The 57,671-nt window shown below is 41.2% G+C and carries 58 protein-coding genes and 9 pseudogenes; 6 read left to right on the top strand and 61 right to left on the bottom strand.

What is annotated here, in order from left to right; all coding sequences use genetic code 11:
• Positions 1-795: 795 nt before the first annotated feature.
• The 19 genes and pseudogenes from MSG33_RS08605 to MSG33_RS08475 all read right to left on the bottom strand — a co-directional run bounded on the left by MSG33_RS08605 (position 796) and on the right by MSG33_RS08475 (position 21,450).
• A complete protein-coding gene (locus tag MSG33_RS08605; RefSeq protein ID WP_104971831.1) occupies positions 796-1,098 on the bottom strand; it encodes a type II toxin-antitoxin system RelE/ParE family toxin in 303 nt (100 codons plus the stop codon).
• Entirely contained in the window at positions 1,086-1,343 is a 258-nt protein-coding gene (locus MSG33_RS08600) for a type II toxin-antitoxin system Phd/YefM family antitoxin (protein WP_042524229.1), read from the bottom strand. Before MSG33_RS08600 ends, MSG33_RS08605 begins: the two co-directional genes overlap by 13 nt.
• A gap of 736 nt (positions 1,344-2,079) precedes the next feature.
• Positions 2,080-2,556 (bottom strand): GNAT family N-acetyltransferase, encoded by a 477-nt coding sequence (locus MSG33_RS08585; RefSeq protein ID WP_042773224.1) that lies wholly within the window; start codon positions 2,554-2,556, stop codon positions 2,080-2,082.
• 140 nt (positions 2,557-2,696) lie between these two features.
• On the bottom strand, positions 2,697-3,320 hold the full coding sequence (locus MSG33_RS08575) for a hypothetical protein (RefSeq protein WP_005386958.1): 624 nt from the start codon (positions 3,318-3,320) through the stop codon (positions 2,697-2,699).
• A 141-nt stretch (positions 3,321-3,461) separates the two neighbouring features.
• Positions 3,462-3,722: a hypothetical protein gene (locus tag MSG33_RS08570; protein WP_248380648.1), complete on the bottom strand. Its 261-nt coding sequence runs from the start codon at positions 3,720-3,722 to the stop codon at positions 3,462-3,464.
• A 626-nt stretch (positions 3,723-4,348) separates the two neighbouring features.
• Entirely contained in the window at positions 4,349-4,690 is a 342-nt protein-coding gene (locus MSG33_RS08560) for a hypothetical protein (RefSeq protein ID WP_248380646.1), read from the bottom strand.
• A 143-nt stretch (positions 4,691-4,833) separates the two neighbouring features.
• Positions 4,834-5,238 (bottom strand): hypothetical protein, encoded by a 405-nt coding sequence (locus tag MSG33_RS08550; RefSeq protein ID WP_025624180.1) that lies wholly within the window; start codon positions 5,236-5,238, stop codon positions 4,834-4,836.
• A 140-nt stretch (positions 5,239-5,378) separates the two neighbouring features.
• On the bottom strand, positions 5,379-5,795 hold the full coding sequence (locus MSG33_RS08540; protein ID WP_145473876.1) for a hypothetical protein: 417 nt from the start codon (positions 5,793-5,795) through the stop codon (positions 5,379-5,381).
• Positions 5,796-5,941: 146 nt separating this feature from the next.
• Positions 5,942-6,154, bottom strand: coding sequence for a zinc ribbon domain-containing protein (locus tag MSG33_RS08530; RefSeq protein WP_025506750.1), 213 nt, complete (start codon positions 6,152-6,154; stop codon positions 5,942-5,944).
• Between the two features lie 332 nt (positions 6,155-6,486).
• Positions 6,487-6,912 carry a hypothetical protein gene (locus MSG33_RS08525; RefSeq protein ID WP_248380644.1) on the bottom strand — a complete coding sequence of 142 codons (426 nt, stop codon included), beginning with the start codon at positions 6,910-6,912 and terminating at the stop codon, positions 6,487-6,489.
• A gap of 405 nt (positions 6,913-7,317) precedes the next feature.
• Positions 7,318-7,446 (bottom strand): DUF3265 domain-containing protein, encoded by a 129-nt coding sequence (locus tag MSG33_RS23535; RefSeq protein ID WP_085344809.1) that lies wholly within the window; start codon positions 7,444-7,446, stop codon positions 7,318-7,320.
• The gene (locus MSG33_RS08515; RefSeq protein WP_206634927.1) at positions 7,443-7,898 is read right to left on the bottom strand and encodes a GNAT family N-acetyltransferase; all 456 of its coding nucleotides are present in this window, start codon (positions 7,896-7,898) and stop codon (positions 7,443-7,445) included. Before MSG33_RS08515 ends, MSG33_RS23535 begins: the two co-directional genes overlap by 4 nt.
• 134 nt (positions 7,899-8,032) lie before the next feature.
• Complete coding sequence (locus MSG33_RS08505) at positions 8,033-8,992, bottom strand: hypothetical protein (protein ID WP_248380642.1); 960 nt, start codon at positions 8,990-8,992, stop codon at positions 8,033-8,035.
• A gap of 168 nt (positions 8,993-9,160) precedes the next feature.
• Positions 9,161-9,544, bottom strand: a complete 384-nt coding sequence (locus MSG33_RS08495) for a hypothetical protein (RefSeq protein WP_248380638.1) — start codon at positions 9,542-9,544, stop codon at positions 9,161-9,163.
• Between the two features lie 349 nt (positions 9,545-9,893).
• Positions 9,894-10,059 (bottom strand): annotated as a pseudogene (locus MSG33_RS23590) (IS5/IS1182 family transposase); the annotation flags it as partial.
• A gap of 175 nt (positions 10,060-10,234) precedes the next feature.
• Positions 10,235-16,033 carry a DEAD/DEAH box helicase gene (locus tag MSG33_RS08490; RefSeq protein ID WP_248380637.1) on the bottom strand — a complete coding sequence of 1,933 codons (5,799 nt, stop codon included), beginning with the start codon at positions 16,031-16,033 and terminating at the stop codon, positions 10,235-10,237.
• Positions 16,034-16,051: 18 nt separating this feature from the next.
• Entirely contained in the window at positions 16,052-18,043 is a 1,992-nt protein-coding gene (locus tag MSG33_RS08485; RefSeq protein WP_085344669.1) for a hypothetical protein, read from the bottom strand.
• Positions 18,044-18,046: 3 nt separating this feature from the next.
• On the bottom strand, positions 18,047-20,644 hold the full coding sequence (locus MSG33_RS08480; RefSeq protein ID WP_085344670.1) for a hypothetical protein: 2,598 nt from the start codon (positions 20,642-20,644) through the stop codon (positions 18,047-18,049).
• A 518-nt stretch (positions 20,645-21,162) separates the two neighbouring features.
• The gene (locus MSG33_RS08475; RefSeq protein ID WP_193300312.1) at positions 21,163-21,450 is read right to left on the bottom strand and encodes a hypothetical protein; all 288 of its coding nucleotides are present in this window, start codon (positions 21,448-21,450) and stop codon (positions 21,163-21,165) included.
• A gap of 279 nt (positions 21,451-21,729) precedes the next feature.
• On the opposite strand from MSG33_RS08475, the pseudogene MSG33_RS08470 reads away from it, so the two are divergent.
• Positions 21,730-22,138, top strand: a pseudogene (locus MSG33_RS08470) (DDE-type integrase/transposase/recombinase); the annotation flags it as partial.
• Between the two features lie 120 nt (positions 22,139-22,258).
• Positions 22,259-22,720 carry a hypothetical protein gene (locus MSG33_RS08465; protein ID WP_248380635.1) on the top strand — a complete coding sequence of 154 codons (462 nt, stop codon included), beginning with the start codon at positions 22,259-22,261 and terminating at the stop codon, positions 22,718-22,720.
• Between the two features lie 231 nt (positions 22,721-22,951).
• Here the strand turns inward: MSG33_RS08465 and MSG33_RS08460 are convergent.
• Positions 22,952-23,218, bottom strand: a pseudogene (locus tag MSG33_RS08460) (hypothetical protein).
• 127 nt (positions 23,219-23,345) lie between these two features.
• Positions 23,346-23,786, bottom strand: a pseudogene (locus MSG33_RS08455) (tyrosine-type recombinase/integrase); the annotation flags it as partial.
• A gap of 804 nt (positions 23,787-24,590) precedes the next feature.
• Between MSG33_RS08455 and MSG33_RS08450 the strand changes: the two are divergent.
• The gene (locus MSG33_RS08450; protein ID WP_021448657.1) at positions 24,591-24,773 is read left to right on the top strand and encodes a YegP family protein; all 183 of its coding nucleotides are present in this window, start codon (positions 24,591-24,593) and stop codon (positions 24,771-24,773) included.
• A 420-nt stretch (positions 24,774-25,193) separates the two neighbouring features.
• On the opposite strand, the gene MSG33_RS08445 is transcribed toward MSG33_RS08450, so the two are convergent.
• The 10 genes and pseudogenes from MSG33_RS08445 to MSG33_RS08395 all read right to left on the bottom strand — a co-directional run bounded on the left by MSG33_RS08445 (position 25,194) and on the right by MSG33_RS08395 (position 31,601).
• Positions 25,194-25,604: a hypothetical protein gene (locus MSG33_RS08445; protein ID WP_021448658.1), complete on the bottom strand. Its 411-nt coding sequence runs from the start codon at positions 25,602-25,604 to the stop codon at positions 25,194-25,196.
• A 64-nt stretch (positions 25,605-25,668) separates the two neighbouring features.
• Positions 25,669-26,013 (bottom strand): hypothetical protein, encoded by a 345-nt coding sequence (locus MSG33_RS08440; protein WP_025523159.1) that lies wholly within the window; start codon positions 26,011-26,013, stop codon positions 25,669-25,671.
• A 434-nt stretch (positions 26,014-26,447) separates the two neighbouring features.
• Positions 26,448-27,698, bottom strand: coding sequence for a virulence-associated E family protein (locus MSG33_RS08435; protein ID WP_248380631.1), 1,251 nt, complete (start codon positions 27,696-27,698; stop codon positions 26,448-26,450).
• A complete protein-coding gene (locus MSG33_RS08430) occupies positions 27,691-27,933 on the bottom strand; it encodes a helix-turn-helix domain-containing protein (RefSeq protein ID WP_021448661.1) in 243 nt (80 codons plus the stop codon). Before MSG33_RS08430 ends, MSG33_RS08435 begins: the two co-directional genes overlap by 8 nt.
• Positions 27,934-28,019: 86 nt before the next feature.
• Positions 28,020-29,027 (bottom strand): hypothetical protein, encoded by a 1,008-nt coding sequence (locus MSG33_RS08425; RefSeq protein WP_248380629.1) that lies wholly within the window; start codon positions 29,025-29,027, stop codon positions 28,020-28,022.
• A gap of 111 nt (positions 29,028-29,138) precedes the next feature.
• The gene (locus tag MSG33_RS08420) at positions 29,139-29,813 is read right to left on the bottom strand and encodes a site-specific integrase (RefSeq protein ID WP_248380627.1); all 675 of its coding nucleotides are present in this window, start codon (positions 29,811-29,813) and stop codon (positions 29,139-29,141) included.
• Positions 29,814-29,867: 54 nt separating this feature from the next.
• Positions 29,868-30,323 (bottom strand): Arm DNA-binding domain-containing protein, encoded by a 456-nt coding sequence (locus MSG33_RS08415; protein ID WP_248380626.1) that lies wholly within the window; start codon positions 30,321-30,323, stop codon positions 29,868-29,870.
• Between the two features lie 166 nt (positions 30,324-30,489).
• Positions 30,490-30,592, bottom strand: a pseudogene (locus tag MSG33_RS08410) (DUF3265 domain-containing protein).
• Positions 30,593-30,761: 169 nt separating this feature from the next.
• On the bottom strand, positions 30,762-31,064 hold the full coding sequence (locus MSG33_RS08405; protein ID WP_248380624.1) for a hypothetical protein: 303 nt from the start codon (positions 31,062-31,064) through the stop codon (positions 30,762-30,764).
• A 138-nt stretch (positions 31,065-31,202) separates the two neighbouring features.
• Positions 31,203-31,601, bottom strand: coding sequence for a DUF6232 family protein (locus MSG33_RS08395; RefSeq protein WP_017058505.1), 399 nt, complete (start codon positions 31,599-31,601; stop codon positions 31,203-31,205).
• Positions 31,602-32,342: 741 nt separating this feature from the next.
• Here MSG33_RS08395 and MSG33_RS08385 point away from each other — a divergent pair.
• Positions 32,343-32,570 (top strand): annotated as a pseudogene (locus MSG33_RS08385) (hypothetical protein); the annotation flags it as partial.
• 238 nt (positions 32,571-32,808) lie between these two features.
• On the opposite strand, the gene MSG33_RS08375 reads toward MSG33_RS08385, so the two are convergent.
• Together MSG33_RS08375 and MSG33_RS08370 are read right to left on the bottom strand one after the other, a co-directional pair.
• Entirely contained in the window at positions 32,809-33,189 is a 381-nt protein-coding gene (locus tag MSG33_RS08375; RefSeq protein ID WP_025580543.1) for a hypothetical protein, read from the bottom strand.
• Positions 33,190-33,324: 135 nt separating this feature from the next.
• Entirely contained in the window at positions 33,325-34,122 is a 798-nt protein-coding gene (locus MSG33_RS08370; protein WP_248380622.1) for a DUF2971 domain-containing protein, read from the bottom strand.
• Between the two features lie 786 nt (positions 34,123-34,908).
• Here MSG33_RS08370 and MSG33_RS08355 point away from each other — a divergent pair.
• Positions 34,909-35,403, top strand: coding sequence for a hypothetical protein (locus MSG33_RS08355; RefSeq protein ID WP_025607779.1), 495 nt, complete (start codon positions 34,909-34,911; stop codon positions 35,401-35,403).
• A 40-nt stretch (positions 35,404-35,443) separates the two neighbouring features.
• On the opposite strand, the pseudogene MSG33_RS08350 reads toward MSG33_RS08355, so the two are convergent.
• From MSG33_RS08350 to MSG33_RS08250, 14 genes and pseudogenes are all read right to left on the bottom strand, one after another.
• A pseudogene (locus MSG33_RS08350) lies at positions 35,444-35,597 on the bottom strand (DUF3265 domain-containing protein).
• Between the two features lie 509 nt (positions 35,598-36,106).
• Positions 36,107-36,502, bottom strand: a complete 396-nt coding sequence (locus MSG33_RS08345) for an ACT domain-containing protein (protein WP_248380620.1) — start codon at positions 36,500-36,502, stop codon at positions 36,107-36,109.
• Between the two features lie 138 nt (positions 36,503-36,640).
• Complete coding sequence (locus tag MSG33_RS08335; protein WP_114324216.1) at positions 36,641-36,949, bottom strand: hypothetical protein; 309 nt, start codon at positions 36,947-36,949, stop codon at positions 36,641-36,643.
• A gap of 151 nt (positions 36,950-37,100) precedes the next feature.
• A complete protein-coding gene (locus MSG33_RS08325; RefSeq protein ID WP_033007115.1) occupies positions 37,101-37,379 on the bottom strand; it encodes a hypothetical protein in 279 nt (92 codons plus the stop codon).
• Positions 37,380-37,577: 198 nt separating this feature from the next.
• Positions 37,578-38,336, bottom strand: coding sequence for a hypothetical protein (locus MSG33_RS08320; protein WP_248380618.1), 759 nt, complete (start codon positions 38,334-38,336; stop codon positions 37,578-37,580).
• Between the two features lie 152 nt (positions 38,337-38,488).
• Positions 38,489-38,827, bottom strand: coding sequence for a hypothetical protein (locus MSG33_RS08315; RefSeq protein WP_248380617.1), 339 nt, complete (start codon positions 38,825-38,827; stop codon positions 38,489-38,491).
• Between the two features lie 23 nt (positions 38,828-38,850).
• Positions 38,851-39,084 (bottom strand): hypothetical protein, encoded by a 234-nt coding sequence (locus MSG33_RS08310; RefSeq protein WP_248380616.1) that lies wholly within the window; start codon positions 39,082-39,084, stop codon positions 38,851-38,853.
• Positions 39,085-39,231: 147 nt separating this feature from the next.
• The gene (locus MSG33_RS08305) at positions 39,232-39,423 is read right to left on the bottom strand and encodes a hypothetical protein (protein WP_248380614.1); all 192 of its coding nucleotides are present in this window, start codon (positions 39,421-39,423) and stop codon (positions 39,232-39,234) included.
• Position 39,424: 1 nt separating this feature from the next.
• Entirely contained in the window at positions 39,425-39,775 is a 351-nt protein-coding gene (locus tag MSG33_RS08300; RefSeq protein WP_248380613.1) for a GPR1/FUN34/YaaH family transporter, read from the bottom strand.
• A 151-nt stretch (positions 39,776-39,926) separates the two neighbouring features.
• A pseudogene (locus MSG33_RS08290) lies at positions 39,927-40,658 on the bottom strand (hypothetical protein); the annotation flags it as partial.
• A 419-nt stretch (positions 40,659-41,077) separates the two neighbouring features.
• On the bottom strand, positions 41,078-41,794 hold the full coding sequence (locus tag MSG33_RS08280; RefSeq protein WP_248380610.1) for a riboflavin synthase subunit alpha: 717 nt from the start codon (positions 41,792-41,794) through the stop codon (positions 41,078-41,080).
• 152 nt (positions 41,795-41,946) lie between these two features.
• On the bottom strand, positions 41,947-42,711 hold the full coding sequence (locus tag MSG33_RS08270; protein WP_248380606.1) for an ATP-binding protein: 765 nt from the start codon (positions 42,709-42,711) through the stop codon (positions 41,947-41,949).
• Between the two features lie 125 nt (positions 42,712-42,836).
• Positions 42,837-43,331, bottom strand: coding sequence for a GNAT family N-acetyltransferase (locus MSG33_RS08265; RefSeq protein ID WP_248380604.1), 495 nt, complete (start codon positions 43,329-43,331; stop codon positions 42,837-42,839).
• Positions 43,332-44,080: 749 nt separating this feature from the next.
• Positions 44,081-44,575, bottom strand: coding sequence for a V3/V1b-type arginine vasotocin receptor (locus tag MSG33_RS08250; protein ID WP_248380601.1), 495 nt, complete (start codon positions 44,573-44,575; stop codon positions 44,081-44,083).
• A 216-nt stretch (positions 44,576-44,791) separates the two neighbouring features.
• On the opposite strand from MSG33_RS08250, the gene MSG33_RS08245 reads away from it, so the two are divergent.
• Positions 44,792-45,370 carry a DUF6037 family protein gene (locus MSG33_RS08245; protein ID WP_248380599.1) on the top strand — a complete coding sequence of 193 codons (579 nt, stop codon included), beginning with the start codon at positions 44,792-44,794 and terminating at the stop codon, positions 45,368-45,370.
• A 135-nt stretch (positions 45,371-45,505) separates the two neighbouring features.
• Here the strand turns inward: MSG33_RS08245 and MSG33_RS08235 are convergent, their stop codons facing one another.
• From MSG33_RS08235 to MSG33_RS08120, 14 genes and pseudogenes are all read right to left on the bottom strand, one after another.
• On the bottom strand, positions 45,506-46,129 hold the full coding sequence (locus MSG33_RS08235; protein ID WP_248380597.1) for a hypothetical protein: 624 nt from the start codon (positions 46,127-46,129) through the stop codon (positions 45,506-45,508).
• A gap of 153 nt (positions 46,130-46,282) precedes the next feature.
• Positions 46,283-46,753 (bottom strand): GNAT family N-acetyltransferase, encoded by a 471-nt coding sequence (locus tag MSG33_RS08225; protein ID WP_248380595.1) that lies wholly within the window; start codon positions 46,751-46,753, stop codon positions 46,283-46,285.
• 476 nt (positions 46,754-47,229) lie between these two features.
• Positions 47,230-47,865: a hypothetical protein gene (locus tag MSG33_RS08220; protein WP_151514891.1), complete on the bottom strand. Its 636-nt coding sequence runs from the start codon at positions 47,863-47,865 to the stop codon at positions 47,230-47,232.
• 865 nt (positions 47,866-48,730) lie between these two features.
• Positions 48,731-49,138 (bottom strand): hypothetical protein, encoded by a 408-nt coding sequence (locus MSG33_RS08205; protein ID WP_122067390.1) that lies wholly within the window; start codon positions 49,136-49,138, stop codon positions 48,731-48,733.
• Positions 49,139-49,901: 763 nt separating this feature from the next.
• A complete protein-coding gene (locus MSG33_RS08190) occupies positions 49,902-50,282 on the bottom strand; it encodes a nuclear transport factor 2 family protein (RefSeq protein ID WP_248380589.1) in 381 nt (126 codons plus the stop codon).
• Positions 50,283-50,428: 146 nt separating this feature from the next.
• Positions 50,429-50,809: a hypothetical protein gene (locus tag MSG33_RS08180; RefSeq protein ID WP_248380587.1), complete on the bottom strand. Its 381-nt coding sequence runs from the start codon at positions 50,807-50,809 to the stop codon at positions 50,429-50,431.
• Between the two features lie 156 nt (positions 50,810-50,965).
• Positions 50,966-51,604, bottom strand: coding sequence for a class I SAM-dependent methyltransferase (locus tag MSG33_RS08170; protein ID WP_053809092.1), 639 nt, complete (start codon positions 51,602-51,604; stop codon positions 50,966-50,968).
• A gap of 98 nt (positions 51,605-51,702) precedes the next feature.
• Positions 51,703-52,701 carry a hypothetical protein gene (locus MSG33_RS08165; protein WP_248380582.1) on the bottom strand — a complete coding sequence of 333 codons (999 nt, stop codon included), beginning with the start codon at positions 52,699-52,701 and terminating at the stop codon, positions 51,703-51,705.
• A gap of 151 nt (positions 52,702-52,852) precedes the next feature.
• Positions 52,853-53,626, bottom strand: a complete 774-nt coding sequence (locus tag MSG33_RS08160) for a hypothetical protein (protein WP_053397243.1) — start codon at positions 53,624-53,626, stop codon at positions 52,853-52,855.
• Positions 53,627-53,742: 116 nt separating this feature from the next.
• The gene (locus MSG33_RS08155; RefSeq protein WP_248380580.1) at positions 53,743-54,642 is read right to left on the bottom strand and encodes a hypothetical protein; all 900 of its coding nucleotides are present in this window, start codon (positions 54,640-54,642) and stop codon (positions 53,743-53,745) included.
• 144 nt (positions 54,643-54,786) lie between these two features.
• Positions 54,787-55,347: a suppressor of fused domain protein gene (locus tag MSG33_RS08145; protein WP_010645278.1), complete on the bottom strand. Its 561-nt coding sequence runs from the start codon at positions 55,345-55,347 to the stop codon at positions 54,787-54,789.
• Between the two features lie 132 nt (positions 55,348-55,479).
• The gene (locus MSG33_RS08135; protein ID WP_031780756.1) at positions 55,480-55,827 is read right to left on the bottom strand and encodes a hypothetical protein; all 348 of its coding nucleotides are present in this window, start codon (positions 55,825-55,827) and stop codon (positions 55,480-55,482) included.
• 649 nt (positions 55,828-56,476) lie between these two features.
• Positions 56,477-56,579: pseudogene (locus tag MSG33_RS08125) on the bottom strand (DUF3265 domain-containing protein).
• Positions 56,580-56,583: 4 nt separating this feature from the next.
• A complete protein-coding gene (locus MSG33_RS08120; protein WP_045616264.1) occupies positions 56,584-56,943 on the bottom strand; it encodes a hypothetical protein in 360 nt (119 codons plus the stop codon).
• Positions 56,944-57,671 lie beyond the last annotated feature (728 nt).

The following is a 57,671-nucleotide window of genomic DNA, read 5'->3' as shown; positions in this document are numbered from 1 at the left end:
CCACTATTATCAAGCATCTAACGCCCTGTTAAAGGGTGAACAACGCAATACCAAAGCCACCGCATAGCACCTTAATCACTTAAACCAACGCATAGTGAAAATGCCACGTGTTGCGAATCACTCTTGAACAGTTTGTTAGGCATTTATACTACGTTCCATTTTTTGAACTACAAGATCTCGTACTTTTGCTGACAAAAAGTGTGTTCGGATATAGCGCAAACTATAGGAGTGCCTTGACGGTCTCATGCGTGTTTTTACATAGTTTAGAATTAATTGAGCGTGCTCTTTATCCCATGCCCACAGTAGTTCACCTCTAATTGGGCCATTGCCAATAAGCATCAGAAGGCCAACGCAACACATGCTTGTTATTCACATGGCAACTCTTACATTGTACAAGTCCATTAGTTAATTGTCGTATTGATTTCTTGGAGAACGTGGTTGAGACCGAGAGTCAATGATTTCTCCAGTACCAATAGATACATTTGAACTCAAATGCCCCTCGAGAAACTCTTTGATAAATGCTTCCCTAGGAGTTCCACGATGAAGCGTATGTCCGGTGTTTGCAGGTATCTGTGAAATACTAACCAAATGCGCCTCTGTGGCATTCATGTGTGTGTTAAGCATCTAAATTTTCCGTATCAAGTTAAAAAATGAGGTATAACGCCCTGTTAAGGGGTGAGCAACGCAATACCAAAGCTGCCGCAAACCACCTTAATCACTAAAACCAACGCATAGTAAAAATGCCACGCGTTGCGAATCCCTCTTGAACAGTTTGTTACCGCTCATTCCCAACGGTTATTGCTTACTCAACAAGAACTTCCGTAAATCTCTCTCAGCACGCATTACAAAAAGAATAAACACCTTGTCGCCATCTTGCTTATAGAAAACACGACATGGATTAACGACAACTTCACGATAATTTAAATGTTCTAGTTCGGGTGGAATACGACCTGACTCTGGGAAAGTTTGTAGTCGTTCGACTTTTGAGAAGATCGTTTGTACTAACTGCTTTGCAGCAACAATATTTTCAAGTGCTATGTATTCTGCGATATCGTTGAGGTCAGATAACGCTGGCTCAGTCCAGATTATTTCAGCCATTTTGACATTTTTTCCTTGGCTTCATCATGACTTACCGCTTTACCGTCAGCTAGTGCGCGTTCACCTCGTGCGATCCCCTCAAGAATAGCCAAACGATTTTGCATGAACTCGTAATCATCAACATCAACTAGATACGCAGATGGCTTACCATGCTCGGTAATTAACACTGGTTCTTTAGTGTCGTGGAGATCGGCGAGGATCTTGGTTGCTTGGCGTTTAAGTGATGTAACTAGTTCTACTTTCATGAGGGCTGCTCCAAAGGAATACTAAAGTGATACTATTCTATCACTTTGAGTATAGCAAGCCCCATGACGGCTAACGCCCAATTAAGGGGTGAGTAACGCAACACCGATGCCACCGCAAACCACCTTAATCACTAAAATTAACGCATAGTAAAAATGCCACGCGTTACGAATCCCTCTTGAATTGTTTGTTAGTACGCTGCCCGTTAACCTTTGGTACATGCCAAGATATTGAAATATAGCACGAAAATTAAGACTTAAAACGCTGAAGCTAAAGGGACAACTGCCAAACTAGAACTCAATCTCAAAACGCAAGTTGGCGAGAAGAAAAACTTGCTTAACTGACCTATTTTCACCGTTTTCAAATTAGCAAAGGATACGGTCTTCAGGATTAAACAACCGCGCCAAAGAAACTCAGTGTTTGACGAAAATTTCCCAGCATCAAAGAAACCACACCAAAGAAATAACCCGAAAGTTAGAAACCGTAAACGGTGAAATCAACGCGAACACAACTCATATAGTGCCACCGGAAAGAACGTGAAAGGCACATTTAACCAGGTGTAAAGCTAGGAAAAGAAACCGATAAACTCCGAAAATTTTACCGTTGATGCCAATCCAGTACTAACGCCCTGTTAAGGGGTGAGCAACGCTATACCGAAGCCACCGCACACCACCTTAATCACTAAAATCAACACATAGTAAAAATGCCACGCGTTGCGAATCCCTCTTGAACAGTTTGTTAGGTGCGTAGCCAAAGTTGGTAAAAGTCTGTTTCATCGTGCTTGGGATTCTTGCGCACGAACTCCCAACCATGGCGCTTATAGAATGTGAGAGCTCGATGGTTAGTTCGGCTTACTGAAAGTACAGCACGCACACACCCCGCTTTACTCAAAGTGCTTACAATATAATCCTGCACTTTTGGAGCGAGTCCTGAACCACGAAAATTCGGCTGTAAGTAAATGAGGTGCACATAACCAGTCTCCGGCTCGGGTGAAAAGCTACGAAACTCTAACTGCCCTGCAAACTGACCATCCACAAATATATGGATATAGAACCATCCTGATGTTGCTAAACGGTCTAAGACGCGTTCACGATAACCACTGATGAAGTCGTCGAAACCATCGTAATGCCCAAAACTACAAAAGTATGCATCTTTTCTCGCAGCAACGCATAATTCGAAATCATCAATGTTTATCTGCCGAAAAGCAATTTCCATACTTACCTTTTCCTTCAAGCACCTAACGCCCAATTAAGGTGTGAGCCACGCTACCACGACACTCAATTTGAACACCGTAAACACTAAACCAAATCCAAACCAAAAATGCCAAGCGTGGGGAATCACTCTTAAATTGTTTGTTATATTTTTGATGCCGCCATCAATAAACAGTAGTTTTTTACGCTTTCACAATGCTCACCCATCCAATATGCATATGGGGTACTTCGGTGCCAATTTAGATCAACCAAGCTATTGTGAATTGTACTATCTGGGGTACTAAGTGAACCATGTGCCACAACTTGCTCTGGTACATTGTTTAGTCCACACCACCATTCAGGCATCGAGCGTTTCCACTTTGTCTCAAGCCAAACATCAGATAAAGCAACTACGTATTCACTTTCGAAACCGGTAATCCCATTGTCATGAAGGAACTTTTTGTCTCGATGATGTAGACGCTCAATATCGTTTATAATTTCTTGTTTTTTCTTTGTGTGAGATAAACGTTTTGCCTCAATGAAAAAAACAGCTTTGTGCTTAGGGGAAAAAACAAAACCATCAATGTGCTGCTTTTTCTCAACCCACGGAAACTCAAGCCATGATACAGCTCGATCATCATCGAGACACTTCATTAGGGCATTTACGTAGATATGAACTTGGTTGGCTTCTGTGAAACCAGTACTCCCTCGCGCTGGATAAAAGTTTGTTAGCGTTCGGGTGTAAGTCACGACCATTTCATCAAATGATCTAGAAATTATTTGTTCCATCGATACCTCAGAAAAATATAACGCCCAATTAAGGTGTGAAGCACGCGACCACGGCACTTCATTTGAACACCTTAAACACTGACCTAAACCCAAACCAAAAATGCCAAGCGTGCTGAATCACTCTTAAATTGTTTGTTATGTCTAAAAGCTATTTTTATATTCCGGAAGTGACTTTAGCACCTGATAAACATGATAAAAACGAATTTTCATCTGATACTTACTTTCCAAATACACACGTAGCTCTTCACTGTTTTTTGAATACTCATTTGCTAAAAATACTATATTCTTTGGTGTGCTATATGTATAAAGTGACATAGCTTTAACCATTGTTTCAATCGCTTTATCACTTATTGCCCCCGCTTTAACTTGAATAAACGTAGTTTCGCCATTTTTCTCAGCCACCAAATCAACTTTCTGATGATCGAGGCCCTTATCTATCTTGCGACTTAAGCAACATTGGTAACCGAGAGTTTCAAAAAACTCTATTCCTGCATGCTCAGCGAGTTTTCCTCTTATATTATGCTGTTTTCCAAGAACTGTCGCTAACTGCTTAGAGATGCCTTCGATATCCTTGATTCGAGCAGATTCATACTTCCTGGAGTCTTCCGATATGTTATCCGAATAAAAAACAATCTCCTTGCCTTGGTAAACGGAAAAAATAAAGTCCTCTCTAGGATAGATACTATCTACTATGTCATCTTCAATTTTCTTAAGTAACTCTTCGACTTCTATTCGGTAAGCTCTTGCTCCAAAATTAAAGTTCCATGTATAGACTGTAAATAGTGCAGATCAAGAGTACCTAATCGCCCTTCCGTGTTAAAAAACAGATACGACTCACTGCTCGAAGTTCTAATAGATCTTTTAATCTCAATGTTCATTTTTGCTTCCATTTGAGGGGATTAGACATAACGCCCTGCTAAGGGGTGAGCAACGCAATACCGATGCTTCCGCACACCTCTTTAATCACTAAAATCAACGCATAGTAAAAATGCCACGCGTTGCGAATCCCTCTTGAGCAGTTTGTTAGCTTAAATTATGTCGCACCAAACCATACCACCCCAAAACAGAATGTTCAGTGTCCAAATCATTATGCTTTGAACTGGGAGCATATGAAAAACTAACTGGGGACATGCTTTTAGCTCACTTGGAGAAAACAGCATTTGAGGTTGGAAATCCCAACTAGTAGCTAAACGACAGCCACGTTTGAATCGAGGATGATTAACCAAATATTCTGCGTAGGATGAATAAATTGTCCATAAGCCCAAAAAGCCAAATAACTCAATTAGAGAGATCACTTCTAAGCTAAATGGCAATAGTGAAGGTCCACCAATGAGTATAATTGCCGCAAATATCCATTTTTTTTTTCTCATTACACATCCTTGTTAATGATTTAAGCTAACGCCGCGTTAAGGTGTGAGGCACGCAATACCGAAGCTTCCGCATATCACCTTAACCACTAAAACCAACGCATAGTAAAAATGCCACGCGTGCCGAATCACTCTTGAACAATTTGTTAGCCCTTTTTCAAAAGGTTAAGACTTGTATACGACAACCAAACCACCAAGATTGCCATTAAGTTTAGAGAAACTGTTACTTCATTAACATTCACACTTATCGGTACTTCAACTCCAAAAGAAAAGGCTAAGGAAAAGTTAGGTGTCTCTATATCTATAATCTGAATTAAATAAAGAACGATCATTAACTTAAATACCCAAAGCTTCTTTTTTAACAACCCGTAAAAACTAGACAAATTCAAACTTAGCATCACTAAAACAATTGCAAATGTGAGAAAAAGACTCGAAGAGCTCAATTGATTTACTTGGGCAAGCAAGGTAAATAATAGAAACAGAGTAACTGCAACAGATATACCCTGCAAAAACAGTAAGAATTTTGTTCTTTTTAAATGATTTTCAAACAATTTTTTATATTCTCCTTGAGGGCTAACGCCTTGTTAAGGTGTGAGGCACGCAATACCGATGCTTCCGCATACCACCTTAACCACTAAAACTAACGCATAGTAAAAATGCCACGCGTGCCGAATCACTCTTGAACAATTTGTTATGCTCGTTCTTTTAGGGTTTGTAAAAGACTTACAAGATCCAAAACTGCGGTAGTTTCAAAGCGATCTAGTTTTGGTAAGACATAACTATCGTTCACCGTTTTTAAAGTAATTTCTTTGATCACTGCACCGTCCCTTGAGTAAGTCGTATCATAGGACTCAACATCACATACACTCAAATGCCAAAGTGCGCTATTTCCCAGTTTAAGACTAATACGCCCACCTAGAACCTCGATGCTGTAAAGACCATTTTTATCCGGAAGCTTTTGCTGTAACAATAAGCTAATTGCGGCTATCGAGCTCAAACCTAGCGCTACAAATAAGCTTCCTGATGCAATAGAAATAACGATAATACCTATAGTGCCGATTAAAATTGCACCTTTATTCAAAGCTTTATCTTTTTCCCTGAGATACACAACTCCCTCCTGAGAGCATAACGCCCTGTTAAGGGGTGAGCAACGCAATACCGAAGCCGCCGCAGACCACCTTAAACACCAAAACCAACGCATAGTGAAAATGTCACGCGTTGCGAATCCCTCTTGAACAGTTTGTTATGCCTATGCTAACCACCCAGAAAATCTAGTATTTTTTGTCCAGTACCTAGACCTCGTTTGTAAAACTCGGTGTGACCGCAGTTACTGCATGATAAGAAATAAAAACGGTGTTTGTTGTAATTGAAAAATGTACTCCAAAATCCACCACTGGCTCTTAACTCACCAACCTCATATGACTCTGAACCACATTTATCACAGCAGTATTCAAACTCCGATTTCATTTTGTCATTCCCTAGTAGGTGGTTTGCCATCTGCTTATTTGAAAGCTCTTTGCCTAAAGCCCCGCACTTTTCACACTTCAATGATGAGTGTGCATTACTATGCCCGCACCCAAAACACTCCCATTTACTATCCATATTTCCTCTTAGAGGCATAACGCCGCATTAAGGTGTGAGCAACGCTGCCACCTACACTAAACCGTTGCGCCGTAAACACGAAACCCAACCTTGAACTGAAAATGCCAAGCGTTGAGAATCACGCTTAAATGCTTTGTTATGTTTGTTGAATTAGCAGCCGCATTATCTATTAGAAACGACATCTTATTTTTAGTTTCTTACCACTCACAGTAGTTTTTAGAATTAGGCTTGTCCGGATCAAGAATTTGAACACAGAAGTTGTTTGACAGTTTATATTCACCGATAGCTGCTCTTACAGCATCCGATGTAACAGCAGATGAAAAATTAAACAAAAATGGTAAAATATCTCTACTTTTATCCCATTCTTTAGACAAATCTTCCGCTACATCTAAACCCAAATTCCAATGCCCTTCACTCATGCTGGAAAAATCATATAACTTCCATGCTGCAATATCATCCAATGATGCGGAATCTCCAGATTCATAGAAAGAAACTTCTATCTTAGAGTGCCACGGAAACACCCCAATATCGATCAGATCAATTTCTTTATCTGACAACCTTTCAAGGTTTGAACGAAAATATTCGAGAAGGGCTTTCTCTATTTTTTTTATACAATATTTCATTTTTTCCTCGGAGAACATAACGCCTTGTTAAGGTGTGAGGCACGCAATACCAGAGCCTCCGCAAACCACCTTAAACACTAAACGCAACGCATAGTAAAAATGCCACGCGTGCTGAATCCCTCTTGAACTGTTTGTTATGTTTAAGATTCAATACCTTACGTTTAACTATACGGAAGTCTAACCCGACTTACATTTGTAAACAAAACCAAAAGTTAAAAAACTTAATCAAATCATAAATTTGACTAAATTAAACTTTGAAAACAGAAAACACAAAAACTGAAGTTCTAACTTAAAGATTGAGGAAAATGTTCGGAAAACAACGTCAAACGATGCCAATTTGCTAAAAGACCAAAACAGAATGACTTTGGGAGCAAAGAAAAGACACAAGCTACTGATTTTACGTGATTAAACATAACGCCGCGTTAAGGGGTGAATGCCGCATAAACCAACTTTCCGCAGACCACTTTCACCACCAAAACTCACTGCATACCAAAAATGCCACGCGGCATGAATCCCTCTTGAACGCTTTGTTATGCCGTTACTTTTTGTTTTAACTGAACTTCTACCGCTTTTGAACCGTCGGAAAGTATGAAGAAGGCTGAATCAAAACGTTGAATCACATTAAAGCCTAGTGCCTTAAAAACAGCGACATTACCTGTTTGCTCAACACACCAAACCGAAACTGAGTTAATAGGCTTAAACTGTGTAACAACGAAATCGACGAGTTTTCTCGCTACACCTTTTTGGCGAAAACTTGGTGCAACTGCTAACGAGCTAATCTGCAATTCTGAGCCAACCTGTTTAGCTTCAACTACTCCAACTAAAACCTGATCAACATGGAAACCAAAACAACTCCACTCACTTTTAGCACTGTTTTTATTGCTAACTGCGAGCTCAGTTGGCCTGTAAACTTGACGAAGTTCATCGAAGCAACACTCTGACAGTTCAACCACTGATTTTTCGTTTGAATCAAGCTGCTTGATCATCAATTTCACCTTAGGCATAACGCCCAATTAAGGTGTGAAGCACGCGACCACTACACTTAATTTGACCGCCGTAAACACAGAACTTAACCCATACCAAAAATGCCAAGCGTGCTGAATCACTCTTAAATTGTTTGTTATAGCGCGTTTTCAAAGAAGCATGAGAAGCAAATTCCACTTTTGCTATCCTGTAGTTTGCCCTCACAGCCTAATTCTTCACAGCTACGCTCTAAAACTTTGCCCTGATGGCTACATAGCTTACACAAATACTCATCAGAATCAGGTAACCTTTGGTAAGTTTTAGCACACTCATGAATGAACTCGTCATCCCAGAAGTCCATGCGAGATACGGTGTTAGCGCAACGAGGGCAATGCAGGGATCTGGATTTCTTGTCGTAGCCCAAATATTTCTTACATGCAGCAGGAGGCAAGACATCAATGGCTAAGCGATAATCAATTAAAAGTGAATTGACTATATACGACTGGTGATCTTCGTCAGACTGGATACTCTTCATTGAGTTTGCTGGCGTATTTTCAAGATATTTTCTCCTTGATTCAAACCAACACAATGAACCTTGAAAGTAACTATGGGTATATAGAATAAAGCTGACCACTTCTTCAGGAGTGACATTCAGAGATTTATCAACTGTATGCATCACCTTATTTCTAATTGTTCGTAAGTCATCATTCCATTGAAGGAACTGATCCGTAAAACGATCGGGACAAACAGTGTCGTGAACTTTTATTAAATCTTGTGCATCCAAAGTACGAAATGCTGAAAATTCTATATCCCTTTTGTTACACCCTTTTGGCCATGATTGTGGGTTTCCAGAAATCAGTAAATAGGGAGAAACATTAACGATTCGTCCTTTGATGTAAAATTCTACAGATTGCTGTACTAATGCCGTTGCACTGACTAGCGTTTGCTTCGCAGAAGCCCAATAGCGTTTTCTCTCATTTTCGTGGTCGCTATCAGCAATTACACTATATAGAGTTTCAAATTCATGTAAGTGCTCAGTCACAGAATCCCATGAAGCATTGAGAAAACCATTGGCAGCGCTATAAAAATCATCTTTTGTTGGAAATTCTAAAATCACAAATACTCCGAAGCTTGTTCTGCGCTATAACGCCCAATTAAGGTGTGAAGCACGCATCCACAGCACTCAATTTGACCACCGTAAACACTGAACTTAACTCAAACCAAAAATGCCAAGCGTGCTGAATCACTCTTAAACAGTTTGTTATAACTGCGGTTCCACCAATTCTCAACGGTTTCTTTTTACGAAACGTTCCATAACTGGTGTTTGTTCAAAACCAAGCCTAGAGTAATTTTCTAGAGCTGACATGATAAGGATTAAGGACTCATGCTTCATGTCCAACGTGATAGTGTCAGAGTCGCCTTTACTATGATGCTTGAAAGAATTTCTAACCCGATTTTTCCCACGAAGAATATCTCGCTTCGACGGTGAGTTCTTGCCTCGAATTTCTGCTAGTTTACGAATAACTGACTCAAAGAACGAGTTGTATGACTCTTCATCTTTTGATGCTAGCAATTCTTCACTCAAACTCTCCGCACACCCCGCAAGAGTAATTGAAGCGAAATACTCTCGACTGTTGTGTAAAGAACATGCTTTGTTAAGTTGAGCCATCAAGATGGTTGTTTTTTCTATTTATTCTTTCATACTCGATCTTAATAAGTAGTTATAACGCCCTGTTAAGGGATAATAAAAAAAATAAAACCCATAAAATACAGCAACTTAAAAAACAAAATAGATATGACTCAAAAGGATATGTAGCACATGTGTAGCTATCGAAGTAAACAGCCATAAAGCTCTGCTAACTCACATTTGGACAGAAATTTGTTATTAAATTTTCTAAATTAGCTTTTAATGGATTAGTAGAGGTATGGTAAACAACTTCTATCTGAGTGGCCAATTATTCTCATCCTCTCATCCAGTCCCCCATGTTGTACCTGTTTAGCATAAAAGGGATACGCTACATAGCAGATAAAAAGTATGGATGACGACCGTTACCAGCCTTTGGGTAAAATGGCTAAATTTGTGACTCAAGCTGCTGCCAAGGAATCAACTCCTCCATTAGACCAAGGAAGAGTTCTTTGCGATTTAGTGGCAAATTCAGTATCGGCGAGGGAAAGCTGGTTCATGGTTGGCTGAAGTCGTCGTTAGATTAACTTGACAAAATTGTCCCATGTTGCGGTCTTAATCGCATGTTCCTTAAGCAACTCACGCGTATTCTCTGAGTTATCAACCATTACCTTGGTTGTGACGCCATGCTCACAACCAAGGTCGATAGAAATCCACCGAATATCGAGAATGCGACTAGGATTTTCGAAGTCGATCGAGAGTGTTCATCAATCTTCTGTTTGCCTCAAAAGTATCGATACAATATACCTTATCAAACTGTCTTCTTAGCTCGGCAAGAGACTCATTTATCACTTCAGAGGGCGAATTTAATACATCCCAAAATGGGTGGACGACCATATAAGCTTCTTTTTCATCTGTAACCACTGGCAAGTTAAGCACTCCCATCTGAATCACTTTCCTTGTGCTGGGATTCAACTTTTGAATCGATAGGGCTGCTTCCATTGCTAATTTTGGCCAATCACTTAATTCTCGATAAGTTTCAAAATCACCGTCTAACCCTACGCGATGTTCAGGCTCTAACAGGCAACGTATAAAGCTTAGTCCGAGACGCCAATCAAGAAGACCATGATAGTTTTTGTTGCCAAAACGTTGAATACAGCGATAACACGAAAGCGCACATTGATCACGATGTTGCTGCTCAAAAAAAACTCTCGACATTTGGTCTTTTGGATCATTCAACATTGATCGCATTAACTCTACAGCTAACGGCTCTTTGAGACAGTTTGCAGCGAGTCGCTTACTAAAACCTGCGCCGTTAACCAAAGTATCAGCAATTTGCAGGTATGGGTGACCTTCCCGTAATCTAGGCTCAAGCACTTCAAACTCTTCTGGCGCAATATCCATCGCCAATGCAGCTCGCTGAACAAGCATGTGTGTTGCACTGAGAGCTGCGGAACGTATTTTTGTATGCTCTCGTTCTCGCGTACCTACTTTATGAAGATCTAATCCAGGAGCTATGCTTATCATTCCCAAACTGATTGCATCTGTTTTCTTTTTTGAATAGAAGCGCACTTGCTCTGGTTCAGAGCCTTCTGGAGGGGATTGCCAATTATTACCATAGACTAGTTCTGTATCTATAGTTTGATTAGATAATTGACTTAGTTTGACATCAGCAGAATAAACATTAGTTTGTGTTTTTCGAACTAATGTAAAAGGCTGATGCTCGAATGTAGTATCAATCGGTCCTCTATTTCTTCTGATAACGAGGGCATCACTACCACTTGCAATCATAACATTAGTTCGTTCAACCTGATGATTGACCATCGGAGATATGATTGAGCTGGTTTCTCTTCTTAATGCAGGCTTTTGTGGCTCTGTTCCATCGGAAACTTGTGGATAAAAATCTGTTCTAAATGCCGCTGGTGAGTGGTACTGCTCGAACATAGATACAGGTATAGATTCGCCACAGTCAGAACAAACTTGGTCAGCAGCCACGTTGTCTATAAATTTACTTTGTAAAGCCCCACAATGAGGGCAGTCAGCCAACATCTCTGTATCAGTCCACCACTGGGATACTGGCTCAGGTATAAGCTTGTTACCCTCTCTTGAAGGCTGGATAAAACCTAAAGAACTGGTTACTCCAATACTCTTATGCAAACGCTTATCTCGAACTAATATCTGCCCTGGTGAAAACTCATAGATTGCTATGTCTAAATCACGATCAACTGCATCCCATTCAGGGTCTTTGCCATTTTTAGATTTCATCCCTAGATATAGTGGGCGAATACGTGTCGGCATACCAAACATGGGTAGCAAGGCGCATTCCGCTAAGAATTGCCCAAGACCCAAATCCCTGTTTTTCCCCTCTGATTTGAAATGTTTTATTTCCTCAAGAAGTTTTGTGGTCGATTCAGTATACCCAATCAAACTATCCAATATTTCAGGCTTCCCTTGACCCAAACTTTTCGCAACGTCTTTAGCAAAGTTAATAGTTTGGTTTGCCGCTCGCAAAAGTCGAGCAGACCAGTTAGTCGAATCATCGTAAAAAAGTGCAGCAGGTATAAATTCACCGTGAATATCCGGCGCAACCACATCCCCAGGATACCTAGCTCCATCTTCATCACGTAAAATCTGAAAGGCCCGCGTTAGCCAAGCTTTTCGCAGCAATCGAAGACTAATGTCGATATGATCTTGTGTTAGAAAAGGCGGTGGCGGAGCATCACCAGTTATCTCTTCAGGGTGATGAAAATAGTGCTGATCATGGCTTCTTCCACGACACAAAGTCATAGCTAATGAGAAGGCTTGCCCTCGTCGACCGGCACGGCCGACACGCTGCTGGTAGTTAAATCGCTGTGGGGGCATGTTCGCCTGATAAACGGCTTGCAGAGAGCCGATATCAATCCCTACTTCCATAGTGGTTGTCACCGACAACAAATCAATTTCTTCCGACAGTTTCTCAAGTTCATTGGTGTTATCAATAAAGATACCATTAAAACGGCGTAAACGATCTGCCGGATCATCTGTTTGGCCAGTCAACTCCTCACACCTCAATCGGAAGCTATTATCCTCATTGGATGCTCGTGTTAAGCGTCGTGAAATATAGTTTCGGTCACGAAGATTTTTTGTTACGCCATTACTTTTAACCGGAAGCGGAGCATGACAACGCGTGCAAATACCTGCGCCTAAATGTAAATGCACACGGCCACAAGTCGTGCATTCGTATACAGGATCGCTTTCTTTGACAAGGCAAATATGCAACTTCTCTATTCGAATCACACCATTAGTGTGACCATATTCTGAAAACAGTTTTAGTAGTTCATTTACCTTGTCTTCAGTAAGTCCAGCTTTATTAATAAATGCTTTTACTCTTTTGCTACTAATATCTGAGTAAACAGCCCATTCCTTGCTATCTTTTGTAAACCACTTATTCGCTTCAACTCGATAGTTATCTGACAGCACGCGTAGGAATGCATCTGCAAGATCCGAGCTTTTATCTCGTTTATTAGTTAAGCATGGGTAGCCCAAACCAGTTTCTTCCAATGAGAAGTAGTTTCTTGCAAAAAGTACGTCATCTAGTAACGAGAACTGCTCGGTTGAGATATGTCCGCGAGCTGCAAGAATATCATTCGCCGGTATATCTTCATTCCAATAGACGTTATCTTGTTCGATCTTGAATAAGTCGGTCCAATCATACTTAACTTTTCGATCAGCCCCATCAGCACCAAAAATCTTAGATACTCCAGAATCATCTGTAGGATGCATACCTAAACTGGCCATACTTCCCAGCAAAGATTTTGTTTTACGTGCTTGATTGTCAACCTCGAGCACATGAGTAAGTGCAACTCTGTTAACATCCCCAGAATTTTTAATCTCCTTGATTTTCTTCGACAACTCATCAAAAAGATCATCATCCCCCGCATCTTCAGCCTCTTCTCGCATTTTTCTTAATTCGGCTACCGACTCCTTCGGCATTTCTATTTGCTGAAGCGCTTCAATTAGGAGTTTTCTACGTGTATCAATGTGGTGATTACGCTCAATATTCAGAGCGGTTTTTGCTGCATCCTGCCGACTATCGGAAAAGGAAATGAGTTTTGTCGCTGTTCCTGAGCGTTTTAGTATTTCCATAACCTCAGTTGCTAATAATTGAGAAGTCTTGTCAAAACCGGTTTTAAAGCTACGAATAGGAGATCTTCGATACTCTTCACTTCGTCGTGAGTAATCAGTGCCGCATGCAGGACAAACATGCGGTGCTGCTGTTTTAGGGCTTTTAAGTGCAAGCTGAGACCCTTGCTTTAGAAAAAGGCGGCCAGACAATATAAAAGGGCTATCTGATACGTTTGAAGCTTCTTGCTTTACCTGACCATTGCGAGTGTCTAGGAACGCCAGTTTCCAAATTTCCTTCTCATCATCCCCCTTTTGAGCATCATTCTGTGCTGGCCAAAATAGTAAAAAGTCATCATGACTCAATTGCTCAATTGCTACTTCAGCACCGGCTTCCGGTAAGCGCTCTAGTTCAGGAGTATTAGGCAAAATCTCATAGTCTTCTTTAGGACCTCCTTGGCTTAATTTACCTCTACGGCCACCAATAAATTCTTCATGACAGCTTTCACAGTGGAAAAGTTCGAAAAGTCGTAGGGACTCTTCGCCAACCTTAATATGACTACTACCCTTCTCCACATTGAGGCCATGATATGTCAATTGACCATCAATTAACTGGGCACTTGCGTAAAGCCCTTCTAGACTGCGTAAGAAAAGATGTTGCCTAAAACTAGTCGCATCAATATTTTTTAGTTTATCACCCAACGCTCTCAGTAGCGTCAACCCTCGCAAGGCTTCTTGCTGATGGCTCGACCCGAAAATAGCTTGAGCAATTACAGATAGTGGTCGCGCTTTGATTCCATCCTCACCTTTACAAGCGAGCATTAACCGTGTTGCGGCCTCTTTTATCACTTCTTCAGATGATAATATTTCCGCCCCTAATGACTGCCCACATTCAGCAATTAGCTGTAAAAGTTTTGGATCGTCATCCAACTCTACATGAAGTTGCCCGATAAACTCATTATTTGACGATGAAAGGTAACTGAGCAGCTTTACAAAAGGCTCTGGACTCAAGATATCTTGATGCTTTGGCTGAGGTAATAAAGGATGTCCCGTTAGCACCGCCTCTTCCCAGTCATCAGGACTCTTAGCACCTGATTCAAGAGAGCCAGAATGCGTACCCGCATCACCAAAGAAATCGTAGAGATACTCGAGGCTTTGCTCCCGCATATCTCCCTCAAGCGGTAAAGAAGCACTCGAAGCCAAAATACGTAATTTGTGTCTAAATGCTGATCGATCCAACCCCAAGCGATTAATAAGCAGGCGCAGCAAGCCAGCCATTTCCGTTCCAGCAGAACCTCGAATTAAATGCAGCTCATCCAGCACCAAGAAGAAATACGCATCAGGATCTGTTTCCAGCCATGTCCTTGTCTGATCAAAGATGGGCGCCTCTACTTCCCTCGACAACATTGCATTCAGCATAGAAACGTTAGTGACTAACAGATCCGGTGGTGTTTCCTGCATATCCCAGCGAGAAATAAGCTCTGCACCATCTGGCGAAGGAAATAGAAATCTCGTCGAATCATTTTTTTTCTGATCTGGTTCTTTAACTGTTCTATTAAATTCTTCGGCACTTTGGTCAGCATTAAATGCCGCTTTGAAGTGTTTGGCTGCATCTTGCAAAGCCTTTTTCACTCGCGACTGTCGCTGCTTTTCTTTCTTGGAATCCTTTGATCTTGGATGCTCACGATAACCTGCAACAGGACTAGCGCCTGTATAACGGCCAAAAAATATCCTGTTGCCATTAGCTCTTGTATCCAACACTTCGCAAGCTTCACTAGAGTCCAGCATTTTCCTGAGACGAACCATCTGGTCTTCAACCAGAGCATTCATAGGATAGAGCAAAAGTGCCCTGACAGCTTTTGGTCTATCAGGACTTTCTCCCTCTCGATGCAAAGAGAACTGACTCCCCTCACTCCACCACTGATTTCTAAGATAATCAGATTTCGGCACTGGCCAACGAGTCGCTTCAGCAACCAGTTCTGAAAGCACGGGTAATAGAAAAGACTCTGTTTTACCCGAACCAGTACCAGAGGTAACGATACCAGGTCGTCCAGGCTTCAATCCACGCCAAAGCATGTCTACTTGATGCTTATACGGTTTAAAAGCATTGACTCGTTTTAACTCACCAGTCCCATCCTTACCTGGAAAAAGCCCTGAATAGATCATTTCTAAAATAGCTATTCGTTGTTCCCTGTTAAACCTTTTGAATGGGTTTGCTTCGGTTTCGTCATCCAAAAATGACTCTAGCGTACTTTGTGATGGCTGATAGCGTAAAATTGGCTCTAAAAATGGCTCAGGCATTAAAGTACCAGGTTCGCTCAACAATCTTCTGCGGTCATTCGATAGCTCTTCTCGCCGAATACGATAAGCAGTATCCAAGTAAGACAGATACAATTTGTGAATTTCTTGATATGCACCAATAGGATCTAGCATGACAGCTTCCTTGAAAGTTTATTCGATAATGCCCTTTAACCACTTCAGCCCTTGTTCTCGAAGGTTTACAGTTTTATCTAACTGTTCGCTGACTGGAGTATTAGAACTATTGACCATAGCTAGCGCGCGATATAAAGCGGTCTTAGTTCTGAGTGCGAAATAGTCATTTTGATCACAAAGTTCAATCACCTCGTCTAAATCATCTTTATCCACCATGATATCAGCTCCCGAACTCCAGCAAATTGAGGTGATTTGCTTCTGATCAGGATTTAAGAATTGCTTCAAACCACATGACTGGGTTTTAGGCACAATAGGGAAAGATGATTTTGGTAACTCCCTCCATACGCGATCGGCATCCCATTGGTTATGTTCGATACTGGCTACCACTAGAAGATTTGAAGGCCTTTTCTCGCTATGCAACACTCCAATCAAACTTGGCAACCATAAGTCCATTGGACTTCGGTGTAGGCCATCCAACCAGACCAACTGAACTTGATCAGGATTACTTTCTGCTTCTAGCCAAGCATATGCAAACCCAGTTGGTTGATCTTTAGCAGGGTGCGCCCAAAGATCATCTAGATGCAACACACTAGGGCCAAGGGCAACACGAACAAAATCTCCGCGACTAACCGCACGAGCATACGCAGGAACCATTACTTCTGCTTGTGTTTGAGGCACAATTACAAGGCCTCCCGAACGAGCACCCACATCAAACAGACTCATTGACTCAGATAAAATTCCAGCCTCACGGGCGACTTTATTGAGGCGATCAGGCAATTGAGAGAAGGTTATCTGCTCACTGGAACTGGCGAATTGCGCCAGTGACCAGGGAGGAATCTGTGCATAACGAGGCGACAGATGTTTGGCATGATCTCCCAATATTGAACGAAGGCTGTTCAATAGTTGCTCAAAGTCTTTATCAACCAAGCCATTTTCTAAACCAAGTACCGGATTTAGGCGCTGAATTTGACTTATTAGCTCGTCTCTCAAGCCAGCAAAAGTAGCTTCAATACCATTTTTTTCATTTTGTTTTACTGCCAGCTCTTCAGATAATGCTTGTAATTCATTACGAGCCGCTTCTATCTCTTGCTTAAGTTCTTGATAACAGTCTTCAAGCTGTGAGCGAACGTGTAGCTCAAGCTCTTCGCGTAAGCTGTTTTCGACTTTGCAACGAGCCTCTTCAAGCTTTTGTTTTACCGGCTCAATTTGTATTAGAGTGTCAGCAATTCGAGTGGGAGCATCGACATAGGTATCTAAGCGATTAGAAAATGAAGGAAGCCAAGCAGCTAGATGCGCCATATCTGTATGCTCATCGGCTAAGTTCTTAGCTCGGGTAAAAACACTTACTAACTCATCTCGTTTATTCTTACTAAGCCCGTTGCTATCGCTCTTACGAAGAGCATCTAGCAAGTCGCTTAATAAATCTTGATCAAATTTCCAGGGCAAATCATAGAGTGGTTCGCCGACTGTCTTACCAGGCACCTCGAAGAGTCGATCTTTGATTCGGTCACTCTCGAAAATGGCGGGGTTAAGTGAACAAACCGTAACCATTCCACTTGGTGAAACATAACGATTAGTTGTTAGATCTAAAGTGAAATAAACGACAATGCATTGCTCATCTGATATTGCAATAATGACTTCTTCCGACTCAATGGCATCAATTGAAAAACCAACCTCAAGACACTGATAGCGTGCATACTCCACTCCACCTTTACGAAAATCTAGGATACTCCGCACTGGCTTAGCACCTGGGTCTACGATGAACTGATCATAACCATCGCGTACATCCTGTGAAATTGGCTGTACTTTGAAAGCAACCAGTTGGTCTTTTTTAAGCCAACTTAGTCCAGAAGCAATTGCAAATGCTTTCCCCTTTGGAGGCAGGTTATCTTCGAAGTTATTTGCAAATACCCAATAGCCATTATTCTCTTTTGCTGCAGCTTTAATGCGTGTTCCATGCCCAGATGAATAGTCATAATCGCTAAAACCCAAATACACTTCGTCTAACACTTATTATAACTCCTTGTTGATTGGCCAATGACTGCGCTGACCTCTTTGTCGATCTTGTGCCATTATCTGAATAATATTTTGTTTTCTTGCCGAGCCGTTATCACCAATAGCTTGACCAAAAATTCTTTTTAACTCGGTCAACTGAGCACTTGTTACACCATAGCCATAGCAAAACTCTGAATCATCCTGTCGAGGGCCAGATTGCTGAGCCGTTACTCGTCGAAGCCATTTCGAGATACACAGTGGTAAATAACCAGATTTAGCCTGACGAATAAGTGAGTCTTCTCGACTCGCAAACAATGAAGTACACGTTTGACGTGAATACTCTAAGAGAGCAGCTAAGCGCTCAGAATAGCCGAACACCAACTTCTCGTCATTCGTGATGCAGAAAAAATCCTGGCTATCATCTCGAACATACCGATACAGCTGTAGTTGCTCTGTTTCAGAACGAAACTCTGACTTTTTAAAACTTTTGGTATCGGGGCACCAAACACTTTCTAACTTTCGACCTTGATGTGTTCGACTATCGGTAAACCAGCAACTAGGAGCAGGCTCTAATAAGGGTTCTCGTGCATGAATCAGAGGCCAATTTAAATCATCGGCTAAGCTTTGAAGGTTTTCTCCTTCAATACCTATTACAGGCACAGACCAAGGGTGTTCTGCATTAAAGAAATAATTGACACCGTGTCTTTTGGCTTCGACTTCAAGAAGCTCTCGTTCAAGAAAGCTAGTTGCCCCCTCAATGATTGCTCTACCATGACCCGTTTTAACTATGCGAGGTGGTAAAACTCGCCAACGTCTTCCGCACCATTTTTTGCTGACATCTTTCTTCAACCATCCCGCTTCTTCTAATGAGCGCAATAGATCCCAAGGATTAAGTTTCCCAGGCAAAACGGGCTTTAAAAAGCTTAAAATGTCACGTTCAGAACGGGTGGCGCCTGCTCTGGCATAGATGGCCTCTAATACATCAAGCAACCGTGAAGAGCAAAACTCTGTATGTACAGGTACTACGCCATCAAAGATTAACTCACCTTCCTCGAACTGCACTTCTTGTGCGTCAACAAAACCATTTTCTGGACGGCTGGGCCATTTCTCATTTCGAGCTGCCTTACTCGTGAACGACAAATCCAGCGACTTATAGAATTGATCTCCATTTATCTGAATATTCCACTGACCATCCAGTACGTTGTTAGCACCAATCAATGCGACATGATTCTGTATTTGAAGATTCAACTCTGGTGATGATTCAATATCCGTAGATTCAGGCAAATTGATATACGGGAAATAACCTGGAATGCCCAACCACCGTCCCAGACGATCTTTGATTCCCCCCTCAATTGAAAGCTCCCGAGTTACTACCTTTGAATCACCGGCAATCCCTGCCCCAAACGTAAGTTGCTTAGCTTGATCAATATCCATTTTCTCAGATATAAACCAGCCACGTTCTAACTCCAGTGGTTTTCTAAATGAGTAAATATAGGATTTTACATTAGTCAATATAATGGTGGATACATTATCAACAGGCCGATCATCCTGAGTCCACAAACCATCATGCCCTTCAAATAGCAGAACCGTGCCCATCGCCATTATCTGCTGAAGTTGAACAGGGATCATAGGATCATTTAATGAGCTTAATAGCTGCCTGAAACTCCCTTCCCAACAAGGCTGACTTAGTTCTTCCCTCTTGTTTCCTCGTGCAACCAGAACATCTATTCCACTTTCACCCGCCCCATAAAAATCTACCGAAATCCGCCAAAGTAACTTGGATTGGTTGAAAGCTTCTTCGTTTGAAATGTCATAGAGCACACGTTCAACTATTCGCCAGAACGCATGATTTTCTATCGGCCTTCCGATACGGAATCGACCTTCTAGTTCATTAATATGTTTGCCTATTCTCTGGCGCGCCAATGCAGGCAGTTCGTACTGACAGCTACGAATATGCTGCAAAAGAGCATAACGACTATGCATGTCTTTAACCTGAGCTTTCTTAAGTATTTTCTTAAGCGCAGCTAGGTCTTCCCAGGATGGATAGGCCAACTTGAGGGCAATACCTATATTTATATAACTACCAGGATCTGGCAGGACAATAGGTCTCCAAGAGGAGGACTTATTAACCCACTCAGCGAGTGCTTCCCATAAAGAATTGACACCAGAAACTCCCTGTTCCCTGCCGTTACCGTCATGGAATAACTCACCAAGCCGATCTCGAAAGTCTTTATTATCACCAGCGCCAATCGGAGTGGAAGTGACAAAGCAACTTAAAACTAAATAATGGAAGTTATTATAAGCAAACATTCCCTGATGCTTAGAAACCTTATTCCCAAGCACTCTACGAACCCCCTTTCTGCTGAAAAGTTTCATAAATGCATCGAGTACTTGGTCCTGGGGAGTATCAGGATAGCCCACAGCCTCAGCTAAGTCTTCAGCTGTTGCGTTTAACCATTCCAAAGGCTGTTGTCCATAGGGGCCATCAACGGAAAGATAGTGCTTTTGCAGGTGCTGCGTCCACTCCGCACGAGTTAATACCTCTATAGGAATACTGAATTTTTGATCAATAAAACCGGTAACAGTGGTCCTTTCATTGTGATCTATTTGACTCATTTCTATAAAACTCGGCGTTTTCGCCCCAGTGTTTTAGCTAGGGGAAGAAACTTTCCTGCAAACGTATTACAAGCCTTCTCTAAGACGTCACCATTGATTCGATTTAGTACTTTCTTTGGTGTGCTAACACGCTGCGGTACTCAACGCCTTCTAACCTCACCTTGGTGGGTCGAAAGAAGTATTCAGTGCGTACGTCTAGCACTTTCACAAGCTTAAGCAAGTTTGAAGAAGAGGGCATAGTTGTACCATGTTCGTACTTTTTAATAGCGTTAGATGACAGGCCAACTTTCGCTAGCTAATGCCAGCCTTACGGGCTCGTTCTAGGCGTTCTGCAAACATGGTATCCTCTCAAGCAACGGGTTAGTTTGTCAAAAAAGTAAAACATCGGAAAGAATAAACCTTGTGAGCACTATTTTCTACCAGTTTCATAGTGCAGAAGTCACATTGGTTGAAGTTGGACCTTATTAAGCCTGTAGATGGACGCTGTCTTATAAGAACAAAGTCACAGCTCTAAATTTTCAGATATGTTGAGTGCGTCTTCCATCTACAACATAAAGAATGAGCCTTCTATTTAACTTTTTTGGGTGTATTGGTGAATTCGATTCAATGAAATCGACTAAATGCTCAGAGCTATATTTATCTGAAGCCCATTGAAAAGTTTGTTGTGCCAGTGGTAGCGCAAGAGCTGCAAATAGCGTAACCGTATCGGTTAAGTGCGAAAATACATCTTCTCGAATATTTGATACATACGATTCAAACACGCTGCTTGAATACATATCTGAAAAAATTTTAATAGCATTGCTCATTTGATACAACTTACTCTAAATAAAGCTATTATTCGTATAATTAACTATATATGAAATGATTGGCAGTTCATATTGTAAACAGGGAGGGGGCAGCCCTTGCCCTTCGCCTATTCACTAGTTTTAGTATGAAAACCACGAGTAGAAGTGACTAGCAAAAACTTGATTAACACGCTTTGGGGCAAAGGTGTGTTTGCATAGGCAGTTCATATCACCTCTGTCAAGTTAAACCGACAGAGGAAAAAGTGACAAACTTTCTTGTAAATGAACGAACTACCAACAAAAAGGTTCCTGTTCTTGGTTGTCATTATCGACTGGTATAACTGTAAGGTGTTGTCCTCGCGGTTATCGAACACCATGGGTACAAGTTTTATGTATCATGGCTCTCGAAGAGGTGCTCCAATACTACTGACCACCCGATATCTTTAACTCCGATCAGGGCTGCGAGTTTACTAGCACTGAGTTCACACAGAAGTTGCTCAATCAGGGGAATATGGATCAACATGGACGGAAAAGGTCGCTGGATTGACAATCTTTTTATTGAGCGGCTATTGAGAAGTCTGTAATACGAGGAGATTTACTTAAAAGCTTACAGCACACCCCGTAAAGCAGAGCTTGAAATCGGGCACTACATGGTGTTTTATAATGAGGAGCGTAAACACCAAGTACTCAATGACCTCACCCTCATTAAGTCTACTTTGACAGACAGAGATACGCTGCATGAGCTGGTGTCAATCACTTAAGATATTGGCTATGTGTCCTACCATTGGGCTTCACTTCTCTAATCCGTTCATAACAATAAGTTTCGTAGATGCGTAAAGATAATTTATACACCTTTGATAGCTGGCCTGTAGGTACACCAGAACGCTTAATACACGGCTATTGGGAGTTGGGCGTGATGAGGTTTCACACATTTGATAGTGAATGCGGTAAAGAACTTCAAGATACGTACAATCGCATTAACCATGGACTGGGGGCTAATGTTGTGTACATCGACCTAACTTCAATGGGAGATGGTTATCGATACAAGTCAGAAATCTTAGATGTTATTCGAAGTGATCAGCAAACATGGGTGTGGTTCGTAGGCTGTAGAGCGCTTTTGGAGAATTCGTTGGCGGGTTGGTTACGCTCTGTTTTGACGACATACAACCTAGACCACGTTCGAGTTGCTTTTGTGCTTGATAGCCGTGAGCAATTCAACCATATCTTTCAGGATTACTCAGCTCCGTTCTATCAATCTACCATAGCTCTGGATCTCTCAAAGAACAGTTAGGCTTATTCTTAGTTACTATTAAATATTTACTCTGTGCTTTAGCTAGTTCGTATAGATCCAGCCCTAAATGCTCCAATTTAAGTGACTAAAGCGTAGCTTTTACGCTCATATCATCGCTAAATCTAACTTTTGTTATTTTTCGGTCGGGTGGCAATTCAAACAAATGAGAAGTTGATACACTTGGGGCATTTTTGATTCTGGTGATTAATTTCGAAACACAAACATACTGGTTCACAACTCATCAATATCAACGTCAATTTCTGGGGAGTTTTCTCTTTGCTTAACTAGTTCTCGGTCTTATTCATCTTCCTCAAATTCAATTTGGGAAGCGTCAAAAACATCGCGTCGTTCACCTAGAAAGTCGATATCCGCCTTATCCGCACCTTCCGAATAAGCCCCCCCATCTTTTTCACTTGTAGTCGCGAATTCATCGGTGTGCGCAGTATGACTTGTTAATCCTTCTAAAAGGTCTTTTTCTGGCAACAGTTTTTTACTCATAACTTACCTCTCGATTCAAAAATGACATTAGATAATTTATAGCATAGTGAGCAGCTAGAAATTAGCTCTGAAACAAGGAAAGGGGCACAGGCTTTTCAGACGAAAAGCCTGTAGCGGCTCCTATTTGTCAGCAATCTGTTTTCTCAGACAGCCTCAGAGCGTCTTCTAGCTCAACACCAAGGTATCGAATTGTGTTATCTAGCTTCGAATGTCCAAGTAAGATCTGTACGGCCCTGATGTTTTTTGTTCTGGCATAGATTAAGGTGGCTTTGGTACGGCGCATGGAATGAGTTCCGTAGTAGTCAGCATTCAATCCCAGTTTTACAGCCCAGTTCCTGATGATTGAACGATAGAATGAGTAGCTGATAGGTTGCCCAGAGCGTCGGCTGCTCGGGAATAGAAAACTGCTTGCCTCTAGGGATGCTGCAAAAATCCATCGGCTAATACTTTGCTGTGTTCTCGGAGTAATCTCATAGTGAACATCGGTGCCCGTTTTTTGCTGGATGCACTGAACCCTTTCATAGATAACGCCTTGCGAAGAAACATCGTAAACGTGTAGCTTTAGTAAATACATAGAGCTTGAAGGTAAGAACCGTTTCACAATTTGGTTGTGGCTCGTCAAAGATTTCTTTGGTCTCAAAATTAAAGCCTCGAAGAAAAAAACCGTATCGTTCAACATTTTTTAACTCATCATCAAGCTCGCCAATTGTCACTGTGATAGTCAAAGGAGATGAAGTATCTAGTTGGTAAAAATCTGCATCGTTGAATGAGTAAGAGCGTCGTGCACCTAGAACCAAATCAATGGCATCTAAAATTGTCGACTTACCAGAATCCCCTGGTCCGATTAGACAGTTAAGTCCAGGCTTTGGATTCCAAGATAGATTTTTAATTGATCTAAAATTTTGTATATCAATGTGACGTATAACCGACATGCCAAATCCCTTTGCTTGCAAGCATAAATATTAGTTCACTGTTCTATAGCTTATTCTTCCTTCCATTCATAAATTGCTGAACATGTCTGTATAATTATAAGTGCTCAACTAGACTCATAATCTGCTATTAGTATATGTAGGTCAAGACCTGACATGAGAGTGTGGTCAGGAATCCTTAGCTAAACAGTTATGGGGCAGAAACGTGCCAGTGACTTTGCTAATTTAGCATGATATCAGTTGAGTCAAATACAGTGCTCCTCTAGTTTACTGACCAAATTCATCTTTCCACTACACATTCGAATTCATTGAAACCGAGACAAATCATAATTTGCTCACAAAACACGCAAAATGCACTTGAGTTGATATGCAATAAGATGAATAAATATATCTGTGTGAGAAATCGTTCTCATAACTTACATTTACCCCAAAGGAGTAAACAGATGGGCAAGTATGTAATTAAGAAATCTACAAAGGATACCGTTCAACCATACTACTTTGTACTTAAAGCAGACAACGGGCAAGTGATTGCGACCAGTGAAATGTACGCTTCAAAGCAAGGGGCAGAAAATGGTATCGCCTCTGTTAAGAATAACGCAGACTCAGTAACTGTTGACGAGTCTTAAAATGATCCAGTTTCTGGCTTATAGCTGTCAACAAAGCCACCTACCAAGGTGGCTTTTTAGGTAACAATGTTATTCAATTTTATTGGAAAATTTAACAATATCGAAAGTGTTTAAGCTCAGACCCATCACTAACTCCTACCTAAGCAATAGACAGATTGCAATCGGCACTTTTGTTTTAATTTACCATTACACCTGATGTGCGCATTCAAGATGTTAAATGCATAAAATTAGTTCAGTCAAAGACAAGCCAGTAGAAATACTAAGAGGACCCGCGTTAGCGCAGTTTGGGGTATAAATGAGCTAGAGTAACCTGTTATATCTGAACCCAGACATCCCTACTTTCATGTAATATTATTATCTAAATTGAAGCTAGGGCAGTCAGGTTGGCTATGATATTACGACAACCAACCTGTATTGCGGTTAGTCTCTAAACTTGAGTTGTTCTCCAACAACTTGGATGTTGAACATATCAACTTGTTCTGAGATTTGATTTACTTTGTGCTTATCGATACCTTCTAGCTCACCTTCATCAGGCCAGTTAAAAGCGCCCAACACGGTAAGTGTCTCATTCAGTTTTGCATGTTTTCCTTTATCGACCAAACGTTCTAGCTCTAACGACTCTTGCTCAGAGCACGCTTGTAGCTTCAAGTTGTTAATATAGAGAACAACCTTTACCTTGTCCTCTTTAGATAACGAGTCAAACCATTCGTTACGAGGAAACAACTCTTTGCTTTGCTTTTCTTTAGCGATGCATTTCTCTCTCTGAATAATCCAGTTAAGAGTCGCCTCTTTAGTCTGTTTATCCATATGGAATTTTGTTACCCAATCCATATTTATGGATTCCGCTACAGCATTGGAGCTACTAAAGAGAACAAGGGATAACAATCCAATAAATTTATAATGACGCATTAGATACACACTTCCAAAACTTTTGTTCTTCACCGCTGGTTTGCCAAGTCATAGGCTCAGCAACCTGATAAATTCGACTACGAGTAACGGCGCTTGTGGCCAACATTGCATCACCAAACGTTTCCCAGTCATACTCTCGAATGGTGACCAGTTTTTCGAATGGACTGGAGGTGACACTGGGTGTTCCAAAAACAGCATAAAAAGGAGTTGCCGCTAGTACACCTGACAAAAGATTGCCACTTTCCATGATGCTTTTTATATCTCCTATAGCTCCCTTACTTTTATGACTAAGAGCCATATCTTTTACATCACAATACCCCAAAGATGCCATTTACTTTTCCTACCACTTTAAAAAATTAATTGTACCATACTGTTTTTAATGGCTTTTATTAATGTATTGGTGACGAAAAAGTTAATATCACTATAAAAAAGTGCACTTTGGGTTGTTTTATTGATATTACAACGTCCGCGATATCGATAGACAGAGAGCAGCATTCCCTGAGTGACAAATCATGTCTTTAGCTCGAATTGTACAGCACTCGCATAGCAAAGCGATACGCTATCTTTTTTAAGCTCTCTTTTTGGGAGGCCGATACCAGTTAGGGTAAAGCCAATTCCTCAATACGCAACTAGGGACCTTAATGCTGAATGTTTTATCTATTACATGCCGAGAGTGATGTGTCGTTTTCTGAAAGTAGAACAACTTACCCCACCTACCCCACTTAATATCGATTCAAGTGGAGTAAGTGGGGTAAGTTTAAGTACTTAGCAAAATGACGTTTGAGGACGAACGGTAGGGAAACAGTAGCGGTTTGAGCCATTGAGCATTTTCTTTTCTAACTTACCGTCTTTAGTCAGTTGGTTGAGCGCTTTACCAATCACATTTCCTTTTGATGTGTCAGCGTTGATAACTTCACATATCTGTTTGGTTGATAACCACTCTCTCGCTTTACCTGTACATTCTTCTAGGTGGTCGTTTAGCAAGTTATACCAGTTGCCTTTATCTACGTATTTGGATGACTCTTGCGACACTTGCACTTGAATGTCAGACGACAACATCCAAGGATGATGTTCAACCATGAATTTGTGTTTCACCTCTAACCAGAATTGGCGCAGATTCTCTGGTTGGTTCAGCGTTAGCTCACCCGTTGCTTTGTAGTCCCAACCGAGTATGTTATTGAGCATGTCCATGTCCGTTTCGCCCACCAGCTCAATGACGGCGTAGCGGGTATTTCCGGTTTCGTCTTTTAGAAAGTCCGTGCCGTTTACCGTCGCAATGAGGTTGGTTTGTCGGTCTTTCTTAATGTCATTGCGTGCATAAGGAGGACGCACCGTATCGCAAGCTCTTGTCACGAACGCTTTCAATGCCCCTTGGCAGTTTTTGGTTGAGCGTTCTAACTCACCCAGCTCCACTATCCATGAGCGAATAACGGTCAGCACACTGTCTTTGTTATCAGGATTGAGCTCTGCCCCTTCAAGAAACGCACTTGGCATCACATTGGCAATTCGTTCAACGAACGCGGTCTTTTTAAAGGATTGCTCACCTTGCAAAACAGGCACGAGTTTGGATTTAAAGCTACCCACAAAAAGACATGCTACACAGCCCACTAACCAGTGTAGCAACACGATGTTAGAGAGCGCGGGATTCTTAGTCTCTAAGCAATTAAGTACTGCTTCCACGCGGGGCTTTCTATCCCACTCGCCATCAAGCCAATCAGCGATTGGATGGTAACTACTTTCATGTGCCACGGCGTTAAAATGGTCATCAATCGCGGATTTGGGCAATGTGTAAATTGACGCCAACGATACAAGCTCACTTCTGACGATATCTGGCGAGCCCATACAAACCTTGCCTTTGAATATATCTGGCTCTAACGTCATCTTGTTGAGCTTGGCTTGGTAGCCCGTGCTCTTCAGTAATGCTTTCAAGTTATCAGCCGTGTTCAATACGATTTGTTGGCCGGACTCCTTATATCTGACATGGGGAAATTCTGGTGCATTGCTATCGTTAAGCATGGAAGCCCTCCCCTTGTAGCAAGTGGTCGCGTTTGACATGACTATCTAACCACTGGTCTAAGTCTTCTTTAAGATAACGGACAGCACGACCAATCTTGATGAAAGGAGGCGCTGCGGTTCGGTTCTTGCGCTGCCCTTCCATACGAGCTTGGCGTAAAAATGAACGGCTCATACCAATGTAAAGCGCCGTTTCTTGTTCTGTGTATACACGTTTATCAAGTGTGGTTTGAGTCATGTTGTTGTTCTCTCTTGTTCATAGAGGTTTCAACGTAACGACCACAAACGTCATATGACGTTATCAAAGACGATGACGACGACGTTTTATTTTGACGGCCTAATTTGCCTCCTTACGTCGACCAATACATTCTTTCTGAATGAGTCATAGGACATGGTGTTTTCATTATCCCCACGACCAAACCACGTCACCGAGTCCTGAGTAATGCTTTCAATCAACGCATCAACATCAAATTGACGGTTAAACTCGTTCGCTCTCACGTCCTGCCTTATCATGTTCCAAACCTTATCCGCTCTGGCTTGAGGGTTGAGTGTTAATACTCGATGAGCAATTTGTGCAATGGGGTGGATTGGCATCGGTTGGATAACCGAATCCAACCCGAGTTCAGTAGGCGCATTAACCGACTCAATACACTGACCAGCAGTCTGGCTAACCGTTGAGCCTAGTGTTGCCTTAACCGTATCAACCGCTTGGCAACCACGATTCAATAGTACTGCTTTACCAAAAACATCAATGACCTGTTCCATATCAACGCGTATTTGACTGGGTTTAACCGTTAACGCATCGGTTGAAAGGCGTTGACCACGTTGACTTGGGTATTGCTCAGTAAGTTGATGCGTTACGTCATTAGAGAAAATGGCAGATGCTTTAGTGATGAATTCCCCAACCACGCTCTCAGTGGTTAGAGAGGCATTAACCGATGCATAAGCAACAAACGCTTTGTTCGGTGGGGAGAGTGCATTAGGTGTGTATTTAAAGTGCGCTTGCAATACATGGTCAAACGCTTCAGTAACCGCACGCCAACGGTTGATACCATGCATCTCAACGATGATGACGTGTTGAACCTTTATAGATTCTAATGAACGCGCAAACCGCTTGGATGAGCGTTCAATGAGTTGGACAATACCTTGATAGTCGAAGATGGCCGCGACACATTGACTTGGTGGATGAATAGCCCCAAGACTCGAAGCAGAAATATCGGCAAACAAACATAACCGCTCACCTTCAATGGCATCCAGTATATCCCACTTAGTTAAATGAGTTTTATCACAGGCTTCCTCAAGCCTTACATAGCGGCGTTTAAACTGGCTCACTTCAATCCCTTGTTGAGTTAACGATTTCAACAACGAATTACAGCACCAAGACCACTGTATATAAAACCATACCTTTAATGCTTCGAGTGATGTCTCGATTTATCTTGCAACTTAACCAATCAGATTCACCGCCGCCGCTTTGTGCTCTGGAGCTAAGTGTGCATAACGCAGCGTCATCTTGAGGTCAGCATGCCCAAGCAACTCACGCACGATATTCAAATCAACGCCCGCCATCACTAACTTGCTTACAAAATGATGCCGCAAGTCATGGAACCTAAAATTCTCGATAGCAGCCTCTTTCAATAATGATTGCCACGGATACTGAAAGAACTCAACGGGCTGGTTATTCGATATAAAGACATAATCAGCATCAGGATTCTGTGCTCGCCAGCGTTCAAAAAGCTTTAATACCGTGTCATTGAGCGGTATCGTTCGCGTCTTCTTCGACTTGGCATTTTCAGATCGAATTGTTAAGTAGCGATTAGGCAGTGAAACGTGTTCCCATCGAAGACTTAATAGCTCTCCTTTGCGCATTCCTGTATTCATTGCGGTGAGTACTAACGGCTCAAAAAAATCAACGAACTCAACGGGCTCGATTTCGTTGCAAGGCTTTCGAACGCAATGATTTCGGTCTCGCAGCGCGTCCAGTAAACGCTTCTCTTCTTCATTAGAGAGATACCGTATTCGAGTGTTATCTTGCTTGATGAGTTTAACGCTGCTTAAGTTATGGCTATCGATGAACTCCCACTCTACCGCACGATTTAAAGCGGCTCGAAGTCGGTTCACACAATACTCTATCGTTGCTGGGGCACGCCCTAATTTGCGACGCTCCGTGATCCACTACTGAATATCCCACGCTTTTATCTCCTCTAACGGTTTGTCTAGGAGGTGAACAAATGAATGAGCGATGCAAGCATAAGCCTGATCCGCCCGCTTGGGGTTCATTGAGATAAGGTAATCTTTATAGTGCTCAGAAAGAAAACGGCCAAGCGTCAGGTTTTTGCGCATCTCCGTCTTTTTAACTTCATGACGAGATTCTTGGACATCCACCCCACTCGCCACTAATCCCGCTTTCTCTTTGACTAAATCTCTTGCTTGAGCCGGTGTGAGTGAATCCGCCGAGCCGATGAAGTAATTTCGTTGTTTGCCATTTAAGCGGTAGTAAAAGTAATACTTGATTGTACCTTTGGGTGAAATACGAGCATGAAACCCGCTGATTTCAGTGTCGTTGAGCCGTCCCTGTTCGACAGTTAGCGCCTTGATTGAGGTGTTGGTTATCTTCTTCTCAATGGGCATGCACAAGTCCTTTGTGTAGCATATATGTAGCAGAATAATTGTACATACACACATATCCATGAACAACAAAGCACAAACAACATACACATAAGTACATGTTTTTATGCGAGTATTAGCTCATTCTTGTTCATTGTTGTTTACTGGAGGTTTTTGCCCATTCCCACTGTTAAGGGGTGAGCAACGCAATACCGATGCCGCCGCATACCACCTTAAACACTAAAACCAACGTATAGTAAAAATGCCACGCGTTGCGAATCCCTCTTAAACAGATTGTTATATGCGTACTAATTTGTGCGATCGACTTTGGTATAAACGCTAGAGCAAGCCTTACAGGAATAGTACGCATCACTGCCAGGGAAGTGCATGCCATCTATATACTCAGATGGTTGCTCTGGAATAAACGAGAGATGGATATACTTCTCATCATTTTCGTAACACTTAGTACAAAACGGGGGAATCATCACCTTCAGACCAATACATTTCAGATTTTGAGTCGTATTTGATTAAGTCTCGCTCACTCAACTTTGTCTTAAGCTGCCTGATTTCCTCATTCTTTTGAGCCAAAAGGCCTTGGAGCTGTGATGCTTCAACCATAGTCAACGATAATTGTTGTGTTAACGTTGCTAGGTGCAACTGTAACTCCAATGAGTCAGGTTTATCTTTTTGTACTAACTTGAGCGTTTCTAGTGACTTATTAAGAAAGTCAATTAGTGTTACGCCTGTCGCCAAAGTTACATCCATTCGAATTTCCTCATTAGCATATAACGCCTTGTTAAGGTGTGAGGCACGCAATACCGAAGGTTCCGCATAACACCTTAACCACTAAAACCAACGCATAGTAAAAATGCCACGCGTGCCGAATCACTCTTGAACAATTTGTTATACGAATTTCTTCAGTGCCAACACTTGCTGTTCAAATAACTCACAATCTGACTTTGAGTATGACTTAGCGACATTAACCCATTGAACGCCCGTTTCATCTATGTGGCGAAACTCGACTTGAAGTGCATATTTAGAACAACGAAAAAGAGCAAAAACCAAACCTACAACCGTCAGACTAAGAACTAAAACGAGTAGCCATTGTGGCACCTCTTCCAACCTTGGAATAACTAACCAAACTGCCCCTGAAAAAACACACACCCAGAATAAAACTTGACCTAAATTATCAAGAAAACTTAACTTTTTAACCCTAACATTGTTTATCTTAGACAAAGGATATGAGTCTTTCTTAAACCTGAACTCTTTTGAATCCAAGTTAAAATCAGTACTTTTGTACATAATTTCCCTCTATTCGTATAACGCCGCGTTAAGTGGTGAGCAACGCTGTCACCAAGCCTAAACCATTGTGCCGTAAACAATAAAGCTGATTCAAACCAAAACTGCCAAGCGTTGTGAATCCGTCTTGAACGCTTTGTTATGGGGCGACTCACAACTTACATACACAACATGTGCAACCTGTGAGTTATGTGAAATATTACACATAAAATTAACAGTATTGGAGTTACGTTTATCGAGCAATTTAACGTTTACGGAGAAAATAATGCCATATTTCATTATTAACAAAAACTCGCAACAAAATGGAGATCATGAAGTTCACGAAAAAGACGCAGGCTGTCAGCACTTCCCAAATACTGAAAATCAAATTGACTTAGGTTTTCATCTATCTTGTCAGAGTGCTGTAGCAGATGCCAAAACTCGCTGGCCAAATAATAGTATTAATGGCTGTTACTACTGTTGCCGACCATGCCATACTAGCTAAGACAAGTATACAATGGGGCTACGATAGCCCCATAACGCCCTGCTAAGGGGTGAGCAACGCAATACCGAAGCCGCCGCAAACCACCTTAATCACCAAAATAAACGCATAGTAAAAATGCCACGCGTTGCGAATCCCTCTTGAGCAGTTTGTTAGTCGCGAGGCACCGAGCGAAAATTTTAAGCCAAACTAAACTTTGCGAACAACAAACTTTATGTGCTTTGATGCAATTAAGTCAGGCGTAGTCTCAAAGCGGCTATTCAATGAAACCACTTGGAACAAACAACGCCGCAGAAAACGAACTGACAACACCAAAAAGCGCTTTTGGAAAGCTAATCTCACAGCGCGGACTTTCAACGAAGTCACTGAAACCACGTGGAATTTACAACACCAGAGAAAACGTCATTTCAGCGAGTAAATCGGCTTTTGTACCAACAAACTCACCGAGCGGAGTTGCAACCCAAAACAGACTCTCGATTGCCCTGCTCTGTTAGCACCAAAGAACAAAACAACCGCTAGGACAGTTACAAAACTTTGGACTTAAAACAGCTGCTAAATTTTAAGCTCAGAAACATGATTTTGATTGCTAGCTTTTTCTGGCGACTAACGCCTTGTTAAGGGGTGAGCAACGCAATATAGAAGCCACCGCATACCGCCTTAAACACTAAAACCAACGCACAGTAAAAATGCCACGCGTTGCGAATCCCTCTTGAACAATTTGTTAGCAGTTTAGTCGCAGTGCCCCTTGATGTTACCTACGAACATATTTGCCCCATTAAAAGCCCCAAAACCATTGATGGACTTTGTATATACAGCTTTTCCTGAATCTGGATATACAGCCCAAGTTTCGATAGTCGATTCGCCACTATTGCTAACATCAGCGCAGATTAATGTAGCTGCGCCAGCTTGAAAACAACTCATGTTATTTGGAGAGACGCTACTTTCATCACCTTTAAATTCAACAATGAATTTTTGAGATGAAATGCCATCTTTGCCTATTTCAAAACTTTCGATTTGACGTGTAGAAAAGCCTTTTAGGTCGCCAACAACATAGCAACTAGCTTGACTGGTAAATGATACTAACAAAAAAACAAAAGTGAGATACTTCATAACTTCTCCAAACTGCTAACGCCCAATTAAGGGGTGAGCAACGCCACCACCCAACCTAAAGCATTGTACCGTAACCACTAAATTGGAAGTAGAAGCAAAAATGCCAAGCGTTGGGAATCCCTCTTAAATTGTTTGTTATGCCTGTGCTGCGACATAAGACTTATAAGTGACCTCATCAAAAGTGAGGGAGAACTGATCATTAGATCGAATACCTTGGTAAAATTTTACATTTGGATTTTGTCCTTGAATGATCAGACAAATAATCTCAAGAAACTCTCGGTCAATTTCTGAGCCAAAATACACGGCAGTCAGTGAATCTGAAGGATAGTGATAAACTTTATTAATTTCATGGTGGAACAGTCGCCATTCTTTCTCATAAGACCAATGTGATGACTTCGTACACAAAAAGCTATCTAAAAAATAGTCACCACCACCAAGCATCATTGCCACATAGTCAACTTGCTGTGGGTTGGCTACATAATTTACCTTACGCACTTTTTCAAATGGTTCGATGTCCGTTCGAAACTCTAGGCAAAAACCTTTTGCTGATGATGCATAGTGCGACCACATAAGCAGATTGTCATTTGTTTCACTAAAACAGCTAATACCTTTGTCATTAAACAAACCTTTAACGCGCTTTTCGCAAAGCTCCGAAGCCATATTTTTGAGGTTAACTTTGAAGTCATTTAAAGTTGTCTTGTACAACTGGTTGTACTTTTGGATTTCCAGACGATCTCGCAATTCAGCCTCGTAATGAGTCTTAATTAATTGAGCCTCTGGGTCATAAGGAAAACGGAGCTTTGGCGGGACCTCACAATCAAAGGGGCCATTAAAATTTTTAGGTGAGTTGAAATATAAAGCCTGAGATTTCAAGTTAATCAAAGACTGTACCGACATTGGTTCATATTTATATATTTTATTAGGAATTGCCATATTTTCCTCGAAAAGGCATAACGCCTTGCTAAGGTGTGAGTAACGCAATACAAAAGCTACCGCACAGCGCCTTAATCACATAAGCCACCGCATAGTAAAAATGCCACGCGTTACGAATCACTCTTAAGCAATTTGTTAGTACATGCGCTACTTCTATTTGTGCGCTCCAAGATATTGAAAATTGAGATGACATGAAAGGCTTTGAACACTGAAGTGAGACGGGCAGCTACAAAACTTTACCCCGATTGAAATACGAAAGTTGGCTAGAAGAAATATGCACTGAACTGCCCTACTTTCACTGGCTTCAAATTAGAAAAGGATTCTTTCCTCGTACTTCAACAGCCACATCAAAAGTAATCAAGGTTCTCTCAAAAGCCACCACGAAAGTGAAGAAGCGCCAAAAAAATAGGCTAAGAGTTAGAAGCCGTAAACGGTGAAATCAAAGCAAGCACAACGCATATAGTGCCACCGGAAAGAACGTGAGAGGCACTAATTGAAAGGTGTAAAGACGAGCGCCAAAACAGATAAACACCAAAACTTATGACCTTTGATGTCAAACCCGTACTAACGCCCTGTTAAGGTGTGAGCAACGCAATACCGATGCCTCCGCATACGACCTTAAACACTAAAACCAACGCATAGTAAAAATGCCACGCGTTGCGAATCACTCTTAAACAGTTTGTTAGCTGATAAGCCACACCTGTCGTGAGGATAAAACTTTTTCAATATATAATCCCACTCAAAAGCAGTATCTTACGCGCCCTTTAAAACAAACCATACTAAATTATGAGCATAAAAAACTTCCTTGTTGGCGCAACAATTCTACTTTCTCTTGGCGGCTGTGCTACAGCATATCAAAACCAAGGTTTCACTGGCGGCTACTCAGAAACACAACTCGACGAAAACGTTTTTGTAGTAAGTTTTGAAGGAAATGGCTACACGAGCAAGAAGAGAGCAGCAGCTTTCACTATGCTACGTTCAGCAGAGCTTACTGTAAGTAATGGTTATGAGTTTTTTACCATTATTGATAGTGATAGCTACACAACAAATAGTACCTATACAACTCCAACAACAAGTCATACAACCGCAAACGTATCAAGTTTTGGTAACTTTGCAACTGGTACAGCTACGACTACGTTTAGCGGTGGTCAAACATACGCAATTTCCAAACCTAGCAATACAAACACAATTGTGATGTTTAAAGAACGACCTGCGAATGTATTTACATATAACGCAAAATTCATTGTGAAGTCGTTAAAAGCTGAGTACGGAATCGAATAACGGATTACTCTAGCATGGACGCTTGTCAGCTAACGCCCTGTTAAGGGGTGAGCAACGCAATGCCGAAGTCGCCGCATACCACCTTAAACACTAAAACCAACGCATAGTGAAAATGCCACGCGTTGCGAATCCCTCTTGAACAGTTTGTTATGTGCGTGCTTAACCTGAACAACTGTACTCTCAGAACAGCTAATCGATATAAGAGGCGACCGCAACTGGACCAAAATAGAGTTCAAGAGCGAAGTAAAAAAGTACACTTTTAGAGACTTTCTTCTTTAAAAGCACTTTAACCATAAGAAGTGTGACAATGATGTATACGATGGCAACTAACATTCTATCCCTACATGTAGCTTGAGCCTAACCGACAACATTTAGTAACCCGAACAATCAAGATGCTGGAAATGCAAAAAAGATATACAAGACTGCACCAAATACCGAGCCAGCCATGAACAAACCCAACTTAAGTGCTGTACTTTTATCCGATTCCTTTTTGGACATAGTAATTCCTTTTACTAATTTAAAATGACTTGCATACACATCTAAACGTTACGAACACCAAAGCACATAACGCCGCATTAAGTGGTGAGCAACGCAGACCACTGCACATAAAGTATTGTACCGTAAACACTAAATTCAAAGTAAACCAAAAATGCCGAGCGTTGGGAATCCGTCTTAAATGCTTTGTTAGCAATATGGCTTAACCCTATGCACTGAACTCTTCTAATGCTGAAACTGCCGCTTCAGCTTTAGCACTTTGAACAAAGATATGATCGTGATAATAAGCTGCAATGACATTAGCACTAATACCCTTTGATGCTAACTTGCTAGCCACTGCTGCTGTAAGACCTACAGCTTCCAAACTGGAGTGCACCGTCAGAGTTATTTGACTATATGCACCATCAAACGACAAACCTGCCTTTTCTGCCTCTGATTTCTCTAGAACCAAAGTTAAACCCTCAGACTCAATAAACGTGGCAACTGGATTTAGGTCAACATAGTCTGCTAGCACACCAGAAACTGTACAAAATACAAACTCTGATTCCATTAGTTTTGGACTCATCGAACGCAATAACTCGTCTAGGTCTGTGATTCTTGACATATCGGTTTCCTCTTATATTGCTAACGCCCAATTAAGGGGTGAGTAACGCAATACCAATGCCGCTGCAAACCACCTTAATCACAAAAATCAACGCATAGTAAAAATGCCACGCGTTACGAATCCCTCTTGAATTGTTTGTTAGCTGACAATTTCACCGAGTGCTTCTATCCATTGCTCTGGCTTCGCTACAATAAACTCGTAACACGTATTGTTGGCTAATTTTATACGAAATGCATCCGTAGTAATTGGAATTACACCACCACCTTCGCCCAAGCACTTAGCTACGGCAGTAATGTCTTGGCGCTTTAATTGATATGGACCAAAACCCAACTTTTCGTTGTACGGAATAAAAATTAAATCCGACTCCGTTAGTTCTAATTTCCCATCTGCTTTAGTCGCACCGACTTGAATTGTAGTTGTTGAAGACTTAATTACTTTATCAGACATAATGCACCCTCTTCCTTGATTTACTTTTGTCTGCTAACGCCCTGTTAAGGGGTGAGCAACGCAATACCGAAGCCGCCGCATACCACCTTAAACACTAAAACTAACGCATAGTAAAAATGCCACGCGTTGCGAGTCCCTCTTGAACAGTTTGTTAGGCGACATTTCTACGTTTAACTTCTTTCTCATACGAAGATTCGTTGTATAGCCAAATAGCCCAAAATGCGAAAAACATCCCGATCGTGTAAATTGAGTAATTAAGAGCATTATCCGATAAGAAAATCGTAATGCTTGCCGCATCAGAAGACGGATATAGGAAAATAACATTAAAAATTATGTACAAAATGGCTGTGACGAAAGTTGTTCTGAAAAGCCAATTTAAACAGCCTTTCTTTCGCGATTTTTGCCAATTATCAAATGCTTTACCATTCATTAATCCACTCCTTTTCTATTAACTGAAGCTAGATTCACGCCAAGATACTATCACTACTCTATCGTTTATCTCATGTCGCCTAACGCCGCGTTAAGTGGTGAACAACGCGACCACCTAACCAAAACCATTGTGCCGTAAACACTAAAGCCGAATCAAACTAAGAATGCCGAGCGTTGTGAATCCGCCTTAAACGCTTTGTTAGCAGTTCCGTTGAACCCTTTGCTCAAGGTATGCATATCTGTTTAATTCGGAAATAAAAAACCTCGATAAAGCATCTACCGACGAGGTTTTTAATAACAAAGGGACAACTAAAAATTTGTATGCGAAAGACACTGGTAACACTAAAAGAGCATAAGCACTTACGATACTAATACTACCCAGTACTATGAAATTCTGAATACTCTCGTATGACAACTGGTTGACCAATTCATAGAAGATTAAGTCTGTCTGGGATTTCGAAACCGTTATTAATGCAATAAGACTAATTAAATAGATGACCAGACTAAGAATCCGATTTTTTGATTCTGGGTCATATAAAAACTTGAAGAAGCGTACCCATTCTGACTGCGTAGACAAACCATGCTCACTTTTGTCTGTTTCTCTAATTTCTTTAAGGTTCTTCATTGCCTCCAACAGTGAGTCACCAATATGGGCAACCAATGTTTGTAGATAAACTGCTTTGTGATAATTCACATTATCACTATCTAAAAGAGTCTGATTAGATAAGTGGCGAACTAAGTTAAGATCATACTTTTGCCTTGCTAACACTCCCATCATCCCAGCAATAAGCATGGGAATAATTGAAATGTTCTCTAGCTTTAAAATGATTTGCAAATACCCACCTAAAGCAAAAAGGCAGAATGCCAAAGCAAGATAGATGGAACCTTCAATACCAAAAAAACGAAGGCTTACGGTATTTTGATAATAGGATTTAGCTAAAAACTTGAGTTCTTCCAATCTCGACTTACTCCCTAAATTTATCAGGACTGCTAACGCCGCGTTAAGTAGTGAGCAACGCTACCACTAAGCCTAACCATGCCACCTTAAACACAAAACCCAACGATGGAGTGAAAAATGCCATGCGTTGGGAATCTGTCTTAAACGCTTTGTTATAACACAAAGCCCAAGAATGCATCCTTACTAATAAAACCTAATGCGACAGAAGCCATTAAACTCAGAGATAGTAAACATAACCAGCCATGTTTGATAAAAATCCAAACGCTAGGCCGAGCATTATCCATAGTTCTATTTAGCATTGCTCGATACTGATAACCTTGAAAAAATGACCAAACAAAGAAAACTCCAAAAGTAAACCAGGCATAGAAAGGTGGCAGGGAAAACAAACCAAACACGACGCCAAAGCCGACCGCACCAACCGTATTAGTTAATCTGGAGAAATACTCAATAGCTATCCTATCTTCTTCACTAGAATAAATTACATTACTCATTATTCGACCCCATAATAATAAGATTAACCTTGTATGAACTGCTGAACTAGTTGCAAAACAAAGCCTGCTAGCAAAGCAACCCAACCAATTGTCGACAACAATAGGTTTTCAGAGTATTTGAATAAACCATCTTGTTTTCCTGTTTGTACACTAAACGGCTCTGAACCGTCTGCATTATACTGTTTTACAGCTCGTCCAAATTTCGCAATAAGGATTGTACCTAGTATGTTCAAAATTAGACCGACTGTCGTCAACATATAAAGACCTCATTATTGATGCTGTGTTATAACGCCGCATTAAGGTGTGAGCAACGCAACCACGAAACCTAACTAGACAATCATAAACACAGAACCCAACAATGGAATGAAAGTGCCGAACGTTGGGAATCACTCTTAAATGCTTTGTTATGCGTCTTGCTCGTTTTTTGAACTTTCAACGTGAGGAAGCCCACCATTGCACTGCGGGCAAACACCTTTCAACTTAGTTTTACTTTCAGAACTGTCTTTCTTAGGTTTAACGTTATGAAGTTCAGTATAAAAATATACTCCACACATTGCACAAGTAATGTGTCGATACAAAGATTTTAGTTTTTTCATGTTACAACCAGTTTAATATGGAGAAAGTACCAAATGACGATAACGCTATTAAGAATGAAATACCACCTAAAATAAATGTGGCCGCTGTGAAATTAACAATTCCTTTAGTCACGTTTTGAGGTGTTTTTATACTGCGCAGTACACCAAATGCTGCCAGCGTTAAAAATAATATGGATAGTAAGAACCCACCAAACGAAAGCAAAATAAGGCAAGAAAACTTAGGTTCACTAAAAAACTTTTCCAATAAAAGCGCTAGGGTTACCACCGAACCAGTACAAAGTGTTGTTACATGCTTAATATAATCTAGAGTCACTTTCTGTTGTTCGATATAGATATCGTCTTTTAATGACATAGAACTTCCTTAAAACTGAATTTTGTCTGTCGCATAACGCCCTGTTAAGGTGTGAGCAACGCAATACCGAAGCCTCCGCAGACCACCTTAAACACTAAAACCAACGCATAGTAAAAATGCCACGCGTTGCGAATCACTCTTAAACAGTTTGTTATATTTTTGATTTCAGTGGACTCAATACCTTAAGTAACCCTTTATGAATTGAGCTTCTATCGACATTACCAGTTTCTTGACAAACAAAAGCTGCATCCTCTTCTGCCAATACCTCAATAGCCTGAGGCTTACAAACTTGCATAAAACTAAAGTGCGAAGCACCTTTGATTTCATTGTAAGAAAGATTACTTAGGTTGGTATTTATATACGGGGTAATTTGTAGCTTGGGCGGGATAGTCTCGTCCAACTCAGCACCAACTACTAATGTCTTTGCTGACAGAGCATCTAATGATTTGGGTAATATCGCAGGCACGTAACCCGGAGCAATAGCAACTGCATTTTTTATCCGTTTATCCCTGTAATCGCCCGAGATCATAAGGCGTTCTTGTTGTGAAAGTTCATTAAGTGCATTGCTATAATAATCGCATGATGCATCATTGTACTGATGACAGTATTCCTGATACCCCTTAATATCGAATTTTGCACCTGCTAATGCTAAGGCTGTATAACCACCCAAAGAGTAACCGATGACCGTTATATTATCTTTGTCTACATATTGGGCGTAATCACTTGATAGTATCTGATCAATAAGGAAGGAGACATCTCGAGGCTGCTCCCACATTCTAAGGACACTCTCGGGCGTAGCTTGACCTGTTGTATAAGTAGGATGATTTGCTGAAACGACAAAAGCTCCATTTTCAGCTAATTCACTCCCAAGCCATGATAGGTTTTTCCAATTACCTGAAGTTCAGTGAACTAGGATGTACAATGGAAAATTCCTCCCCTTTGGGGTTGCTGATTTAGCAGCCTTAAACCCATAGAAAGCTATATTTTCGGCGAAAATAGTTTCGGAAGCGGTCGTCGTTGTTGGGTAAAATAGCTTAGTCTCAATGAGCCTATACCTTTCATTATCTTGGTAATTATCTTCGGCGATGCCTATAGCCGCCATGCTTGCCGAGCTGAAGCAGCATAAAGAGGCTAAAACTATTCTTTTCATACTTTCCTTTATCCACTGACGTAAAACAAAAAATATAACGCTCTGTTAAGGTGTGAGCAACACAATACAAAAGCCACCGCATACCACTTTAAACACTAAAACCAACGCATGGTGAAAATGCCACGCGTTGCGAATCACTCTTAAACAGTTTGTTAGTTCTTTGACCCACTGAGTGCCTGATGTTTATAGCCTAGTGAATCCAAATCAACACCCTGCTCTAGAAGTAGTTTTTCAAACAATGGTAATAGTGGTCCAAGGTTTTCATTTAGCGTGTCACGAACCGTATCAACAACAACTTGGGTACCACGCTCGATTTCTATATTAATAAAATCACCACTGACTTTTGATTCAAAAACCGTCATTCTACGAGTCTCAGGAATAAGCCAAACTTCAAACCAACCTTCATGCTTATTTACGTCAGCTACGGTCAAGCTCGCTCCATTTAGAGCTATATAACCTTTCGGGAAAACATATCTTTTCCAAGCATCAGGGAGCGCTAAGCGAACACAATAGTTATCCTCAATTTGTTTTACGTCAACGATAGCTACATTAAAGTCTACATGGCCAGATAGAGGGTGACCGCCAATTTCCGCCCCATCTTTTGCGGCTCTCTCAGCGTTAACTAATTGGGATGAGCAATACTTACTCAGAGTTGTGATTAAGAGGCTTTGCAACATTACGTCGAACTTAACACGAACATCTGACTGTATTTCAGTAACTGTCAGACATACACCGTCAATAGCAATGCTCGCCCCAATTTCTAGATCAGTACAAAACCCTTTAGGGAAGTCGATAACAAAAGTTCTAATCCCTCTTTGATCTGTCACATCAACAATTTCGGCTACCGCCTGAACTATGCCTGTAAACATACTTACTCCACTGATATTAAAACAACTTTGAGAACTAACGCCCTGCTAAGGGGTGAACAACGCAATACCGAAGCTGCTGCATACCACCTTAACCACTAAACACAACACATAGCAAAAATGCCACGCGTTGCGAATCACTCTTAAACAGTTTGTTAGTTGTTTTTTTGCATACGCTCTAGAATATAGTCTTGCAGAGCTAAACCTTTTAATTTTTGCTTGCAGCCATTTACTCGAACCCAAGTGTCACCAGATGAATTGAAAAACAAACCAATGGTGTTTGATTTTGGGACGTTTACTTCAAAAACATACCCATTCTCGGTATTTATTACTGAGTGAAACCTAACAGTGATTTTTGTTGGATCTATTGCTGGCTGAATCGTACCAATCTTAGCGTTAACAACTTTTTTTATCTCGTCCTTTTGTGCCGTTGATAGATGTAAACTTTTCACCTTACCATCATCGCAAATGCCCCAGAAAATACTACCACCAGATCCGTTAAGGAGTGCAACCACGTATTCGTCAACCAAGTTCTGGATAGATTTAGCAGGATTACTTCCTTTTACTTCTTTAAACTCATGGGTCAAATCTTCTTCTAGAGAACAAACCTCACCCTCAATGAATCTATGTTGAACATTATCTTCAACGATTTCCAGTTCATCAGAAAGAGACTCAAAAAACGTTCTAAGTTTTTTAATGCTCCCCGAACTCATACGGACAGACTGAGACATTTTATTTATAGAGCCACAACTCGCGATCAACGAATCTAGTTGCTCAAGTGCTCTAGTTTTACCAACCAGTTGACCCCAAGTTTCAATTTGTCTATTCCGTTGAGGACCACTTTGCAAACCGCCGGGATAGTACCAGTCGTTGATTACTTCAAAAGCGATATCTAAATCCCAGTTCTTATTAATGATCACAATTGCTTCCTATTATCCCGAAGTTTGGTAAAACAACTAACGCCGCATTAAGGTGTGAGCGTCGCTTGGCTATACTTGAGCGAAGCGAAACTGCCAAGCGTTGCGAATCACTCTTGAATGCTTTGTTATGTGCGTGCTAAACGGTAGCGCCTTACCGTACCCTCACTCTCATCTGTGTAGTTACCGAGGTATTCACCACCACAGTTTTCGATGACCTTTTGAGATGCGGGATTGTCAATTGAGCAAGTAACAATAACTGAATCAGTGACAACATGGTCTCGCACCCAAGCAAGCAGAAATGAGGCTACACCCTTACCACGAGCTGACGGTCTAGTTTCGTAGCCAATATGACCAATGACATTTTCTACGTTGGCATTAGTACCTTTGCGAACTCGGATTGCACCTAAAATTTCGAAGTTCGATACACAGTAGTAAGTTGTGCTAGGTAAATATCCCTTTGGCAACTCGGAGATTGCCTTTGAACATTCGACCAAACCTGACAAATAAGCAGTCGGATCTTGCTCCACACCCAAATACTTTGGAATACCCGATTCTAGGCATTCTTTCGCATAACTCGCTAATATTGGGGCCAAATCAGGGTTGGCCTCTACCACTTCCATGTCAATTTTCCTCTTAAGCACATAACGCCCTGCTAAGGGGTGAGCAACGCAATACCGAAGCCACCGCATACCACCTTAACCACTAAATTCAACGCATAGTAAAAATGCCACGCGTTGTGAATCCCTCTTGAGCAGTTTGTTAGTTTGCAAACCTAAAGCGTTGATTTTAAGTCATTTTAAACTTTGCAAACAACAAGCATTATGTGTTTTGATGCATTTAAATCAGGCGTAGTCTAAAAACGGCTAGTCAATGAAACCACGTGGAACAAACAACGCCGCAGAAAACGAACTAACAACACCAAAAAGCGCCTTTGGAAAACCAATCTCACAATGCGGACTTTCAACAAAGCCACTGAAACCACATGAACTTACCACACCAGAGAAAACGACATTTCAGCGAGTAGATCGGCTTTTGTACCAACAAACTCAACGAGCAGAGTTTCAGCAAAAAAGTTCGACTCAGGTAACCCAAAAGTCGCCGCACCAAAAAACAAATCAACCGTTGAAACGATGCCAATTTTGAATTTTCACCACGCCAGTTAACACTGAAATTGAACGCAGATACGACAATTTCAACTTTGAGCTTTTACCACTAGGTCTTGCGATATAGCTGCGTTTTTCCTCTTGCAAACTAACGCTCTGTTAAGGGGTGAGCAACGCAATACAAAAGCCGCTGCATACTACCTTAATCACTAAAACCAACGCATAGTAAAAGTGCCACGTGTTGCGAATCCCTCTTGAACAGTTTGTTAGCTGTTCTGGCTTTCTGGACGTTTTGATTCGGGAAGAAAATCGTTCACTAATTGTTCCCGCTTATCTTCATCTATGTAAGAGATTGACTTAACACTGCTACTATCTTTGACCCAATTAAAGCCTTCTAGAGCACAATTGAATGAAAACCACGAAGCTGCAACAAACAACCATTGTTCATTAACTAATGAATGGATACCAAAAAAGAATATCAAGATCAGAAAGGATCGTATTATCCATTCAAAAGCACGTAGTAGTACTAAACTGGAGCCGTAACTCACTTCATGTATGTTGTTGGAGTTAATATAATGCTTATGTACTACATGGCGAAGTACATCTAGACGAGAATAACTTTTGAAAAAAGCTAAACCACTAGATTTCGCTTTTTTACTCAGCTTTTGAATAAGCCAAGATGAAAAAGCAAATACCGCGGAACCAAGTAGTCCTTGCTGAAATGAAGAAAGACTATCGATATATTCAAATATTTGTTCCATTTTGCCTCCATACTCGAAAAACAGCTAACGCCGCATTAAGGTGTGAGCAACGCTGCCACTACACTTAACCATACCACCGTAAACACAAAACCCAACGATGAAATCAAAAATGCCAAGCGTTGAGAATCACTCTTAAATGCTTTGTTATAAGCCATTGACTCTGAAGTACTTTTGAGAGCATTATTATAGTCACATGCTTCCACATAGGTATTCAATATGAAAATGACAGCTCTGCAAGATCTTCATCGAAGTATGATGAAAATTGGCACCGACATGCAACAGTTTCAAATTAATACTGGTTCAGCAAGCTTTGATTGCCTTTTCTCTGTTCGTGAAGCGCCATTTATTTTGGCTTTAACTTCGAGAGGAAGCGCACCAAAATTCTTTAAGTTCGAAGTCCAAAACGGATACTGGATAAAACCATACTTTGACGGCTTCTTCTACGATTTAGTTGATGTTTTAAGCTCTGGTGCAAAATCTGGTGTACGACTTAACCCTAAGGATTTTCTAGAGCAGTTGAACAATAGCATTCCAACGCAAGCTAAGCCTCAAAGCACCCCATCCCCTAAACAAATTATCACTTTGAGACCCGATATAACTGAAGATCGTGACCGACCATATTTTGATACGTGGATCTATTGGAAAAGTGCAGACCGACAAGGACCACGGGAAGAAAACCGCCACAAGACACTAATGATATTAGGTAAAGGTGCTCTAGAGTACAGTATTGCGATGAAAGCATCTTCTAAGTGGAGTGCAGTAGATCTAGATAAGTCATGGGACGATAATATATAGTGGCTTATAACGCCCAATTAAGGTGTGAAGCACGCGACTACGACACTCAATTTGACCACTGTATTCACTGGACTCAACCCAAACCAAAAATGCCAAGCGTGCTGAATCACTCTTAAATTGTTTGTTATGAGCGTGCTAAATGTATACGGCGGACATTCCAACAAAAGCGACCAAAATCAAGTATTGAACACATAGTGTTATACCCTGCCAAAAGTGAGTGACCACCATTCGTTTATGGTGATAATTACGATTTTCTTTTGCCTTATTCATTGGGCGATTTAAAACCAACTTAATATACCACGGGTATAACTCTTGAAAAGATGAAATACTTTTCATTAGATCAAATTCAGGTTTGATAGCTAATCCGTTTTTTTCTGCCATCTCCTCGATACTATTAGCGTGCTGTTCGAATTTATCAATTACTGGTGCTAAACGTGCACGAGCTTCAGTAGAGCTTGAAATACTGAGCGAACATAACATTGCGAAGTATTTTTGAAATAGTGCGAATAAGAGAGATGCCGCCAAACATGAAAACAAAACCTTTAGCTCAGAATGATCATAAAAATTCGCCATTTTATCGATGTTAGTTATTGCAAGTCCTGCAACAGCTGCACTGCCAGCAGCTGCCCAAGTTGATAACTTATCAATAATTGAACTTGTTGAAACCGTTGCTTCGGCCAATGCTCCTATTGAGTCATAGTGCGCATTCTCATCGGTGATCGTCTTCCAACTTTCTAAAGATTTTTCTAATTCCGTCATCTTCAATTTTCCTAAAGCTCATAACGCCTTGTTAAGGTGTGAGGCACGCAATACCTAAGCTTCCGCATACCACCTTAACCACTAAAACTAACGCATAGTAAAAATGCCACGCGTGCCGAATCACTCTTGAACAATTTGTTATGTAGCCGACTTTCAGGTTAGTGCTTTCTGTCCAATTTGGATTTTGGGCGCAATACCAGCTTTGCGATACAAAGCTAGAGCAGATTCATTGAAAGAATATACCTCTAACCACAGCTCTTCTCCGCCGTTAGAAATAGCCCTTTCTTCAAATGCCTCTATTAGCGCCAGTCCAACACCCTGACTCCTAAAGCGTGAATCCACTACAATCTGTTCAACGCTTGCGATCTTTCGCTGTTTGAGTGTCCAAGACTTACGAACCCATAGCTCACCAAAAACAAAACCTACTAACTGCCCTTTGCTTTCGGCTACCAGACAAATCGAGCTTTCACTTTCGATCATCTTGTGCATGTCTATTTTTTGTTCAATCTCTTCCGGTGATAAAAAGTCATCAGGTAAATTTGCTTGATGATACTCATTAAGCTGAAACTGTAGTTTCTTGATAACACTGATATCTTCAATGCGAGCTTGGCGAATATTTAACATATATAAATCCTTTTAACTTACCGTCCTCTCGCGGCTACATAACGCCGCATTAAGGTGTGAGCAACGCTACCACGAAACTAAACCTTACCACCGTAAACACAAAACCCAACGATGGAATGAAAAATGCCATGCGTTGGGAATCACTCTTAAATGCTTTGTTAGCTTAATATAGACTCAGGAGTGCTTTTTACTTTCCAGGCTTTTTACTCTTGCTTTGTACGCAAAATAAAAACCAACGAAGAAGAATGCATTCGTAGCCACGAGAGCCAATCCCGCAACCTCGGGTAAATTGTAGCCTGTTATCATTGAAAGAATATAGTACTGGGCACATGCAGCCATAACACACAAAGATAATGGACGAAGAAAAGTAGTACTCGGCGATAACTTTTCTTCAGAGAACATATACTGCATCAATAGCACATGCGAGAAATGAATTGTTGCCAATGACAATATCACTATTAGTATTAAAACTAGCATTACAAATCTTCCGGTTGAAGTAGACCTCTGCGAAGAAGCTCCTTCCGCGCATCTTTTGCATTTAAGTGTGTTTGATAAGCAATTACACTGACCATTACGACCAAGATTGCCGATGCTTTGCCTGCAACTTGTTTGGTCACTCCCAGTCTATTTGCAATCTGCGCAACTGGTGAGCTTGTAACTTGCTTTTTCAACTGAGTCGCAACCTCTTTGGAAGCACTTTTCACCCCTTGCTGCGCTGATGAAAGCAAAAATGCTGATATACCTGCTGCTGTGAGAGGGAGCGAGAAGTCTATGCCAAGACCTTTCAATATATTAGTCACATCCTTATTGGTATCAAAAAATTCTCTGAGCTCCCGATCAGAAAGTGACCATGAGAACCAGTATGGATTTGCAACCACTTGAGAAACTAAACCATATAGTGAAGCTTTCAACTGGCCATCGTTCAAAGCCAATATTAGCTTCAAAACTTCGGACTGTTTGTTCTTAGGTAACTCTCTATAAAGTACAATTCCTGTAATAATTGTAATTGCATTAGGCTCCTGTCTCATACGAGCTTCGTACTTTTCCATACCAATCAAATGCGTGTAGTACTTAACTGGATCTGCGGCAATTTTTGATTTGTGCACTCTCATAAAGCCTCCAATATAGATTTTGATAATGCTTAATACACTTATTGGAACTTGAGCACAAATATGCTTACTACTTTTTTGTTTAGTTTCACACAACATTGCAATTTATAAATAGCATAATTGCCTGACTACCTTGTTCATGAACTTAAATGTTAAGCTAACGCCCTGTTAAGGTGTGAGCAACGCAATACCGAAGCCGCCGCATACCGCCTTACACACTAAATTCAACGCATAGTAAAAATGCCATGCGTTGCGAATCACTCTTAAACAGTTTGTTATGTTTTACCACAAATAACTGACTTAATTGAGAAAGAACTGATGATTAAGACCATTTTTCTGAAGCAAACCACAAGGCAAGAACCAGCTTGGCCACCAAGTGCGACCAACCAACAGCAAGTATGAACACTTCCCTGTCCAATGAGGCAACCCGACAAAGCACCAACAAACACCCTAGTCTCTTCTCACAACAGCGCCAAACAATGGTGAGTTGCCGAGACTACTGCCAAGGTAGGATGTTGCTTGGAAAAGAACCTCAAAGCGACTTAAAGTCAGAGGAACTAAACCCTAGCCTGCTCGACCTGCAAATGAAGCAACCCACGAACATTGGCATGTTTGATGGCCTAAGTTACTCAAGAACTTAGGCCGACAATGCTGGTTTGCTGAGTCTACTAGGGACGAACTGCCAGAGGGACAAAGAACTAGAGCATAAGATATTTAAGCCTTTGAAATACAAGTAAACATAACGCCCTGTTAAGGGGTGAGCAACGCAATACCGAAGCCGCCGCATACCACCTTAAACACTAAAACCAACGCATAGTGAAAATGCCACGCGTTGCGAATCCCTCTTGAACAGATTGTTAGCTGTGTATTACAACACTAGCATTAATATCAAAGGTCCCAAAACTGCAACAACCATCATCAAAAACCAGAGATAAATCATCAATGATAGGTAGAGCGAAAATATCCCTTTTACAGCATTCTCCAGCTCGATACCTTTATTGTTCTGTAAAAAGTACGCTAACTCTGCCCTAGGAATGGAGCCTGCAACTTTTCGAAACTTAAGCTTCAAAAGCATAAGACCCATTGAGGTAGGTACACTAAGCGCCAACAGATACAACATGTAAGACATGAGGGTGTTTTCGGGAGATTTGTTACCTGAAACTATAGCCGCAATAATGATGACTAAGAGTAGAGAGGAAAAACCTTTAAATGATGAAAAGACTGAGTCTCGCGTTTTAACATATAGCCAAAATAACGGCTTATCGATTATTTTCATTTGTTTCTCAAACAGCTAACGCCCTGCTAAGGGGTGAGCAACGCAATACAAAAGCCGCCGCAAACCACCTTAATCACTAAATTCAACGCATAGTAAAAATGCCACGCGTTGCGAATCCCTCTTGAGCAGTTTGTTAGTCGCGAGGCACCGAGCGACAATTTTAAGCCGAACTAAACTTTGCGAACAACAAACTTTATGTGCTTTGATGTACTTAAGTCAGGCGTAGCCTCAAAGCGGCTATTCAATGAAACCACTTGGAACAATCAACGCCGCAGAAAACGAACGGACAACACCAAAAGCGCTTTTGGAAAGCTAATCTCACAGTGCGGACTTTCAACAAAGTCACTGAAACCACGTGGAATTTACCACACCAGAGAAAACGTCATTTCAGCGAGCAAATCGGATTTTGTACCGACAAACTCACCGAGCGGAGTTGCAACCAAAAACAGATTTTCGGTTGCCCCGCTCTATCACCACCAAAGAACGAAACAACCGCTTGGAAAATAGCAATGCATTGATTTAGAAACGATGAAACTGAGCTTTGACCGTCGAAGATGGAACTATGCACCAAACAACCAGTAGCCAAGTTTTGAGCTTAGAAACATGATTTTGACTGCTAGCTTTTCTGGCGACTAACGCCCTGTTAAGGGGTGAACAACGCAATACAAAAGCCGCTGCATACCACCTTAACCACTAAAGCCAATGCATACGAAAAATGCCACGCGTGCCGAATCACTCTTAAATTGTTTGTTAGGTGCGTAGCTTAATCTTGCACTAATCTGACCCATTTTGCCCGCCATGCCTGTGCTTCCATTGGGTCTGGCCAGAACTCTTTTTGCTTACTTATTAAGCCATTTTCAACGGTATGAAAAGTTATAGCTCGTGCTTTTTGGACACTATCTGTAATTGATACATCAGTGACAACTGTTTCACCGTCGCAAACTACAGAGTGAATTGTAAACTCCCAAATACCATTCGCTGGGTAACAGGAATTGATAGCCGTAAAGTTGTCTCGGCCAATAATAAGTTCACCAGACTGCGGCCAGAAACCCTCAAAGTCTGGGCTAAGCCACTCGCTTGCTTTGGCAAAGTCATTTGTTTTCATCGCATCCCAAAAAGCTAGGACGACTTCCTTTGAGTTCATGATTTTCTCCAAGCACCTAACGCCCTGTTAAGGGGTGAGCAACGCAATACCGAAGTCGCCGCATACCGCTTTAATCACTTAAAACAACGCACAGTAAAAATGCCACGCGTTGCGAATCCCTCTTGAACAGTTTGTTATGTACGTACTCACAAAACATGGATATCATGGATTGACACTTTGTACATGCAATTGCCAACAGGGTTAAACTCAAACTGTACCGTTAGATCAGAGAGTTCCCCATTTAGCATCAAATAAAAATCAAGCATCAAGGTTCCGTCATATGCTTCTAAAAAAGAGGGATTACATGCTTCTATACTGCAACTATCAAACTTGAATTCCCTTTCGTCGCTCAAATAATCATTGATAGCGCCAAAAACGAGGTGTTTTTTCCACATCTGACCGTAACAGTTCGCTTCATCAATTAGGCTGTCTGCCAGCTCAAACTTTTGAGATGCCAAATAATCTAACCAACTCTGACAGTACCGCTTAAGCTCTTCAGCTTTATCTAAACACGTTAATTTGAACATATTTCCTCGAAGTACATAACGCCCTGTTAAGGTGTGAGCAACGCAATACCGATGTCACCGCATACCACCTTAAACACTAAACGCAACGCATAGTAAAAATGCCACGCGTTGCGAATCACTCTTAAACAGTTTGTTAGCAGTTTTTTATACACCAAATTATGCTTTTATCGCATACACCGTTATGTGGTTTGAAGTTTCACGCTCATAGACACTGATATGAAGCACTTGGAACCCTGCTTTCTCTAGTTCAACGACAAGATCACTTTCAGAGGTAACATGGCGATATGGACTGCCATCCCTATAAGTTTCATAGCTATTTTCATTTTTAGAACACAAGCTACTGACAAAAAACACCCCGTTTTCAGACAGTGAACGATAAACATGACTCAAAAATATGACTCGATCTGCACCGATAATGCAATGCAAGCAATTACCGTCAATGACAACATCATAACGTTCTGGAAGTTCAAGAGACTCTGCCGTTAGGTCAGCTGAATAATAATTACCCTTGACTCCTGTCGCTCTGGCTTTTTCCTTTGCCCATTCAATTGCGGTTGGTGAAATATCTATACCTGTCACCTCAAAGCCCAACTTCTGGAAAGCTCTGCAATGATGTCCTTCACCGCAACCTAATTCGAGCAATTTACCTTGCACGGGTCGTTTAAATAGCTCGAGAAAACGCTCCACTAAAACTGCTTTAGACATTCGCTCGTTGCCACCCCAACCTTTCCAGCCAGCTTGGCGAGCTTCAACATACATGTCTTCATGAACTTGATAGTTTTGTTTCATATTCATCCTTGACTGCTAACGCCGCATTAAGGTGTGAGCGGCGCTTGGCTATACTTGAGCGAAGCGAAACTGCCAAGCGTTGCGAATCACTCTTAAATGCTTTGTTAAGTGTTTGATTGGATGTTGTTCAAAATGTACTCACCCTCACCATTTTCCGTTGCTTGGTATTCTTTAAAGCAAGGGAACAACCCCGAACATATCAGGTTTACTGCTAAGGGATTGTGCACCACGACCCAATCATTTCCCTTTGATGGTCTATTACAACAATCAGAGCAAGAGAAGATAATTGCACTAATTTGTGCAAAGTCTTCTCGAAGGAATAGATCTGTTGGAATATCAGAGCCAGAACTTTTTTTGATAGAAGGTCGAAAAATAAACCCTGAACCTTTCCTCGATCCCGTCTGCCTATCTATAGTGAGATATTCATCCCCGATCGGAAAAACACTACGAACGATCCTAGGAGGATTGTGATCAAGTCTTGCGCTAGGAATTTGACAGCCATTTATCGCAATAACGTAAGGCTCATTGTTAGAAACAATTCCAGATGACACATACGACTTATACCGCTCAAACTTTTCAGCTATAGCAGACGTATACCGTAGGATTATTTGGTCATTTGGCACAGTTTGAGCTTCACCAAACCTCATTGGCGGTACTTTATCTGGACCTTTTCCTGCCTTAGGTGCAATCGCTTCAACCCAAACTTTCTGATCACCTTCGATGCACACATCGGGACCGGGCTTTGGACAAATAACGCTGTGTCCGCTTTCAATTAGAGCAACAGTTAGATCCATTTCCCAAAAGCGTGCATCAAAGTCTATCGCAAACTCTTGCAAGAAGTGCTGATCACTGTGAGGTTGAAATTTAGACCATAAATCTTCGCACAGGGAGCGTGCCGCAACTTCGTGTATATCTTTTCCATCTCGGATATTGATATATGCTCGATTACTCGTAGTTATATCATCTCTGAACAACGCCTCAACTTTTGGTAGAGCGCGCTTACTAGGCTGGATATAAGCTCGCTTTTTACGATTTTGCTTTCTAGCTAGTTTTTTCTTTAAAGCCCGACTTAGTTTAAGCCTGTTTTGTGTTTTCATATTCATTGTTTTCACCATAGCTAAAAAGACACTTAACGCCCTGTTAAGGGGTGAGCAACGCAATACTAAAGCCGCTGCATACCGCCTTAATCACTTAAACCAACGCATAATGAAAATGCCACGCGTTGTGAATCCCTCTTGAACAGATTGTTAGCAATTAAATTGCAGACAAACCTTCAGCGTTTTTTCCATACGCAATTACCATCAACTCGAATAATTCTGGTATTTCAGTGATCTCAAGAAAAGGGAACACATAACTTGTCTTGCTGTACCCTATGAACTCATGATGATACTCGCTTCCGCTAGGCACTCCTGATATGAACACTTCAAAAAAGAACCCTAAGAACAAAAAGCATACTACTTGTACAGATTTATGATTAGCGTCCATATAAGTGCGCATAAAAGGGGAAATAATGCAATCACGTAAGTTTTTTCTAGAAAAGCCACCTTCAGTACTATCTATTAACTTAAAGCCCCTAACCGAAAAAGTTCGTTTCGATATCTCACTAGACGTATTAAGCGTAAACCGAAGTTTTTCATTCAGTTTGTCTGATAGAGTTATAGCTGCATAGTTTTTATGATCAGATATACTAACCCGCCATAAAATCGCTGCTACAAAACTCCTAATAATTTGCGTGTCTATATTTTGAAAGCTGACACCGGATTCTGTCCTTTCTGAGCCAAATTTGTTTCGCAACACTTTCTGGCTATAATCCTCATAATATGTATTTAGTTTCGACTCACACCTTTTACATAACTGCTTTGTAGCCCAACTATCCTGAGTTTTCTTAATCGGAACTCCATCAGCACCATCTAATAATATTGCTTGACCACTTCCAGCAGAAAAAATGCTCTTAAACAAGCTATCAGGAATAGCATGCGAGTTACACAATTCTGACGGAGTCCGACACAACTTGCATTTACTTCTCATAGTTATCCACTTAACTCCCTTTAATTGCTAACGCCGCATTAAGGTGTGAGCGACGCTTGGCTATACTTGAGCGAAGCGAAAGCGCCAAGCGTTGCGAATCACTCTTAAATGCTTTGTTAACTATTTTGTTTCGCCTTTCGTAGTTCTTCAAAAGCAGAATGCAACTCTTTTGCTCGTCGAAACGTATTGAATAACGACACTCCGTTAAAAGGCACCACTCCCGATTGCAATATACCTCCTGCACTGCCTGGATAGAAGGAGAGAAGTATTCGATTTTTATTTATAGAGGAGATAAATTCAGTCAGCTGCTCTTTGTTCACTTGACTCAGAAAGGTGGTTACCGGATCGGTGTCTTCTGGATAAGCTCTAGGGATGTTAAACCAAGTTTTTGACGCGACCTCATTTAGAGCTTTCGCGGCGATACTAAAATTAGATTGCACTTTAGGCACCGATAAAAATACGTTGGCATATTTCCCGGTAAACTGGTGTACTTGAATTGACATCGCAACCAACCTTTTACGTTTCAAATCGATTTCATGTCCTCTGCCATTTTGATACGAAACTAGAAACAACTTCTCTTGCTTATTCTTAGACTTTCTAATCTTTTCGGACGTTTCTAGAGTTTCAGATGCATAAATTTCACAGTCAGTCACAAGTGAACCAACCTCCGTAAAAAAGGCATTTAATTCACCCCACGCCTGCAGTTTTATGTTGGCTAATAGTTGAGATTTCCAGTTTGAAGTAGCACTTGCGTAAGCAACTAGAAAACCGATAACAGTAACTAGTGAGCTAACTATAGCAACTTTCATTTCATCACTAAGAGCATGAAGCCAAGCCATAAGTTCGTCGAAAGAGTACGCTGGATGACCAAACAGACTTTCACTAAAGTAGCGTAGAACTAGCATAGTAATTAACACGCCATAGAGGTTACCCAACAAAAATCGAAAAAGGACAGTAAAACTGATCCATAGATAAAACAGGGTCGTTTTAGCAAACGGTAAGTACTTCTGATTCAAACACAACCTCCTAAATAGTTAACGCCCTGTTAAGGTGTGAGCAACGCAATACCAATGCTTCCGCATGCCACCTTAATCATCAAACGCAACGCATAGTAAAAATGCCACGCGTTGCGAATCACTCTTAAACAGATTGTTATGCATTTACACTACCGAAGACCGCTTTACTTCCCAGTACTTAAGCTCTGCGTCATCAAATTTTTGTTCGAGCGCATCTAGATCATGCTTGATTTTGAAATTTCGTTCGTCGTCAGTGATAGGAAGCAACCAAGCTACGTGAGCGTGGGAACTATTTAGAGGCATTATTTCCAAGTCCTCTCCAAATGGATACGGCAACGAAATTAGCCAGTTTTCACAGTTAGAACCCTCAAGCCAAGGCTCACCAATAGGCAAGGTATGGCCAAAACCCAAATTATGATTCGAATGGTAGTAAGTTACCATTGCCAGCATTTCAACTAGACGATTTGACTCGATCGGTGATACGACAACAAACTCGTGAAGAGCTGAATCACTGTGTGTAATCTCTGATGCACCTACTGAGCAATACACCCACATATTAATTTGAGGGCCAGGTGCAAACCTGACAACCTGAAAATCGGGTACAATTTTCTTAATTGGCCCAAGCTCCCAAGACAATATCTCGAAATCATGACCTTCAAAGAACTCTGCGTAATGTTTAATAATCTTTTCTTTAGTAGACTTCATAATATCCTTGATGCATAACGCCTTGTTAAGGTGTGAGGCACGCAATACCTAAGTCTCCGCATACCACATTAACCACTAAAACCAACGCATAGTAAAAATGCCACGCGTGCCGAATCACTCTTGAACAATTTGTTATGCGCGTTCTCCACGATTGAACGCAACTACAGTAGCGCGTAATTTAGTCAGCTTAAACTCTGTAAGTAACACTGTAACAAAAGACAATATAGAAACGGAGATAAGTGCAATATTTATCAAAGCATTACCACTAAACTCATAAATACCTGACAGACCAATAAATAGCAAAAGACAGGCAATTATCGATAGAATCGAATCATTAGTTTTCACTTTATACTCATCAGCAGGTATATCTTTTATTATCGAAACCGGATTTGAAAGCCCGTCAAGCCGAACTGCAATTTTTCCTTTTTTAATTTTGACTTTTAGGCCAGAACTTCTTAACGAATTAGCTAAATCTTCCATGATTGATTATCTCCATTTCTGCGAGCACATAACGCCCTGCTAAGGGGTGAACAACGCAATACCGAAGCCGCTGCATACCACCTTAATCACTAAAATCAACGCATAGTAAAAGTGCCACGCGTTGTGAATCCCTCTTGAGCAGTTTGTTAGTTTGCAAACCCAAAGCGTTGATTTTAGGTTATTTTAAACTTTGAACACAACAAACTTTATGTGCTTTGACGCACTTAAGTCAGGCGTAGTCTCAAAGCGGTTACTCAATGAAACCACTTGGAACAAACAACGCCGCAGAAAACGAACTCACAACACCAAAAAGCGCTTTTGGAAAACCAATCTCACAATGCGGACTTTCAACCAAGTCACTGAAACCACGTGAACTTTCCACACCAAAGAAAACGCCATTTCAGCGAATAAATCGGCTTTTGTACCAACAAACTCAACGAGCACAGTTTCAGCAAAAAAGTTCGACTCAGTTAACCCCAAAGTCACCGCACCAAAGAACAAATCAACCGTTGAAACGATGCCAATTTTGGATTTTTACCACGTTAATTAACACTGAAATTGAACGCCGATACGACAATTTCAACTTTGAGCTTTGACCACTAGATCTTGCGATATTGTTGCGTTTTTCCTCTTGCAAACTAACGCCCTGTTAAGGTGTGAGCAACGCAATACCGATGCTGCCGCACACCACCTTAAACACTAAAGTCAACGCATAGTAAAAATGCCACGCGTTGTGAATCACTCTTAAACAGTTTGTTATGCGCTTTGCTCCACTAATTCAGCTGTTCCAATACAAGCGACTCGTCCTTCAATATCAGTAACTATATCTCCGGAGAACTGATGATTAAGCTGAACTTGAACATTAGGTAGGCCTATTGGTGCAATATTAATTAAGTACCCATCTTTTATGGTTTCCACTACGTATTTATGCTCGCCAGAAACTTTAAGCTCAGATAGAACGACACCTAAATTACTATCGATTACCTCTGCAGATGACGCAGATAAACTGAAAACACATTCCCCCGACTCGCCTGAATTGGGAGCTAACAACATGAAACCCACATGTCTACCATCTATTGTTTTCAATACCATCGCTTTTGGTAGTTCATTATCCATACATCCCTCGATATTTAAATGCACTAGCGCATAACGCCCTGTTAAGGTGTGAGCAACGCAATACCGAAGCCGCCGCATACCACCTTAAACACTAAAACCAACGCATAATAAAAATGCCACGCGTTGCGAATCACTCTTAAACAGTTTGTTAGTCGCGAGGCACCGAGCGACAATTTTAAGCCAAACTAAACTTTGCGAACAACAAACTTTATGTGCTTTGATGCACTTAAGTCAGGCGTAGTCTCAAAGCGGCTATTCAATGAAACCACTTGGAACAAACAACGCCGTAGAAAACGGACTAACAACACCCAAAAGCGCGTTTGGAAAGCCAATCTCACAGTGCGGACTTTCAACAAAGTCACTGAAACCACGTGGAACTTACAACACCAAAGAAAACGTCATTTCAGCGAGTAAATAGGCTTTTGCACCCAACAAACTCACCGAGCGGAGTTGCAACCAAAACAGACTCTCGATTGCCCTGTTCTGTCAGCACCAAAGAACAAAACAACCGCTTGAACAGTCACAAAACTTTGGACTTAAAACAGCTGAAACTGAGTTTTGAGCATCGATGAAGAGCCTGTATCGCAAACAATCATCAGCCAAATTTTAAGCTTAGAAACATAATTTTGATTGCTAGCTTTTTCTGGCGACTAACGCCGCGTTAAGGGGTGCCGGCACGCAATACAAAAGCTACCGCATGGCGCCATAAACACTGAACTCAACGCATA

The organism is Vibrio sp. 1CM7H, assembly GCF_023161645.1.
Lineage (GTDB): Bacteria > Pseudomonadota > Gammaproteobacteria > Enterobacterales > Vibrionaceae > Vibrio > Vibrio diabolicus.
This window is presented reverse-complemented; position numbering and strand designations above follow the sequence as displayed.

What these genes read in the sequence shown, in the direction of transcription:
- MSG33_RS08585 (WP_042773224.1), bottom strand. Translation starts at nt 2,556, where the DNA reads ATGGAAATTGCTTTTCGGCAGATAAACATTGATGATTTCGAATTATGC.
- MSG33_RS08205 (WP_122067390.1), bottom strand. Translation starts at nt 49,138, where the DNA reads ATGAAAATAATCGATAAGCCGTTATTTTGGCTATATGTTAAAACGCGA.
- MSG33_RS08515 (WP_206634927.1), bottom strand. Translation starts at nt 7,898, where the DNA reads ATGATCAAGCAGCTTGATTCAAACGAAAAATCAGTGGTTGAACTGTCA.
- MSG33_RS08170 (WP_053809092.1), bottom strand. Translation starts at nt 51,604, where the DNA reads ATGAATATGAAACAAAACTATCAAGTTCATGAAGACATGTATGTTGAA.
- MSG33_RS08165 (WP_248380582.1), bottom strand. Translation starts at nt 52,701, where the DNA reads ATGAATATGAAAACACAAAACAGGCTTAAACTAAGTCGGGCTTTAAAG.
- MSG33_RS08325 (WP_033007115.1), bottom strand. Translation starts at nt 37,379, where the DNA reads ATGAATGGTAAAGCATTTGATAATTGGCAAAAATCGCGAAAGAAAGGC.
- MSG33_RS08220 (WP_151514891.1), bottom strand. Translation starts at nt 47,865, where the DNA reads ATGAGAGTGCACAAATCAAAAATTGCCGCAGATCCAGTTAAGTACTAC.
- MSG33_RS08445 (WP_021448658.1), bottom strand. Translation starts at nt 25,604, where the DNA reads ATGGATTGGGTAACAAAATTCCATATGGATAAACAGACTAAAGAGGCG.
- MSG33_RS08310 (WP_248380616.1), bottom strand. Translation starts at nt 39,084, where the DNA reads ATGTTGACGACAGTCGGTCTAATTTTGAACATACTAGGTACAATCCTT.
- MSG33_RS08160 (WP_053397243.1), bottom strand. Translation starts at nt 53,626, where the DNA reads ATGAGAAGTAAATGCAAGTTGTGTCGGACTCCGTCAGAATTGTGTAAC.
- MSG33_RS08245 (WP_248380599.1), top strand. Translation starts at nt 44,792, where the DNA reads ATGAAAATGACAGCTCTGCAAGATCTTCATCGAAGTATGATGAAAATT.
- MSG33_RS08600 (WP_042524229.1), bottom strand. Translation starts at nt 1,343, where the DNA reads ATGAAAGTAGAACTAGTTACATCACTTAAACGCCAAGCAACCAAGATC.
- MSG33_RS08530 (WP_025506750.1), bottom strand. Translation starts at nt 6,154, where the DNA reads ATGAAATCGGAGTTTGAATACTGCTGTGATAAATGTGGTTCAGAGTCA.
- MSG33_RS08495 (WP_248380638.1), bottom strand. Translation starts at nt 9,544, where the DNA reads ATGGCTCAACTTAACAAAGCATGTTCTTTACACAACAGTCGAGAGTAT.
- MSG33_RS08370 (WP_248380622.1), bottom strand. Translation starts at nt 34,122, where the DNA reads ATGGCAATTCCTAATAAAATATATAAATATGAACCAATGTCGGTACAG.
- MSG33_RS08560 (WP_248380646.1), bottom strand. Translation starts at nt 4,690, where the DNA reads ATGAGAAAAAAAAAATGGATATTTGCGGCAATTATACTCATTGGTGGA.
- MSG33_RS08345 (WP_248380620.1), bottom strand. Translation starts at nt 36,502, where the DNA reads ATGTCAAGAATCACAGACCTAGACGAGTTATTGCGTTCGATGAGTCCA.
- MSG33_RS08440 (WP_025523159.1), bottom strand. Translation starts at nt 26,013, where the DNA reads ATGGCATCTTTGGGGTATTGTGATGTAAAAGATATGGCTCTTAGTCAT.
- MSG33_RS08180 (WP_248380587.1), bottom strand. Translation starts at nt 50,809, where the DNA reads ATGTTCAAATTAACGTGTTTAGATAAAGCTGAAGAGCTTAAGCGGTAC.
- MSG33_RS08430 (WP_021448661.1), bottom strand. Translation starts at nt 27,933, where the DNA reads ATGACTCAAACCACACTTGATAAACGTGTATACACAGAACAAGAAACG.
- MSG33_RS08280 (WP_248380610.1), bottom strand. Translation starts at nt 41,794, where the DNA reads ATGTTTACAGGCATAGTTCAGGCGGTAGCCGAAATTGTTGATGTGACA.
- MSG33_RS08265 (WP_248380604.1), bottom strand. Translation starts at nt 43,331, where the DNA reads ATGGAAGTGGTAGAGGCCAACCCTGATTTGGCCCCAATATTAGCGAGT.
- MSG33_RS08235 (WP_248380597.1), bottom strand. Translation starts at nt 46,129, where the DNA reads ATGACGGAATTAGAAAAATCTTTAGAAAGTTGGAAGACGATCACCGAT.
- MSG33_RS08415 (WP_248380626.1), bottom strand. Translation starts at nt 30,323, where the DNA reads ATGCCCATTGAGAAGAAGATAACCAACACCTCAATCAAGGCGCTAACT.
- MSG33_RS08315 (WP_248380617.1), bottom strand. Translation starts at nt 38,827, where the DNA reads ATGAGTAATGTAATTTATTCTAGTGAAGAAGATAGGATAGCTATTGAG.
- MSG33_RS08450 (WP_021448657.1), top strand. Translation starts at nt 24,591, where the DNA reads ATGGGCAAGTATGTAATTAAGAAATCTACAAAGGATACCGTTCAACCA.
- MSG33_RS08375 (WP_025580543.1), bottom strand. Translation starts at nt 33,189, where the DNA reads ATGAAGTATCTCACTTTTGTTTTTTTGTTAGTATCATTTACCAGTCAA.
- MSG33_RS08305 (WP_248380614.1), bottom strand. Translation starts at nt 39,423, where the DNA reads ATGAAAAAACTAAAATCTTTGTATCGACACATTACTTGTGCAATGTGT.
- MSG33_RS08465 (WP_248380635.1), top strand. Translation starts at nt 22,259, where the DNA reads ATGCGTAAAGATAATTTATACACCTTTGATAGCTGGCCTGTAGGTACA.
- MSG33_RS08300 (WP_248380613.1), bottom strand. Translation starts at nt 39,775, where the DNA reads ATGTCATTAAAAGACGATATCTATATCGAACAACAGAAAGTGACTCTA.
- MSG33_RS08225 (WP_248380595.1), bottom strand. Translation starts at nt 46,753, where the DNA reads ATGTTAAATATTCGCCAAGCTCGCATTGAAGATATCAGTGTTATCAAG.
- MSG33_RS08395 (WP_017058505.1), bottom strand. Translation starts at nt 31,601, where the DNA reads ATGTACAAAAGTACTGATTTTAACTTGGATTCAAAAGAGTTCAGGTTT.
- MSG33_RS08490 (WP_248380637.1), bottom strand. Translation starts at nt 16,033, where the DNA reads ATGCTAGATCCTATTGGTGCATATCAAGAAATTCACAAATTGTATCTG.
- MSG33_RS08575 (WP_005386958.1), bottom strand. Translation starts at nt 3,320, where the DNA reads ATGGAACAAATAATTTCTAGATCATTTGATGAAATGGTCGTGACTTAC.
- MSG33_RS08250 (WP_248380601.1), bottom strand. Translation starts at nt 44,575, where the DNA reads ATGGAACAAATATTTGAATATATCGATAGTCTTTCTTCATTTCAGCAA.
- MSG33_RS08190 (WP_248380589.1), bottom strand. Translation starts at nt 50,282, where the DNA reads ATGAACTCAAAGGAAGTCGTCCTAGCTTTTTGGGATGCGATGAAAACA.
- MSG33_RS08145 (WP_010645278.1), bottom strand. Translation starts at nt 55,347, where the DNA reads ATGAAGTCTACTAAAGAAAAGATTATTAAACATTACGCAGAGTTCTTT.
- MSG33_RS08605 (WP_104971831.1), bottom strand. Translation starts at nt 1,098, where the DNA reads ATGGCTGAAATAATCTGGACTGAGCCAGCGTTATCTGACCTCAACGAT.
- MSG33_RS08435 (WP_248380631.1), bottom strand. Translation starts at nt 27,698, where the DNA reads ATGCTTAACGATAGCAATGCACCAGAATTTCCCCATGTCAGATATAAG.
- MSG33_RS08120 (WP_045616264.1), bottom strand. Translation starts at nt 56,943, where the DNA reads ATGGATAATGAACTACCAAAAGCGATGGTATTGAAAACAATAGATGGT.
- MSG33_RS08335 (WP_114324216.1), bottom strand. Translation starts at nt 36,949, where the DNA reads ATGTCTGATAAAGTAATTAAGTCTTCAACAACTACAATTCAAGTCGGT.
- MSG33_RS08355 (WP_025607779.1), top strand. Translation starts at nt 34,909, where the DNA reads ATGAGCATAAAAAACTTCCTTGTTGGCGCAACAATTCTACTTTCTCTT.
- MSG33_RS08480 (WP_085344670.1), bottom strand. Translation starts at nt 20,644, where the DNA reads ATGAGTCAAATAGATCACAATGAAAGGACCACTGTTACCGGTTTTATT.
- MSG33_RS08135 (WP_031780756.1), bottom strand. Translation starts at nt 55,827, where the DNA reads ATGGAAGATTTAGCTAATTCGTTAAGAAGTTCTGGCCTAAAAGTCAAA.
- MSG33_RS08405 (WP_248380624.1), bottom strand. Translation starts at nt 31,064, where the DNA reads ATGGATGTAACTTTGGCGACAGGCGTAACACTAATTGACTTTCTTAAT.
- MSG33_RS08525 (WP_248380644.1), bottom strand. Translation starts at nt 6,912, where the DNA reads ATGAAATATTGTATAAAAAAAATAGAGAAAGCCCTTCTCGAATATTTT.
- MSG33_RS08475 (WP_193300312.1), bottom strand. Translation starts at nt 21,450, where the DNA reads ATGAGCAATGCTATTAAAATTTTTTCAGATATGTATTCAAGCAGCGTG.